This is a genomic window from Streptococcus sp. 2018WUSS126 (assembly GCF_044427425.1).
GTDB classification, from domain to species: domain Bacteria; phylum Bacillota; class Bacilli; order Lactobacillales; family Streptococcaceae; genus Streptococcus; species Streptococcus hashimotonensis.
In genome coordinates, this window is record NZ_JAOTGB010000008.1 from 1 (window position 1) to 56,203 (window position 56,203).

A 56,203-nucleotide genomic window follows, 5' to 3' on the forward strand; every position below is an offset into this window, starting at 1 on the left:
GCCAGTAACTTTAGTGTACTCTTTTTTTCAACATTTTCAACCCTAAAAATTCCTTGAATCTGCAGCTTTAGGCAAAAACAGAACTTAGTCTGAGACTAAATTCTGTTGGTGTTATGCAGTTTTCTCAAAGTAACTTCTGGAAGGACGGGAACTAGAACTTACTTTGAGAATTTACCTTTCTGACAATTATAATGTTATTCTCTAACAAAAAAGGACGATTTACTCGCCCTTTGTTTTCTTCAAATAATCAATAGCCTCTTGAACAGTTTTCACAGGAACTACCTCAATATCCAATCCTGCTTTCTCCGCGGCTTCCTTAGCTTCTTCATAGTTCGTTTTAGCCTTTGGGTTTTTCTTCAAAACTTCTACATCAACTGGATTGTTTGGTACAAAAAAGATACTTGCACCTGACTTAGCTGCCGAAATAACCTTCTTATCAGCACCACCAATGTCACCTACTTTTCCATCCTGCTCGATAGTCCCCGTACCAGCAATAATCCGACCACCACGTAAGTCAGGCTCTGCGAGTTGAGTATAGATGGCAAGTGTAAACATCAGACCAGCACTTGGACCACCAATATCTCCCGTTTGGAAATCAATCGGAATCGAACTTTGAACCTCTGTATGATCTACGAGAGTGATGCCGATTCCGTTTTTGCCATTAGACAATTTGATAATCTTACCGTCCGCAGATTTCTCCTGACCAGCGCTAATATAACCAACTGTTACATCACTTCCAACCTCCAAGCCACTCACATATTTAATCAAATCAGGAGAAGACTCAAATGTTTTTCCATTAACACTCACAACGGTATCTGCAATATTAAGGACTTTTTTAAAGGTTGAATCATCCGTCAAGGCAAGCACATAGACACCAAAGAAATCAAGATTGACTTCTTTTCCTGCCAAGGTCAATCCTTGATACTTCGCCATATTTTGCGAAGTCTCCATGTAAAACCGTGCTATACGGAAATACTCCTCATTGTCGGCCCCTCCTGTCATCTCTTCAGAGGAACGAACTGTCGTATAAGGATCAAACTGAGCAGCGAATAGTTGTAAAGCTGTAGCTTGTTGGACTGATACATAGGTGAAGTTGTAAGAGCCACCCTCTTGGTCTATTTGATTGTTCACCGTTAGTACCTGACGAATATCGGCAGCTCCACCTGGACTTTCCAGATAATAAGGCAGACGAACAAAAACGGCAAACCAAATCAAAAGAGTTCCTAAAACAATAGATGCAATTAAGGTTAACTTCCTATTTTTTTTCATTCTTTCTAATCTCCTCACTAACAATTTCTGGAACATAAGGGCCTATGTCCTGTTTGAAATACAGCAATTCTCGAACCTGGCTGGATGATACGAACTTAAGCTCTGGCTTGGCGATTAAATAAATAGTTTCCAAATCTGGCGCCAACTGACGATTGTAAAAATCAAAACTTGACTCGTATTCCAAATCAGTCGCATTACGCAATCCTCGGACCAAATGTGTTACTCCATAGCGCTTAGCTACATCGACTACCAATTCATTTTCAGACAGAACGACCTCGATATTCTCCATTCCTACAAAAAGCTTCTCCAAAATGGCTTTTCTCTCCAAACCCGTCAAGAGTCCTGCCTTTTTAGGATTGGTAAAAACTCCCACATATAATTTATCAAATAGTCCACTCGCTCGTTCAATTAAGTCCAAGTGTCCATTGGTAATGGGGTCAAATGAGCCCGTAAATAATCCAATCTTATCTGACATATACTGTTACCTTACTAATTCCGTAGAGTTTCTCTTTCCATATCCCCAGCTCTGCTATTTCCTCAGGAAGAGAGACCGCCTTATCCGTTTCGCAGACTACCATAACATCATCTGCTAGTAAGTCACGGCGACAAAGTTCTGTTATCACTTCTTCAATTTCCTGCTCTGCATAAGGAGGGTCCAAGAATACCAGGTCGAAAGGACCTTCCACACTGTTCAAAGCCTGTCTAGCTTCCATTGCTAGAAGCTGAAATTTATCTGCTTCCTTAGTCATTGCAATATTTTCACGGATAATGGCTTGTGCTCGTCGATCTCGCTCAACCAGAACTGCTGACTCCATGCCACGAGATATAGCCTCGATAGATAAACCACCACTGCCGGCGTACAAGTCAAGAACTCTACCACCCTCAAAATAGGGACCAATCATATTAAACATGGCTCCACGGACCTTATCCGATGTCGGTCTGGTTGTTTTTCCATCTAACGTTTTCAGTGGTCTTCCACCATAGCTTCCCGATACAATTCTCATAAGGTATATTATAGCAAAAAATGAAGCTCGTTGCTGAAACCAAGTGCACTTCCTGCTTTCCTTTTTGCACCAACTTTTTCAACCTTCTGCCAAATACACTCTCAACCGCTATAGCAGGAAATCATTCTCGCGCTATGCAACAAAATGATAAAAATAAAAAGCAAGGAAATTCTGTTTTACGCGAAATTCCTCACTCTTATCGTATGTATTTAAACTAGATCGTTACAAGAAAAAATTAGTGTTGAAATACAAATAGCTATTTTTCCCAGTATGCTAATACGCCATAAAGAACCAGTAGCTAAAAAGTCTACGGATTATCTGGTGAACTCTCGTCAGCTGTTGGAACTGTTTCCACTGACTCAACCAGGCTAGTTGTTGAATCTGTCGTTTCCGCCGGTGTTTCAGAAACTGTTGGAGTTTCTACCACAGGTGCTCCTTCACTAGTCGGAGGGACTGAAGTACTTGTACTAGTTGACGCCACGCTGCTTGTATACTGGCTTGTTGAACTCACACTTTGGTTTCCATATATATTTTGATTAGGTACTACATAAGATTCTTGTGAGGTCTCACTAGCTTCAGCAAGGTCCGTTGACTGACTGGTCCCTGTTTCAGATACTTTTTTCTCATCAGCTACTTTTTGGGCTGCTTCCGCCCTAACCAACTCCGCTTTTAGCTTAGCCTGTGTTTGAGCATCTGTCTGCTGTCCCACTAGCTCTTTTACTTGGTCAATCCGTTTCTGTAATGCTGCTTTTTTAGTCGCATCCGTAACCTTGTTTACTGCAGATTGTGCCTCTGCAAGTTTCTCTTCAGTATGTGTTCCTTCTAATACAATGACAGCATTCTCAGCATCCTGAAATACTGTATCAACCGTTTTTTTCTGATTGGGCACTTGCTGTACTGTCTTTGTATCACTTGTTTCGCTTTGAGCATTTTTATACCAACTAGCGCCTAAGCTAATCAATAAAATAAGTCCCATAAAAGAAATAATGCCAATTTCTGCCAATGACAACTTTTCAAATTTCTTTTCCATATTTTTGCCCTTATCCGTCTTATTGCATAAGAAAATACTCTAGCCTACTGACAATGTTACTTAGTCGTTTTTACCTTACCATTCCATCCATTTAGACCATAGCTTAAAATATAGATTTCGTTAAATCCTTGTTTCTTCAGATGAAGGGCTGCAGGCGTTACCAACTGACCACGATCATTCTCATAGATTAAGACAGGTCTATCCTTACGCAAAGCAGCTGTAGACTGGCGTAATTGCTGGTAAGGAATATTTCTCGCACCTAAGATATGCTTACGATTAAACTCACTCGGGTCTCGCAGGTCAATCAACTGACCTCCGTGTATCTTTTCTGCAAATTCTGCATTATCAATCACCGTCGCCGCACGGCGCAATCTCCAGTAATTAAAACCCATCCAGGATCCCAATACTGCCAAAAATACTAAAAATACCCAAAATGTTTCCATCACTCATTCTCCCTTGATTTCTGATACTCTAATTCCAAACGATGTTCACGCCTCAAAACAAGCTCCGCTTCCATATATTCCAACCGATCTAAGACACCTGCCTGATAGATTCTATTTAATTCTATCTGCATCATTTCAATATCGTAGAGACGGTTGCCCATATAGACAATTATACCAAACCGTTTGAGTAATTGTTGCACATCATAAAGTCTTTTCATAAAAAAATTGTAGCAGAATTTTAGGTGTTTTTCAATATAAAAAATCAGTTGGAATTTATGAAATGCTTAAAAAGGATTGGATAAATCACCAATATAATCCAATTCTAATATAGGCATTCAGTTTGCTTTTAGTACTAGGCAACGAGCTGCAGGCATAACTGAAGTTAGGCAAAGTGAGTTAACGAAGTAATAAAAGATAAACTGAGTGTCTATATCATAACCAACCCTTTTCCTGTGCCACCTTAACAGCAGCCGTACGATTTTCAGCACCTAATTTGGACAGAATAGAGGTCATGTAGTTGCGGACCGTCCCGTCAGACAAGTAGAGCTGACTAGCGATTTCCTTATTGGACAAACCATTCGCCACCAATTTAAGTAGGTGACATTCTTGTTCCGTCAAGGGACTGCGTTGGGTCAGGAGAATATCCATTAGCTCTGGCGAGTACTCCTTTCGCCCCGCCAAGACCGTTTCAATGGTCCGCATAAGGTCCGAAATGGAGCGCTCTTTGAGCACATAGGCATCTACATCAGCCTTGACCGCTCGCTCAAAATAGCCTGGTCGCTTGAAGGTAGTCATGATGACAACCTTGACGGGCAGGGATTTCTCACGCACCCATTCCAGGACATCCAGCCCCGTCTTCTCAGGCATTTCAATATCTAAGAGTAACACATCTACTTGCTCTTTTTCCAAAAGAACAATGGCCTGACTGCCGTTTTCTGCCTGTAAAACAGCCTCAACCGCATCTTGAAAGGCCAAGAGCTGACAGAGGGCGTCCCGCAGCATAGCCTGGTCTTCTGCGACTAAGATTCTCATTCTACCACCTCCTCAAGCGGAATTCGTATGAACAGGCGGGTAGGTTGTGCCAGAGAAAGAAATTCCAAACTACCCTGCACCGTTACCAGTCTATCCTTTATGGTATACAATTCTTGACCGGTTAACTGGGCAAAGCCCACACCGTTGTCTTCGTAGTACAAGACCAATTCTTGCTGGTCTTCTTCAAATATCAAACGGCACTTGCTAGCCTGGCTATGTTTGAGCAGGTTATTGGCCAACTCTCTCAGCACCATGGCTAGCTTGTTCTGGACAGGTAAGCTGAGCTGCTCTGCTATTTCCCCACCCAAAACGACCAAATCCACTCCTGCTAAATCCAACATCTGCTGCAAAATCTGGAGTTCCTCTGCCACGGTATGCTGCTTGAGGGACTGGACAATCTGGCGGACGTCCTGCATGGAGTCCTTGGCTAAGGTCTGAAGTTCTGCCACCTCCTTCTTGGCCTGGTCAATCTGGTCGTGATCTAACAAAGTCTGGACCAGCTCGGCCTTGACAGACAGCATGGCAAAGACATGCCCCAGGGTGTCGTGCAAATCCTGACCGATACGGTTGCGTTCATTCTCAGCCAGCAGGAGATTGATGGAAGCATTCTGCTCCTGAATCCGTTGTTGAAGAGCTGCCCGCTTGGTTTCAATCCAGCTAAAAATCAGCAAGGCCAGGCCGAAAAAGTGAATGATGAGTGCAAAGGCCCGCATCTCAAAGGGAACAGGTCCAAAAAGAGCCCAGAGGATAATGGCCAGCAACAAAATCCCATAGGACACCGTCCGATAGGTCGGCCGAGTTTCCTTGTAGTACCAGCCTAGCATATTGGACAGGTTGAAGATAAAGAGGGAAAACTGCAGATTGCCCCAAAAACTCATGACGGCGATGTAGCCAATCAGGTAAAACCAGCCCAGCATGGAATAGAGCTTGTGGTCGGTGTAAAAGAGAGAACAATAGACCAGGGCAAAGAGAATGGTTGCTAGAACAACCGCCGTCGGATTTGGACTATACTGGGCGTAATAAAGTGGAAAATAGAGAAAGACCATGCCCACGAAGAACATGAGTGGTATCTTTCTTTTTTCAAAAATCATGGGTCACCTCACTATTGCTCAGATTTTCTATGAATAGCCAGAGCAATTGCTAAGAAAATTATGGCATATCCTAGGACAATTAGCAAGGATTTCCAGAGAAAAACTCCCTCTTGGGCATAGGTGGTCACCAGCTGATTGACATGGTAGCTGGGCATAAGTTTGCAAATTCGCTGTACCCAGTCAGGAAAGAGGGAGACAGGCATCCAAGAGCCACCCATGATAGCCAGAACAAAGTAGAGCAAGTTGGCCACCACCGACATGGTTTGTTCCGACTGGATTTGCACCAAAAGCAAGCCAATGGCTAGAAATACGATAGAAGTTACTAAAAGTAAGAGAGCCGAAATTCCCCATTCTTGAGCTGTCATCTCAACTCCCTTGACTAAGCCACCCACCGCAAAGACAATGGCAATGGAAGACATAAAGCAGAGCAAGACCCGCACCAGTTTGGACAGATAATATTGCCAGATTGGAAGGGGAGAATGCTGGATAAAGGTCAACCAGCTGTTTTTTCGGTCCTCCGCCAACATCATGGGAAAGGTAAAGAGGGCAAAGCCCGACATGGAAAAACCTGTCATGGTCAGCATATAAGACTGGATAAAGGCCTTTTGCATGGTCGCATCATCAAACTGGACCGTCGATGAGAAAATCAGGAAAAAGATGACAGGCATCCCGATTGACAGAAGAAAAACTCCCAAACTTCTAGATAATTTGACCGCTTCTACTTGCACCAATGCTTTCATGATTCTCCCTCCCTTGTCTTGTCAAATAGGCTGTTGAGCAGGGTTTTGTTCTGCACCTCTAAGTCTGAAATCCGACAGCCTGCTTCCTGCAAATTCGCCCAAACCTGCTCAATAGCTCGGGTCTTGAAGCTGACCGTATCCTGTTTATAGCTGATATTATCAATTGCGTCCAAGCCCTCCACCACCGTCGCAAAGCGGATTGGCAGTGCTACTTCTTTTTCCTGCTCCTCACTCCGCATAGCAAACGGCGTCGTATCCCGCAAGAGCCTCCCCTGGTGCAAGATCAAAATCCGCTCCGACGTATGCTCCACTTCCTCGATGTAGTGGCTGGTATAAAAAATGGTCACGCCCTTTTCCTTCAAGTCATGGACAATCTCCCAAAAACGCTGACGGGTCGATGTATCCATGCCCGCCGTCGGCTCGTCCAAAAAGAGCAACTTAGGCTTGCCAATTAAGCAGATGACAAAGGCCAAGAGTCGCTTCTGACCACCTGATAGCTTGCCCGCCAGCTGATTTTTTTGCTCTGGGGAAAAGCGGAGCAGGCTGTCGATTTCCACATCTGTCAGACTGTCCTTGTAGATAGCTTGGAAAAAGCGGAGCAATTCCCTGACCTTCAAGTCCGTTGGAATAGCATTTTCTTGAGGTAAGACTGCTACTGTTTCTTTATTGGACCGATCCTGCAGAGCCAGACCGTCCAACAAGACCTGCCCTTTCGTCACCTTTCTATCGCCCAACAAACAGGACATGAGCGTTGTTTTCCCAGCTCCGTTGGGACCAATCAAGGCCACACATTCCCCAGGCTGTATCTCAAAGGAAATATCAGACAAAATGGTCCGTCCTTTGATGATTTTTTCTAGTGCTTCTACTTCTATCATCTTGCTACCTCCTACTTCTTGAACATCTTACATAGACAGTATATCTCGAAAAAGGAGACCCCGCTAGAAGCCTTTGTCATGGACTGATATGACAAATGTCATATTATACTCAATGAAAATCAAAAGTAGCCTAGGAAACGAAGTTGAAGATAGAACTCTGTTACTATCTTGTTTCAAGGTAACAGGCTGAAAAGCTCCACCGGAGCTTTTCACTCATCAAGGCTTTTGACAACAGATAATGTTGATTTTCGAAGAGTAGAAAATAATGCAGCAAAAAAGAGTCCTACTGTGGACCCTTCATCTATTTACAACTTAGGCGCTTGACCAAGTTCTGCCTGCAGCATCCAAATATGTTTTTCAATACTAGCCTTAGCCACATTGAAAATGTCGTTGGTTACGCTGTCACCTTCTTCATCACTGACATCAAATCCCTTTTGGAAAAGAGCAGCCAGATAGCGGAACACCTCTACCACACGCGCCAATTGCTCTTCAATCGTTACAGTGTAATCACCAGGAACTTCCTTGAGCTGACTATTTTCACTAAACTCTTTAAGGGTAGAAAATGGTGCCCCACCTAAGGTGATTAAACGCTCACTCATCTCATCCAAATAGCCATCAATTTCTTCCATATATTCATCCATCTTTGGATGCCAAATCATAAAGCCACGACCACGCATATACCAATGAACTTGATGGAGGATAGAATGGGCTACTGATAAATCGGCCACCGCTTGATTCAAAACAGCCTTAGAATCAGCCAGTGATGGACGCGGGCTGAAAGACGCAATTTCTGCTGGAGATTGATAATATTTTTGTTTCATCATATATCACCCTTTCTTTTATTTATAATTATTATAAATAAAAGAAGAAAAAATTGCAAGAATTATCCCTCACCCTCCTCTGGATTATTGACAGACAAATTCCTTGCTATATTAACTTATATACGTTAGACTAGTGAGTAAGAATAGTATGTGATTTTCTTTTTAGAAAATCATCGCCCCCATATGTGTATATCAAGGAGGGATTTTATGTCAGAAGAAAAATTTGACGCAAAACTAGAACAGCTATCTGGCTCTGCAAAAGAGGTAATTGGTAAGCTGACCGGCGACAAGGAAATCGAAGTTGAAGGACTTGTTGAGAAAGGAATTGGCAAAGCAAAAGAGCTAGTCGAAGATGCAAAAGATGGGCTTGAAGGTGCCATTAACGGCATCAAAAATGCTTTTGACAAAGAAGAGAAATAAGCAAAGAGTTCAATATAGGTAGGATTGCTCGTGCACTGTTTGATAATGAACATTACACTCAATTTGGTCTTTTACCTGTAGCCCGAACAAAAATATGCAAGAGAGGGGAACTCAGGCATTTACCTGTTGAGTCTGCCCTCTCTTTTCGTATGCCACGAAAGGAGAATCTATGAAAAAAATCGTTTTTGTCTGTCTTGGAAATATTTGTCGTAGCCCTATGGCTGAATTTGTCATGAAAGATTTGACAAATCAATTTCATATTGAAAGCCGTGCTACTTCAAACTGGGAACATGGTAATCCTATCTACCCTGGAACTCAGAAAATTTTCCAAAAGCACAATATTCCCTATGACCAAAATAAATCGTCACAGCAAATGAGCCAGACAGATTTCGAAGCATTTGATGTCATCATTGGTATGGACAGCAATAATATCCGAGATTTACAGAAAATGGCACCAGCACATGCCCAAAATAAGATTTTTCAATTCGCAGAAAAATCCGTACCAGACCCTTGGTATACTGGAGATTTTGACGAAACCTACGAAATGGTAAAGAAAGGTTGCCAAGACTGGTTGGACAGGTTACAGGCATTTGACCAAGAATAAGATTTTTTATGTAATATTTTTGTAATATTTGTAAAAAAATGGTAAACTATTTCTGACTGAACTGATAATTTCTTACTGTATCCTAGAAAGAACTGATTAGCGTCGGTCAAATCCTATGAAAGAGTAAAACGATGAAAGAGTTCAAATTACCTAGTATAAAATGGCATGATATAACAAGTCATTTCACCCGTCCAAAACTTGAAATCCTCTCCCTTATTATCATCCTCATCTGTGCCCTCTCTGTATTTACAGGACGAATTGCCAGCAAGCAAGCCATGACTTTCAATAATGGCGCCCTACAGTACAACGGTTATGTGGTTGCAAATAAAATGAATGGTCAAGGAAAATTGACTTTTGATAATGGAGATGTCTACGAAGGACAATTTACAAATGGAATTTTCCACGGTCAAGGAACCTACACATCTGCAAGTGGGTGGGTTTATACCGGGCAATTTAAAAACGGCTATGCCGATGGAAAAGGAAAATTGACCACCGAAGGACAAGCTACCTACGAAGGAACTTTTAAACAGGGGATTTATCAATATGAAAATTAAATGGTTATCCGTTATACGTGTGATTGGATTAGTCTTTGTCCTACTCTATCATTTCTTTATCAAATATTTCCCAGGTGGCTTTGTAGGGGTTGACCTCTTCTTTACCCTGTCTGGATATTTGACAACCGCCCTTTTGATTGATGAGTTTGCAAAACATAAAAAAATAGATATTGTCAGCTTTTTCAGAAGAAGATTCTATCGGATTCTCCCCCCTCTGGTTTTAACGATTCTTTTGGTTCTTCCACTTGCTCTGCTTGTCCGCAATGATTTCATTGCCAATATCGGCAATCAGATAGCCGCTGCGCTCGGATTCATGACAAACTTCTTTGAAATTCTATCTGGTGGTAGTTACGAGAATCAATTTTCACCTCATCTATTTGTTCATACTTGGACCCTGGCTATAGAAGTTCAGTATTACCTTGTCTGGGCTGGTTTAGTTTGGTATCTGACTCGCATCTCAAAAAGTGTGGGCCAACTACGTGGATCAATTTTTCTAACATCTATAAGCCTCTTCTCGCTAAGTTTTTTAGCAATGTCTATCTCAAGTTTCTTTGTGGATAATTTCTCAACCATTTACTACTCGAGCTTCACACATACCTTCCCATTCTTCCTGGGAAGCATTCTCGCAACCATCGCTGGTATCGGAAATACAACAACTGCCTTCCAGCAACAAGTGAATACATTGAGTATCAAACAAGCTATCGGTCTGTTTCTTGGAGGACTAGGAGTAGAACTTCTTCTTCTCTTTACTCTTCAATTCAGTTCCATCTGGACCTATCTAATTGGTTTTCTTCTATCCAGTTTAGCTACAGCAACTATGATTTTTGCTGCTCGGGTACTTCACGAGAAAACTGAAGATGTCAAAGAACCTGCAATTATCCTCTTCTTTGCAAGTATTTCTTATGGCATCTACCTCTTCCATTGGCCCTTGCTCATTATCTTTACACAATTGACAAATGCCTCTATCGCTGCGGGATTATCCTTTGTTTTTTCTACTATCCTATCAACTATTTCCTTCTATATTCTAGAACCATATATTGCTGGTAAAGTAGGAAGTTTGTTCGGATTACCAATGGACTTAAAACCCTATAAAAAATGGCTTCTTAGCAGCTTTGCTTGCTTGACCACAATTAGCTTAGGTATCTGTCTGTTTGCACCAAAATTAGGAAGTTTTGAACAAGAGAGCATGGTTAGCAATCTTTATCAAGCTCAGACCCAACTAAATACAACACGATCTGCTGCTGAAAACGCTAAAGCTACTAGTTTTGAAATTCAAAAAGGAGTTATCATCTTTGGCGATTCTGTTACTGTTCGCGCAAGTTCTGCCATACAGACCGCGCTACCAGATGCACAGATTGATGGAACTGTCAGTCGAAATCTCTCTGAAATTGCTAAATTGATAAATCTTTATCAGCAAAATAATAGTTTGAAAGAGACTGTAGTTGTAGCCCTAGGTACAAATACTACGGATAATTATCAGGAACTACTAGACCAGCTAGTCAAAGATTTTCCTAAAGGACGGCGCCTTATTTTTGTCACTCCTTACGATGGAAACTTCACTCCGAGCGAATCCATTTCCTATCAAACAGGTCAATACGAAAAAGAATTGGCTGAAAAATATGATTACATTTCCATTGCAGACTGGTATCAAGTTGCAAAGGATAATCCACCAATTTGGTACAATACCGACCTTGTTCATTTCAATCTTGAAAGTAATGGAGGCGAAGTCTTCGCCCAAACGATAAAAAATGCTGTCGAAGCCGTTGCTGATGGCCCAATCAAAAACTAGATTTATACATCATCATCCTCTGAGAATTTCTCGGAGGATTTTTGCACTATTTTCCGATAAGTCCAGCGCGAACTCTAAGAAATTGCGCTGTGCCTAAGCTCAGTCTCAATAAATCTTGTGAAATAAGCCACTTCTACAAAGGACCGCAAATTAAAACTCCTACCTTTTACAGTAGGAGTTGGTGTCAAATTGACTATTTTTGCTTACTTTGGAAACGCCATTCAAAGCGTTTCTGATCGTAAAATGGATACATCATTTGTAAAAGAGTGACAGCAAGTAGCCAACCGCCGATAATATCTGTCGGATAGTGAACCCCAATATAGATACGGGATACAGCTACCAGGACAGCAAGTAGAATCAACACGGCTTGTAGCACCAATCTAGCTATGCCTTTCTTCATCCTCTGGTGAACAATAATAACAACTGCTCCTGCAATCATCATAGTTGATGCAGTATGCCAGCTAGGAAATGAATAACCGATGGTATCAATCAACCATTCAATACTTGGACGCGGACGTTGGTAGACATATTTCAGGGCTGTGGATGCCACACCCATCGCCGCAAAACTAGCAAGTAGGAAATAAGCTTCTATCTTCCATTTTTTATAGTAGTAAAAGATAGCAGCTAGAATTAAGGTAATAGCTAAAATAATAACCGTATTTCCTAAAACAGTAATAGAGGTCCAAAATTGACTGGCTCCACTTGGTAAATTTCCACGAATGGCAGACTGGACAGGCGAGTCAAAACCTGCTAGGGTAGTAGGATAAAATTTTACTACATAGCCCAATATCACAAAGGCCAGAGCAAAAAAAGATGCGTTTCGTAAATAGATTTGTTTATTCTTCATACAATATAGTTTACCTTATAAAGGTTAAACTTTCTTTAAAATAGGTTGGGCTGCTTTGTAACAGATATAAAATATTGCTGAAAGCACAATCCCTTGTAAAAGATTAAAAGGAAGTACCATCATCAAAAGATAGTTAGTCAGACCCAAGATTTCTTTAATATCAAAATTTGCAAAGGCTGCATAGACAGGCACCGCATAAACGTAGTTTAATACCAGCATCACTGCTGTCGAACCAATTGTCGCAACAGAGGCTGCTTTTAAATAATTTTTTATCGCTTGGTCATTTTTCCAGAAATAAGCTACTGCTAAAATGAAAACTGACATAGCTGCAATATTCATCGGTAAGCCAATAATTGTCGATGGTCCCTGATTATTTAAAATCAGTTTGAGAAAAGTTCGTACCAAAAGGATAGCAAAACTAGACTTCATATCTAGAATAAGCAGACCAAATAAAATCGGTACGAGAGACAAATCCACTTCCAGGAAACTGGCTGTTGGAATCAGCGGAAATTTCAAGTACATGAGCAGAAAGGATACTGCTGAGAGAATGGCGATAATCGTCATTTTGCGTGTGTTTGTCATAAGGTTCCTCCAATTTTTGAAAATTGAAGAAGCGTGGAAGAGCAGGCAAAAAGCCTCCACTTCGTCTTCTCCCATCCAGACTTTACTGTCGGTTGTGGAATTGCACCACATCAGCTTTCGCTCGCAGACTACCAACGGACTATTTTGTTCTAATACTGCGTTAGCTCATCTCGACATACATTCAGTATGGTCTTCGATTCGCTGCCTAGTCTTAAAACAAGATAGCCACGTTTTACACTGCCGGTCGGGAATTTCACCCTGCCCTGAAGACTATTTCATCATACCAAAAAAGCCTTGCATTTGCAAGAGCTTGGTAAGTTTTCACTATTTTAACTTGTCCCCATCATAGGTGTGAACCAAATCTAGACCAGCGAACTGTTGCTGCCGAAGAGCCTCATATACAATCATACATGCTGTATTAGAGACATTAAGACTACGCACATGTTCATCATTCATTGGAATACGGATAGCCTTCTCTGGATGTTCACGCATAAAATCTTCTGGCAAGCCCTTATCTTCACGGCCAAATAAGAAATAATGAATGTTCCCATCATTATAGTCTTCATCCGAATAGGTTTTATCAGCAAATTTAGATACTAAGTGAACACGTCCTTGTTTACTGGCATAATCCATAAATTCTGCTAAATTGTCATAGAAGCGAACATCTAACTTATCCCAATAATCTAGTCCTGCACGTTTCATCTTACGGTCATCAATTGGAAATCCCATAGGCTTAATGATATGGAGAGGACTATTGGTTGCAGCACAAGTTCGAGCAATATTGCCTGTATTCTGTGGAATCTGTGGTTCAAATAAGACAATGTGGTTTTTGGCTGTTTCTTCTATATACTCTAATGTTTCAATATTCATAAGGACCTCTCTGGTAACATTTCACTAAATACGAATACCCTTCGAAAATCAAATCCAAACCATGTCAGCTTCATTTTGCCGTATACCATGCTTGTTTTCTAGTTTCTTTTTTTGATTTTCATTGAGTAAAAAGACTCGACTGTCTCCTATGGTAAGAAAGACAAAAAAATAGCCACACTGCCCGGAGTCAAGCTCAGCAAACAGCATGGTGAATGATGATTCATTCACTTAACTCACAACAGGTTTGAGTTAAATCAATGAAATCGTGATACTATTGTAGCTTAAAGAAGGCTGAAAATCAAGAGTTTTGCCCCATTTTTTTCAAATTTTCATAGAAAATGAAAAAGGAGAGCAAATAAACTCTCCTTTCTTACATTTATTCTGCTGCAATCCCTTTTTCCGCAGTCAACTCAAGATTTTCATGGCCTGATTTACTGTCCGAACCGATATAAACATCGTAATATTTAACGCGTTTGTTAACGGCAGTAATACTTTCACGTTCAAAGGTTGGAATTGCAAAGGCTTGTTCGAATGCATATTCTTGCCAAGCTTTGTAGTTTTCAATATTTTTCTGTTCGTCAAATGACTCAGTAGAGGTAATTTTATTTAAAAGTGCTGTGTTTTCATCTGAAACGAAGCGAGTATAGTTGTACATCGCTTCAGGTCCCCACAATGATGTTGGGTCTGGATCTAGACCGGCAATCCAAGCAGCAAGATAAACATCAATCCCCTCATCATTGGCAGCAATTGATTCATAGAAAGTATTGTACTCAATGGTTCTTCCTGTATAGAGTTCCACATTCAAACCAATTTCTTTCCACCATGTAAGGTATTGCTGTACCATGGTTTCTTGCGTTTCGGTTGATTTCTGTGCTGCAACACTGATGGTAAGTGGTTTTCCATCAGCATCTTCACGCATACTGTCTCCATCAACGTCTTTATATCCTGCCTCATCGAGAAGTTTCTTAGCCTTTTCAGGATCATAACTATAGCCAGCTAGTTCTGAATCGTGAACATCTCCAAAGAAAGAGATAATTAGTGAGTTTGTCGGGTGATACAAGCCGTTATATAATTTCTCTCCAATCACCGCATTGTCCAACGCATATCCCATTGCTTGACGCAATTTAACATTATTCATCTTAGCATTAGGATTGGTCACATTTTTACCGCTGGTCTCATCGTACTTACCAAGATTGAAGCCAATATAATTGTAAATACCATCCAGACTACCTAGCAAAGTAATATTTGATAAGTCCTTGTAAGATTCGTACTGGTCTGTTGGCATATCAGCAATATCATAATTGCCTGCTCTCATTTCTGCAACAATCGTATCTGGTGAAACAATATCAATCCTGTAACTATCTAGCTTAACTTTCCCTTTAAAGTAGTACTCATTTGGTACATAGGTCACCGACTCGCCATTGACAATTTCCTTGACCTTATAAGGGCCCATACCGACAACTTTTGCCGTACGAGAATACTCACTTGATTCCCAATCTTTGACTGCAATGTCTTTAAAAATGTGTTTCGGCATGACTAAATAAGGTACTCCCCCACCAGCATACATCATGGATGGAGACATGTCTTTCACTGAGAGAACTACCGTATAGTCATCAACCTTCTTAACGCCTGAAATTTCACTTGCTGTTCCAGCCTGAAATTCTTCAAAACCAATGATATTTGTATAGGTAGTGTCTGCACGAACCCCTGTATAGTCTGGACTAGCTAGTTGTTCGATTGTGAAAATATAATCATCGATGGTGAAGCCTTGCCCATCGGACCACTTATAGTCCTTGCCTGTCAAACTAACGGTAACTGTCTTTGCATCTACATCAAACTCTGCCTTAGCAAGGCCTGAATCGTCTAACTTACGAGCTGAATCATATCCAAACATAGAAATATCAACCATGTCTGCAAAGGTTGAGTCTACCGCCGTTTGCGATAATTCATCAATTAAGATACCGGTCGAAGGTGCCGAAGCTACCAAGGCATATTTTAGACTCCCGCCTTCAATAGTTTGTCCTTCGTTTGTCACTTCTGATTTAAATGTCAGAGCAACATCGCTCGTCTTTTCTTTAGTTTGACAAGCTGTTAACGCTGCAATAGAAAGCAGACCGATACCAGTTAAAGCGATGTTTTTCATTCTTTTCATATCTCTACCCCATTTATTTATTTTGAATAGTATAGCACGATTTAGCATAAATATGCAACTATCTGACCAACAATATTCGCCTTTGAGTACTCTCACTTTCTTCCATTCTAACTAAAAATGATCAGGTATGAAAGTCAAGGCGAGCTCCCCTCATCCCTACTGCTTCTTAGTTTTTAATGATAATCCACTAAGCTCAAGACTCAATGAACTCGGATAAGTATAGTATAGTCTTGTCTGTAATAAAAAGGAGAGTCATTTGGTTTATCTTTGATTACTTTGTTAAATGGCAGACTGTACTTCACGATTGCTACCTAGTATCGTAAGTACAATGTTCAGCCTTCAGAGGCTCCCAAACCTTTTGAGAGAGTACTAAAGGCAACCTAAAAACCTATATTTATACAGAACAAAAAGTAGGTTGCCCTACTTCTGCCTATTTCTTTTCAGACTAAACCTGTCCGGGACAGGATCTTCTCCCCCTTCTACAAAAGGATGGCAACGCCCAATACGAGCCAGGCCCATCAAAAAGCCCTTGAGTCCATGTTTTTGTAAGGCCTCGATCATATAAGCCGAACAAGTCGGACGGTAGCGACAAGAGGGCGGAAAAAGGGGAGAAATAAATTTCTGATAGAATCGGACCAAGCCGATCAAGAGTCTAGTCATTATTTTTTAACTGGCTTAGTAACAGCCAGAGTATGTAGCTTACTGATGTCTTTCTTGTTGAGCTTGCGGTATTCTCCTGGACGTAGGCCGGTCAAGTCAAGATTACCAAAGCGAGTACGAGACAGCTTATCTACCTGCAAGCCGACAGCCTCAAACATCTTCTTAACCTGGTGGTTTCGACCTTCATGGATTGTTAATTCTACAACTGAGCGGTTCTTAACAGGGTCCACCTTGATAATCTCATACACCGCAGGCTTGGTCTTTTTGCCATCAATGACAACACCACGGGTCAAGGGACGCAAGACTTCCTTGTTGGCAACCCCTTTGACACGCGCCAAGTAAACCTTATCAATCTCGTTACGTGGGTGAATCATCTCATCTGTAAAATCACCGTCATTGGTCAAAATCAAAACCCCAGATGTATCCCAGTCCAAACGACCAACAGGATAAATCCGCTCCTTAACTGTTGGCAACAAGTCCACAACCGTCTTTCTTCCCTTGTCGTCTGACACACTAGAAATAACACCTCGTGGTTTATTGAGGAGATAGTAGACCTTCTCTTCGTTATAAATTGGTTGTCCCTCAACCTCTACCTTATCACCCGATTTGATAACTGTCCCTAGCTCACGAACAACCTGACCATTTACAGTAACTAGTCCTTGTTTGATTAGTTCTTCTGCCTTACGACGACTGGCAACTCCAGCATGGGCAATGTATTTATTAATTCTCATTTTCTAACTCATTTCTTTCTACGAATAGCTCTGTTTCTTCTTGAATCAAATCTATTTCAGACACATCAGGCAATTCTTCTAGACTATTAATTCCCATGTAATCCAGGAAATAATCCGTCGTCACATAGAGATTTGGTCTACCAAGAACCTCTTTCTTACCGTTCTCACGAATGAGGTCAAAGACCTGCAACTTACTGATGGCACCGCTGGAATTGACCCCACGAATATCATCAACTTCAATCCGAGTAATGGGTTGCTTATAGGCTACGATTGATAAGGTTTCCAAAAGAGCCCGTGACATAGTCTGATTGATTGGTGTTTTGGCATAGATTCGCAAAAGATTTGCATATTCTTTTTTAGTAACCAACTTGTAGCGGTTGGAGGATTCTAGGATGGCTAAGCCTGAGGCTTTGTCTGCCATATACTTCTCACCAAGTTTCTCTAACTGCTGGCTGACAGCTGTCGGCTGCATTTCCAACATCTCTGCCAAATTTCGTAACGTCAAGCCATCCTCACCTGCCACAAAGAGCAGGACTTCGATTTCAGCTAAGCGATTCATCTTCACTCCTTACTAGATAAATATCTCCAAAAGTCTCTGTCTGTTCCAAGACGATTTCATGAACCTTGACCAATTCCAAAGTCGCAAGGAAGATCGTAATCATTTCATTGACATCTTGACTTTCTTGAAAAAGCTGACGGAGTTCAAGGCGTGGACCAGTCTCGAAACGACTGCGAACAAAGTCCATCATGTCTTCGATTTTATATTCATCACGGGCAATGGTCGTATGAGACTGACGGAGGCTTGCCTGTTTTTCAGCCATGACCTTAGAAAAAGCCAGGAAAATATCAATGACGGTCTTATCCTTGGCTAGCTGAACATCTTCATAAATCAAGTCCAGCTTGGGTTTTGAAAAATAGTTCGCCCGTTCATCATGTTGCTCCCCTAATTTCTCACTGAGAAGTTTGAACTTGCGGTATTCTTCCAACTGGTCCAAAAGGTCCATTTCAGGATCATCTTCGGGATCAATTTGCTCAACAACCTTCGGTAATAACCGACGACTTTTGATGACCATCAGCTGACTAGCCATGAGCATATATTCTCCCGCTACCTCTAAACGCATGGCTTGCAAGGTAGCAATGTAGGCTAAATATTGCTCGATAACCTCTGTAATCGGAACCTCGTAAATATCTACTTGATACTTGGACACCAGGTGTAGCAGGAGATCAAGTGGCCCTTCAAAATCTTTTAATTTTATATCCATTATCTAAATTTTTCCAAACTCATGCTTGTTTTCAGTCCCAACTGCTTGGCGATTTGGTCCAAGGATTTTCCTTCGTCTATCTGTTTTAGAATATACTGTTCTCGTAATTTTTGGGCTGTCCAATCAGGCTTGCCAATGGACTGGACAAATTCTGTCAGACGATTAAAGAACCATTGACGAGAATAGGTCTGTCCCTTCTTGTCAAAAACATAAATTCCTGTCAAATGCCCTTCCAAATAAACAAGTAATTCCTTGGACAAGGTTAGGACGCGCTTAGTCGTCCCTTTCTCAACTGTCAGGACTTGAAAATCCAGATTGACCTGCTGACTAGTCAGCTCTGCTATTTCACTAGGAGTCAGCCCCAGTAAGGCAATCAAAAGAGCAATCAGTTGCCCATCAAGCCAAGGACTTTCTTGAAAGAGGAGAGTTAAATCCTCACGCTCCAGCTTCTTTTTGACGCTGGCTGGACCTGACATCGTTTGCAATTTATAAAAACGATCCAGGAGATTATTTTCATAAAGAAAGTAGAGAAATTGATTGACCGCTGACATTTTTCTTTTCTGAGCAGCAGGTTTCAAGTCTAGAAGAGACTGCTGATAGACCAAAAGAGACTGTTGGCTAATCTCCCCCTTTGTTACTGTCACAAATTGCTGCAGGTCGTAGGTATAGGACTTTTGGCTGTTGACACTGACCTTTTTACTCTGGATAAAAGATTCAATCGCCTGCTTCATTTCTTGCCTTCTTTTGATGCTAGGGGGAAATTATGCAAGAGAGCATTGATTGCCTTTAAGATGGATTTTCGTGTAATGATTCCCATAAATTCTCTATTTTCCCCAAGAACGGGTAAGAAAGATTGATCTACTAGCTTGCGCATCACTTCTGTCAAATCATAATCCAGACCAACAGTCTCTTCATCTGTCTTTACAATCACAGAAATATCTCTGTTTAACTCGTCATCCGATAGTTCATTTTCAGCTTGATATTTAATGATTTCCGTCAAGCCGATGGTGCCGAAGAAACGACCGTCTTCTGTTACCACAGGTACGCGTGAATAGGTCATGTGACTGAGTAACAGTTTTGCATGGTCAATATTATGCGTATCAATAATTACTGCCAATTTATCCGCTGGTGTCAAGAAAGTTTCTTCCTGATCCAATAAAAAGGCTTCAAATTCTCTTGCAATCATCTTGAAATATCCTTTGTCAATGCTGGGTAAAGTTGGTGCTGTCGATTGTAGTAATCCACATGGAAGTGATCATCATAGATGGTCACAAGAGCATAGAGACATTCTCTGACCAAACCACGAGGTTGACTAACGGAGCCAGGATTGAGGAAGAGGGTCTTGCCACGCACTTCGGCATCAGGCACATGCAGATGCCCATACAAACAAATATCCGCATCAACTTCCTGAGCCCAATAATCCAACCGTTGCCAGCCGTAATTAATGCCATAAAGATGACCATGAGTCTGAGCGATAGTCACACCATCCAATTGAGTAATGAGCTGGTCAGGGTAACCACCAAAGTAGTCGCAGTTACCATTGACAACATATATTCCCTCCCAGAGACTATCTTGACTATCCAGCTCCGAATCACCATTGTGAAAGATGGCATCGACCTTCCCAAGATAATGATGTTTAATCTCCTCTACAATCTGTCTATCTCCATGAGAGTCGCTCATGACTAGGATTGTTTTGCTTGCTCCTGCCATACTGGAAATGCCTCCACTAATTTTTCTAGTGCTTGTGCACGGTGGGAAATCTTATTTTTTTCTTCTAAGGTCAATTCTGCCGAGGTCTTGCCTGTTTCGCCTACGAGGAAAAGTGGATCATATCCAAACCCGTTTTCCCCACGGAGTTCCATACCGATAAAGCCTTCCCAGTCCGCTTCGACAACCAAACTCTCACGATTTGGAGCAGCCATAACTAGGGTACAATGGAATTGAGCAGAACGATCTTTCAGTTCAAATACCATGGCCAACTCGTGCAAGAGCTTGGCATTATTGAGCTCATCTGTGGCATCTGGACCTGAAAAACGTGCAGACCAAACTCCTGGCAAACCACCTAAAGCATCAACCTTCAAACCCGAATCATCTGCCAAGACCATCTTACCTGTCAGCTCTGCTATGGTTTCAGCCTTGAGCCTTGCATTTTCCTCAAAGGTCATACCTGTTTCTGCTACATCTGGCAGGTCAGGATAATTGTTAAGGTTCTCGACCTGGTAGCCAAAGCGCTCAAAAAACTTACGGAATTCCTTAGTCTTACCTTCATTTTTTGTAGCGATCAAGATGGTATCTCCCACGCTTGCCAATCCCTTGTCTTGACCGAAGAAATCTGCCGTGCTAACCCCTGCTTGGGGCAGATGAACCAAGAGAAGCTTGTCATTTTCTGTTACCAGAATAGCTCCTTGATGTTGAAGAACTTTGAACTGGCGATTGTTTAACTCATTCAAAATATCACAGGCAAATTGAAAGAGGGCAAATTCAGACTGAAGTTTGATCACTTCAATGTTGACACACTGGTTGAAGTTGTCATCTTCATAATTACCTGCAATCAGTTTATCAAACAACTGACCAATCTGGTAAATTTCCTGCTCTCTTCCATTTTCTCCAAAGGAACCAAATAGGTTGGCAAAACTAGCCTTTCCGATAAACCAATTGTGTTCATCTCTGTATTCGTATATCTTGTCTGTCATAGTTCTACATGCTCCACATGAATATCAATGCCCATCCAGCTTTCAGCTATTTCTTTAAAAGCTGCCGGACTAGCTGTTGTGTAAAATCTGTGCTGAATATCCTTTTCGGTTCGGCTGCGGTTGATTTGAAAATAATTTAATAAAACAGAAATATCTCGCGCACACTCTGCACCACTATCGATCAACTTGACCTCCTTGCCCATGGCATTCTGGATGATGGGGCGAAGCAGAGGATAATGGGTGCAGCCCAAAACCAAGGTGTCCACTTTCCCAACGAGTGGTCGAAGTGTCTCATAAACAACCTTTTTGGCAAGACTGGATTGGTGGCTATTGGACTCAACCAGAGGGGCAAACTTGGGACAGGCCAAACTGTCTACCTGCGTTTCCGGAGAAAGGGCCTGAATTTTTTCACGATAGATATCGGATTGAATAGTCATAGCCGTTCCTAAGACACCAACCTTACCAGTTTGCGTTGCCTTGATAGCTGCCGAAGCACCTGGTAAAATAACACCCAAAACAGGAATATCCAACTTTTCCTTGACTTCTTCCCAGGCTACCGCTGTTGCCGTATTGCAGGCAAAGACAATCATTTTTACATTTTTTGTCACAAGGAAATTAACCAACTGCCAAGTATATTCTCTGATTTGTTCTGCTGGACGGGGGCCATAAGGTGCCCGTGCCGAGTCCCCGATATAAACGATTTCTTCATGGGGAAGTTGGCGCATTAACTCACGCGCAACCGTTAATCCCCCCACACCTGAATCTAAAAAACCTATTGGTCGATTATCCATAATACTGAGAATAGCCAGAAAATCTGACTAGCCTTTCTTTTCTACTCAAAAAATGGGATCTGGGAATGAATATCCCAGTCCCAGTTTGATTATTTTTTCTTGCTTGCCACTTTTTGTTGGCTCTTGATTTGGCGAAGTACTTGTTGTACTTTTGCTTCGCTTGGTTTTTGACCCATTTGGCTCATCATCAAACGCAAAGCATTTTCATCCAAAACTGGCTTGTCAGCAATGTAGTTTTCCACCTGTCTACGTGACAAGTAAATACCCAAGGCCACACCACCTGCAAATGCCAATACAATAAGTAAAATTGCTAAACCTAAGTTCATTTGTCAATCTCCTGACTCTTCTAAAAATAATTCATTCGGAATTGCCCTGCGACAATCTCTTAATGAATCTATTATACCAAATTCAGCAGGCTTTTCCAAGACTTACCTGTCAAATTCAAAACCGTAAATGGTTGCGAAATAGTCCTCAGGTGTTTCAGCTCGACGAATCATACACGCTGTGCCATCTTCCTGTAAAAGAATTTCAGAGGAACGCAGACGACCGTTGTAGTTGTAGCCCATGGAGAAGCCGTGGGCCCCACTGTCATGAATGACCAAGGTGTCTCCTACTTCGGCCCGTGGTAATTCACGGTTGACCGCAAACTTGTCGTTGTTTTCACAGAGGGAACCTGCCACATCCACCACTTCGATTGGGGCATCTGGGCGCGTGATGTTGGTGATATGGTGGTAGGCGCCATAGAAAGCAGGACGCATGAGGTTGGCTGCCGATGCATCGACACCAATATAAGTCCGATAGGTTTCCTTACGATGAAGCACCTTTGTTATCAAGTGACCGTGTGGCGCCAACATAAAGCGTCCCAATTCCGTAAAGATTTTTATATGTCCCATACCAGCTGGCGTGAGAATTTCCTCATAAACCTTACGGACACCCTCACCAATGACAGCAATGTCGTTTGGTTCTTGTTCAGGACGATAGTTGACACCAATCCCACCTGATAGGTTGATGAAGTCCAAGGTCACACCTGTTTCCTCACGGATTTCCAAGGCCAATTCAAAGAGTTGACGAGCTAAGACAGGATAATAGTCATTTGTTACTGTATTCGAAGCTAAAAAGGCATGAATACCAAACTGCTTTACACCCAGTTCTTTCAGCTCCTTATAGCCTTTCATGAGCTGGTCTTTGGTCATCCCAAACTTAGACTCTTCTGGATGGTCCATAATATCCGTTCCCAGCGAGAAGACTCCTCCAGGATTGTAACGGAGGCAGACCGTTTCTGGGATACCAGCAACGTTTTTCAAAAACTCAATATGCTCATAGGCATCAAGGTTAATGGTCGCCCCAACTTTTCTGGCATAGACGAATTCTTGAGCTTGGGTATCATTGGATGTAAACATGATGTCTTTAAAGCCCAATTTTTCACTCATCAGCACTTCTACATCCGTTGCACAGTCCACTCCACAGCCTTCTTCTTGAAGAATTTTTAAAATAGCTGGAGTTGGAGTCGCCTTGACCGCAAAATATTCCTTAAAGCCCTTGTTCCATGAAAAAGCCGCATTAAGGGCACGTGCCTTCTCACGAATGCCTTTTTCATCATACAAATGGAAAGGAGTTGGAAATTGCTCCGTAATGGTATCCAAAATTTCTTTACTAACAAATGGTGTCTTGGTCATGTCGCTACCTCATCAAATATTTTTCCTATTATATCACAAATATGTGAGGAACTGTAGCTTTCAACTCCACCAAATACTTGCAAAATAAATTACGAGCGTTATAATGTGAATATCATTAAAAAAAGGAGTAATATATGTCAACATTAGATTTTGATTTTACAGAACGCTTGTATGCCAACTATCTAGCTAATCCAAGCCTACAGGCAACCGAAAATGCCGTGAGCCACAACGGACTTTTGAAATCCTTAGAAACACGCCAAAGCGCCATCGACAATGACTATGTCTTTTCAATCGACTTGACCAAGGGCGCTGTTTCAAACCAAAAGGCTTCTGGACGTTGCTGGATGTTTGCTGCATTGAATACCTTCCGCCACAAGCTCATCTCAGACTTCAAGCTGGAGAATTTTGAGCTATCACAGGCCCATACCTTCTTTTGGGATAAATATGAAAAGTCCAACTGGTTCCTCGAACAAATCATTGCTACAGCTGACCAAGAAATTGGTAGCCGTAAGGTAAAATTCTTATTGGATACCCCTCAACAAGATGGCGGTCAATGGGATATGGTTGTTGCCTTATTTGAAAAATATGGTGTAGTACCGAAATCTGTCTATCCAGAATCTATCTCATCCAGTGCCAGCCGTGAGCTCAATCAGTACCTTAACAAATTGCTCCGTCAAGATGCACAAATCTTGCGAGACCTCCTTGCCAAAGGAGCTTCATCAGAAGAAGTTCAAGTACAAAAAGAAAACTTACTTCAAGAAATCTTTAACTTCCTAGCTGTCAACCTTGGACTCCCTCCTCGCAGCTTTGATTTTGCATATAGAGATAAAGACAATGTCTATCACCGTGATACAAATGTGACACCTCAGGCATTCTATGAGAAATACGTTGGTTTGAAGTTATCTGACTATGTCTCCATTATCAATGCTCCTACAACTGACAAACCCTACAATAAATCTTATACAGTCGAATTGTTGGGGAACGTTGTTGGCGCCCCTGATGTCCGCTACCTCAATGTAGAAATGAACCGTTTTAAAGAACTGGCTATTGCCCAACTCAAAGCTGGTGAATCCGTTTGGTTTGGTTCCGATGTCGGTCAAAGTAGCAATCGTCAAACTGGTATTATGGCAACCAACACCTACGACTTCTCTTCAGGTCTGGGTATCCATTTCCATCAAGACAAGGCTGGAAGATTAGACTACTCCGAAAGTTTGATGACTCACGCTATGGTCTTAACTGGAGTTGATTTAGACGACAATGAGCAACCTCTCAAATGGAAAGTAGAAAACTCTTGGGGTGACAAGGTTGGTGACAAGGGATACTTCGTCGCATCAGATAGCTGGATGGACGAGTACACTTATCAGATTGTTGTCCGAAAAGAATTCCTCACACCAGAAGAACTAGCAGCTTATCAAGCTCAACCACAAGTCCTTGCCCCATGGGATCCAATGGGAGCTCTAGCATAACAAACGACATATAAAAAAAGAGGGCACCCCTCTTTTTTATATGTCATAATTAGTCTCTACTCAAACCACCAAAGATACGGAGTAAGTTGAGGAAGAGGTTGATGAAGTCAAGATAGAGCTGAAGCGCCATGGATACGACCCAACCTTGGCCAACATTACCACCAGTTTGTTCGAAAACATTGCGGATACGTTGGTTGTCATAAGCAATCAAACCTGAGAATACCAAAACAGAAATGATAGACATCATAAAGCTTAGACCTGAGCTACGAAGGAAGATATTAATAACACTTGCAATAATAATTCCCCATAGAGCTGCACGCAATGCCTGAGCCATACCAGAAAGATCCTTCTTCGTTGTCATCCCAATTACAGCCATGATAGCAAACATGAGAGCCGCTGACACGAAGGCGAGTACAACTGTTTCGCTAGTATAGAACATCAAAATCATGCTGATGGTAATCCCATTTGTTACTGAGTAGGCAAGAAACATTGGTAGAGCAATTGGACTATTTTTAGCTGCCATTGCTGAAGCAGAAACAACCAAGGCAATCTGACCAATCATAATCAGCATCATGATGATGGAACCTGCACTCAGCAGACTAAGCAATAAAGATTGAAAGACGGTCACAGCCAAGAATGAAACTAGAGCTGATAGACCAATTCCCATGGCAACCACACCATAAATTTTACCGAAGAAACGGTTGAGGGCGGTATTATCCACCTGATTAATAATAAATGAATCGTTATTCATACTATTCTCCTTTAAATCATTTTATTGAAACCGAAAGACCTTACGATTTTTCCACTTGTGTTGTAAGGGCAGACTCCACTCTCTCACAGCCCAATACTTATCCACACATGTCACAATCCAGGATTCCTTGTAGCGAGGAGGAGCGATTGTCGCACCAAACATATGCTTCACAATGATGTCTTCTTCTAGTTTATTGAGTTGAATGAGTTTCTGAGCATTGCGTTTAGCAATTCGTGGATGAACCCAAGCATGGCTCTTGTTGAATTTGGTATCTCTCCAATCATAGAAGAATAAATCATGCAATAGACCACCACGAGCTGTTGACTTGGCATCCCAACCAAATTTTTTCGCAATCTTATAACTTGTATAAGAGACATTGATGGAATGTTCCAAGCGCGTGGAGTAATAATGATGAGGAATTTTCCCCAATTTTTGCACCTTGGGTGTGGCAATCAAGTGCCCCACGTAATGCATGTATTCTTTATCTTGTTTATATGCAACCATTCGTTAACCTCGTTGGAATATTATACCACACTATAGTACATTTGGCTTAAATAAAGCTAAACAATAGAATGCCCGCCGCAATGGCTACATTGAGGCTTTCCGCCTGCCCTGGCATGGTGATGTGGACAAGTTGATCCGCCTCATCGGCTACAAAAGTTGAAATTCCTTGACCTTCATTTCCCATGACCAAGGCAAAACTCGGATTTGGCGTAATTTCCTTATAGTCAACCGACTGACTAGAGAGGGTTGTTGCCAAGATTTGTATCTGATTGCTTTTTAAAGCCGAAAAAATAGCGGTCATCGGCATCCGATAAACTGGCAAGTGGAAATGACTCCCTTGCATGGAACGCAGAACTTTCATATTGTAAATATCTGCCGACTTATCCGATAGAAATACTCCATCAAAACCAGCTGCATCAGCTGTACGAATCATGGTACCAACATTTCCAGGGTCCTGCACATCCTCCAGAACCAAAAATTTTCCTGTTAAGACATCGGGTAAGGTCTGATTTGGTAAGGACAGTTGAGCTACTACCCCTTGTGGTGTCCGTGAGTCTGCCAAATCCTGCATAATATCTGAACTGACAACTGTTACATTGGATAAACCAGCAACCCGATGAACATGTTCTTCTGATACCAAAATATGTTCAATAGGTACTTTGGCTGCCAAAGCCTCCTCCAACAAATGCCAACCTTCAATCAAATAAGAAGAAGTACGGTATTTTTTCTGTTGTAATTTCTTAACCTGCTTGACCAAATGATTGGCCTTTGAGCGAATGATCTCCATGAATGCCCCTTTTTCTTTTACTGCTCAGCAACTTCAATTTTCCAACGGCTAAATCAATTATCTTGATTTTTGAACAGTCTTACCCAACCATGATATAATAAAGTAAATGTCTTGTCAAAAGGAGAAACTTATGCGAAAGGTAAAAATGATTGCATCTGGTCGTGTGCAAGGAGTCGGCTTTCGTTGGTCTGTTCAATTTTTAGCTGTGGAAATAGGCGACATCTACGGCAGAGTTTGGAATAATGATGATGGAACTGTCACCATTTTAGCTCAGTCAGATAATGCTGAGAAGCTCAGCCATTTTATCCATGAAATTCGGAAAGGGCCTTCTCGTATGGCCAAAGTCACCTATCTCGATGTCACCCTAGCCAACTTCGAAGACTATAAGGATTTTCAGGTGGCTTATAGATAAAACTTGTATATTTTGAACAAAAAAAGTAAAATAGAGAGTATACTGAAAAAAACAAAGGAACGAGAAAAATTGAAAAATAAACGTCTACTCATGTTGTCAGGCATGGCCTTATCAACACTTATTTTCTTATCTGGTTGTGTTCAAACTGATAAAAGCGGAAATCCTACAGGTCTCATTTGGGATTGGTTGGGACAACCAATGTCCAACTTAATTCGCTTCTTTGCAGAAGATCAAGCTCTAGGATTTGGTCTTGCTATTATCATCGTCACCTTATTGGTTCGATTCATCATCCTCCCATTGGGAATTTACCAATCTTGGAAAGCTGCTATCCAATCTGAGAAGATGAATTATCTCAAACCGATTTTAGGCCCAATCCAGGAGCGCATGAAAAATGCAAGCTCTCAAGAAGAGCAACTTGCTGCGCAACAAGAGTATTTTGCAACTCAAAAACAATACGGTGTGAGCATGCTCGGCGGAATCGGTTGTTTGCCGATGCTGATTCAAATGCCATTCTTCTCTGCGATCTACTTTGCGGCTCGCCACACACCAGGAATTTCTGAAGCCACTTTCCTTGGTATTAATTTAGGTTCAACTAGCCTGATTTTGACAGTCGTTGCTGGTATTTTGTACTATGCCCAATCGCTCTTAATGCAAGTCGGTATGGATGAAGAACAGAAAAAACAAATGAAAACCATGGCTCTGATGAATCCAATTATGATCATGATGTTCTCATTCGGGTCTCCTGCTGGAGTGACTCTCTACTGGGTTGTCGGTGGTCTCTTCGGTATTCTTCAACAAGCTATTACAAACTTCATTTTGAAACCTCGTATTCGTAAACAAGTGGAAGAGGAATTCAAAAATATCACAGTGACAGCAACTCCTCGTAAAACAAAGGATGTTACTCCAACTGCTTCAGCAGTCATTGAAGGAAAAACAAACAATAAGAAGAAAAATCGTAATTCTGGAAAACAACGTTCTAGATAATAATACTCATTTAAAATCAAAAATAGCCACCTACCACTCCAAGTGGATATGGAGCGTTTCGATTTTGTTATTTTTTTAGAAGAAAACAGCTACTTGAAATCCACAATCCTCAACTCAAACTTATAAATTAAGGTTTCACATGTTATAAGTAGCTTAGATTTGCTATTTTTGATTTTTATTGAGTATAAATACTAAAAGATTGGGATTCCCAATCTTTTTTAGTACCTTCGCGAATAAAAAGAGAGAATCTTTCGACTCTCTCCACACCTTATTTCGTTTTTTCAACCTTCAAGATTTTTACATCATAGCTACCAGCAGGCGTTTCAATTGTTGCAACATCTCCTGTTTTTTTACCAATCAAAGCATGACCAATTGGGCTTTCATTTGAAATCTTGTTTGCAAAGGCATCTGCACCTGCAGCACCAACGATATGATAGACTTCTTCCTCAGTCTCATCAACTTCTTGAACAGTCACAGTCTTACCAATTGCCACTTCATCCGCAGCAACTGCATCACTGTTTACGATTTCAGCATAGCGAATTTTTGTTTCGATTGTTGAGATTTGACCTTCAACAAAAGCCTGTTCATCTTTAGCTGCTTCGTACTCAGAGTTTTCTGAAAGGTCTCCGTAAGAACGAGCAATTTTAATACGTTCAACAATTTCTGGTCGACGAACTAGCTTTAGTTCCTCTAGTTCTTTTTCTAATTTTTCCTTTTCTTCCAAGGTCATTGGATATGTTTTTTCTGCCATTTGTCTTTCCTTTTCTTTTATTTTTCATGAAAACAAAATTATGTGGAAAACCACATAATTTTGTTGTAAGAATTTACTCATTATTAAGATGTGCATTTACATACTTAGCAACGTTTTTGTTATGTTCATCAATATTATTTGTAAAGTAAACATTTCCAGTTGTAACATCTGCTACAAAGTAAAGATAGTCTGTTGTGTTGGCATTAATCACTGCTTCGATAGCCGAAAGGCTTGGACTATCCACTGGTCCAGGCATCAATCCTGGTGTCCAATAAATGTTGTATGGTGACTCAATTGATGTATCAATCGCTACATCTTCTGCCAGAGTTGTTTCTTGACCAAGTTTACCCTGCGCATACAAGATGGCAATATTGGATTGTAGAGGCATTGCTGCATTCAAGCGGTTAAAGAAGACACTTGCAATGTTTCGACGATCTTCATCAGTAGAACCTTCTTTTTCAACCAAAGATGCCAAGGTAAGAACTTCATTTACAGTCAAATTCTTAGCAGTAATCGTTTCATAATATGGTTGTAAACGATTATCCATCGCGGCAATCATTTGCTCAACGAGCTCTTCGATAGTTGTTTCATCGCTGTATTCATAAACCGCTGGGAAGAGGTAACCTTCCAACTGATAAATAACTCCACTATCAGCAGCTGGTAGGCTGGCAAACAATTTTGGATAGGTAGCAACCATTCGATTAATAAAATCTTGGTTGGTTACAGTAGCCATAAACTGTTCTGCAGTAAATGGTGTTTTATCGTTCTTATCTTTTGTATTAGTATTGTCTGTAATAGCCTGAGCAATTTGTGTTAACGTATACCCTTCAACAATCAAAACCTTCCCTGCGGCTTCTTTTTGAGCTGTCGGAGTTCCGCTTTCTTGAAGTGCTTTGGCGATGTCATCCACAGACATATTCTGTTTCAAATTATAAAAACCACTTTGGAAATTATTATAACTCTTAATTTTAGAGTAGTAATTAAAAATAGTAGCATTCTTAATCAACTTGTTGTCAACTAAAATTTTACCAATTTCTAAAGTTGAAGATCCTTCTGGAATCTCTACCTGAATAGTTTCTGTAGCTTTTGCATTAACTGGTTCCAGACTAGATTTTACCCACATATAACCAGTAACACCTGTCGCTAGAACTGCCACTACAACAATTGACATGATAACAGAGACAATGTGTTTAGCGGCGTTATCTTGTTTTTTACGACGTTGCTTGCTTGTTCTGTGGGTTGTTCTTCTTCTGGGTTGTGTTTCCTGCATCTGCTTGTCTACTTCTGGAACAATAGCCGTTGTCTTTGGAGCAATAATAGTTTCCTCTAGCGAGATGATTTCTGTATCACCAGTCACAGCTGACACGTCTTCCGTTGGAAATTCCAAAAATGTATCTTCTAAAGGAGAATTTCCCGGAAGGACAGACTCTACTGGCTCAGAAACTGACGAGCTTGATGGCACTTCATCAAATCCTGCCGTATTAGCAGCCACAAGATTCCTTAATTTCTCCAAGTTTCGTTCAACAGTATCTTGTGGAACTGGACTTGGAACGACTTCTTTTTCAATCACAAAAGTCTCTGGAGTAGCCAAAGTTTCTGATGTTGGCTCTTCGATACTTTCCGTCATCACTTCTGATTCTTGCTGTTCTTCTGACAAGTATGAATCAGGAAAGGCAATCCCTTCTACTTTTACAATTTCAGTCTCTCTATGGGGGGCTTTTTCTTCGGCAAGACTAGGCTGGAGCTCGTTGATAACTTCATTACGCTTATCAACAAGAACATCCGCTGATTGTTCCGCCAAACGTTTCACCTTCAATTCTTCCAAATCTCGTAAAATTTGATCGCGGAAGCTTGAAGACTGCGTGTTTTTTTCATTCGTATCCTTTGTCACGCTGTTACTCCTTTCACACAGTTACTATACATTATATCTTAAAGGCTTATGAATTGCAAGAACTTCCCTTTCTACAAGGCTTTCCAGTACATATCACTCCACATTTGTCCTCCAAATTGCGACAAGGAGGGGCCAAAGTCTTCAAACTGGTTCATTTCATAGTAGCCAATCAAATACTCCTTACAGGTCAGGGAAACTCCTTCAAATCCTCCCGCTAAAGCCACTTCTTTTATGGCTGCCAACAAGAGAGTTCCCACTCCCTGTCCCTTATAGGTATCCGCTACGGATAGACTGGCAATAGCTAGGTGACTGCCTGTCGGCATGTCACTCTCTGTCAAGTAAAAAATATCGTCCGTAACAGTCTGCGAAACAGAAGGACAGGATAATAAATATCCTGCTATTTCCCCATCGTGTTCCATTATTAAACAGGTTTTACTCAAAGCATTCAGATAAATGGCAAGAACAGACTCAGCTATTTGTTCTTCTTTGGAAAAATTGGCATTTTCAATCAAAACAACTTGTTCTAAATCCGAAGGAGTAGCAAAACGAATTTCCATAATTTTCTCCCTTATATAGCGGAAAAACAGGGGCCATAGGCCTCCGTCTTTCTTTTTATTGGACGTTATTTGTAAGATTTGACAAGAGTCTTTCGAAGGAATATTCATAGGACTGAATATCACCAGCTCCCATAAATACATATACTGCATTGTCATGGTCTAAAAGTGGTGAAGTATTTTCAACTGTAACAAGTCCACCTTTTTTGTTGATTTTAGCCGCCAAATCTTCTACCTTAACCTGACCATTGTCTGTTTCACGCGCTGAGCCATAAATTTGAGCAAGGTAAACTGCATCTGCTCCATTCAAAGCATCTGCGAACTCATCAAGAAGCGCAATGGTTCGAGTGAATGTATGTGGTTGGAAGATGGCTACCAACTCCTTACTAGGATACTTCTGACGTGCCGCATCAATGGTTGCAATGATTTCCGTTGGATGGTGAGCAAAGTCATCAATGATAACAGTATCATTGACAATTTTCTCCGTAAAGCGACGTTTGACACCTCCAAATGTCTTCAAGTGTTCTGCAACCAGTTGCAAATCAAAGCCCGCAATATAGAGGTTGGCAATAACAGCTGTTGCATTCATCACATTATGCTTACCAAAGGTTGGAATTTGGAATTCTCCCAACTCTTCTTCACCATGGCGAACTTTGAATTGTGAGCCACTTGTAGAAGGCTTCAAGTCATAGGCAACAAAATCATTATTGTCTTCCAAGCCATAATAGTAGATTGGAGCATTTGCCGTGATACGACGAAGTTGCTCATCTTCACCAAAAACGAAGAGAGCTTTTTTTACTTGCTTCGCATAATCATTGAAAGCATTGAAAACATCCTCTAGACTAGTGAAATAATCTGGATGGTCAAAATCAATATTGGTAATGATGCTGTATTCAGGATGGTATGGGGCAAAGTGACGTTCGTATTCATCGGATTCGAACACAAAATACTGAGCATTTGCCGAACCGCGACCAGTACCATCACCAATCAGGAAGGAAGTATCTGTGATATTGCGCATAACATGTGCCAATAATCCCGTTGTAGAGGTCTTACCATGGGCACCAGCAACACCGAGGCTCGTAAAACCTTTCATAAATTCACCTAGAAATTCATGGTAACGTTTGTAGGTATAGCCTTGGGCATCAGCATAAGCGATTTCCACATTGTTATCTGGACGAAAAGCATTACCAGCAATCAATTCGACATCTGCTGTAATATTTTTCTCATCAAATGGTAAAATCTGAATCCCAGCTTGTTCAAGCCCGCGTTGTGTAAAGTAGTATTTCTCTACATCACTACCTTGAACCTTATGCCCCATTTGATGCAACATAAGAGCAAGTGCGCTCATACCTGATCCCTTAATTCCGATAAAATGATAGGTTTTTGTCATGTTATTCCTCTTCTATATGTGTCAAATTCAATTCTTGTGCCACTTGGCGATCTCGTTGTTGTCTGCGCTCAGGATAATTGTAGACCTGACTCTTTCTTAAAAAGTCATACGAATTTTTCTTTATAACCTGTTCCTGTTCTCTATCTTCTTTCTTCAAAGAATAGACAGCTGGCATATCAGCGAGAATATAGTCTGTCTGACGTAAGTTGTCCGCCAAACGTGTCAACCGCCCCGCCTTAGATTCAGTTATTGCAACGACAGGAGGTTTCACCACAACTTTAGCTGGTGCTGGTTTTTCATCTCTTAAGTAGGTTGCTGATCGTTTTTTCTTCAAGTCTTCTCTAGCCTGTTCACGAGCCAACTGCCCCTGTGTTTTCACTGGAGAAGGCTTCGTTTTAGTCTGTTGCTGAAGGCGTTCCTTGCGCGAATAATGACTTGGCTTAGCTTCAAACAGAGGAGGCAGGAGCTCATCTTCCGTTTGTGCTACTGGTTTTGTCGACGCAACTCGCTGTGAATCGGTAGACCAGCTAAATTCCTTTTCTTGATAAGGTCCTCTGATATTGCTAATCAGGTCGCTCTCATCATATAAACTCATAATTGGATTTTCTCCAACTAGTACCTCATCATCTGCGACTAGTGGAAATCTTTTTTCATGTCTAATCATAAGTCATCCTTTCGAACCCTTATTATACCATACTTAGGCCTTATTTCCTAATTCTACGCTGAGTCAACTGATTCCATATCACTCAATCCCTAAAATCTCGCGAATGTCCTCAACCGTCAAATTCGCTCGGCTTTCATTGCCATCAAGGACTGTTTTGACAAGGTTCTTTTTATTTTCTTGCAATTCTTGAATCTTCTCTTCGATTGTCCCTCTAGTAATCAGGCGATAGCATTCAACCTTTTCAGTCTGCCCCATGCGATGAGCCCGACTGATAGCCTGAGCTTCCACGGCAGGATTCCACCAAAGGTCGACTAGGATGACTGTGTCTGCACCTGTCAAATTCAAGCCAACACCACCTGCTTTCAAGGAAATGAGAAAGGCATCTCGACTTCCTGCATTGAAGGCCTGTGTCATTTCTTGGCGTTGGTTAGCAGGGGTTGAACCAGTCAGAGTATAGGATGTCATCCCAATTTCTTTTAGCTGTTCTTCTATTTTTTCCAGCATATTTCTGAATTGGGAGAATATCAAGACCCTGTGTTCACCTTCTTTTAGCTGCAAGAGTAATTCTTTCAAACTATTAAGTTTGCCACTCTCACCACTAAACTCTTCCATGAAAAGGCTGGGTGTATCGCAGATTTGACGTAAGCGAGTAATTCCTGATAGGATTTCTATCTTGCTACGATTGATTTGAGCATCATCTGCACCAGCTATTTGAGTCCGCATTTGTTGAAGCTGGGCTAGGTAGATGGCTTTTTGTTCATCTGTCAGTTCATTAAGTACATTGACTTCTATCAAATCAGGCAATTCCTGAAGAACGTCTTCCTTATGACGTCTGAGAACGAAGGGTTGAATGGTCCGCGCAATGTCCTTGGCTGCTAATTTACCGAAGTCTTGTTTGCCTGGCAATAAACCTGGTAAGACAATTTGGAAAATGGACCAGAGTTCCGTCAAATGGTTTTCAATCGGCGTACCTGAGAGGGCAAAGCAATTCCCAACTTCAAACTCACGCAGTAGCTGTGCAATCTTAGATTGGGCATTCTTCATGACCTGCGCCTCATCTAAAATGAGGTAGTCAAAGCGTTCCTGTCTATAGAGTGCAACATCCTGTCTGAAGGATGGATAGGAGGTAACTAAGACTTGGTGATCATTGGCAATGATCTCTTCTCGCTGCTCCTTGTTTCCATGGACAACAGCCACATCTAAACTTGGAGCAAACCGCTTGCACTCATCTAACCAGTTATAAATCAAGCTAGACGGTGCCAATATTAAAACTTTGGAATCTTTTGTCATCCGACTGGACAGAAAGGCGATAGTTTGCAAGGTCTTTCCAAGCCCCATGTCGTCAGCTAAAATTCCACCAAAACCATACGTATCCAGCATAGTCAACCACTTAAGCCCTGTCTGCTGATAATCCCTAAGCGACGTTGTTACTTCCACAGCAGGAAGCGGGAACAAATCTGGCTGAGCTAGATAGCTTGCCATTTCCTCAAATTCCTTGGAGAAACTGACTTGGTTGAATTGTGACAAGGATTGAGCCAATTGGTAACCGGCAAGAGCATGGACTTGTACCTGCCCCTCCTTACCATGACGGGCCCGCAAATAGATTAGGGTTTGACTGATTTTCTTGGTTTCCTCATCAAAAACAAACACCTTACCGCTCGGACTAGTATAGTGATCCTCTTGATTCAGCAAGGCTGTAATCGCCTGATCGATTTCTGATTGTTCAATACCTGATAAGTCAAACGAAATATCCAAAAGTGAGCCGTTACGCACAATTTCTAATTGAGGTTTGGCTTCAATATATAAAGCCTGGAGCTTTTCTACTAGATGAACCTGCCCCATTTTTTGTAATATAGGCAATTGTTGTTGGAAAAATGGATAGAGCTCCTGTTGACTAAGAGCCGCTCTCTGGGCATGATATGTCCCCCTAAAGCCAGCTAGACGAATAGCCTGATAGACCCTCTCCAAATGCTGGAAATGGCTGGCAAAAGGCAGGAGAGCCAAATCCTCTTCACTCCTTACCTTACGTCCATCAAAATCCAAAACCATTTGGAGTGATAAACTTTCATTTGCCTCCATCTGAATATGAAATTCTGGCTTGAAATCATGAATGATGAAGCGTTTAGGTGCCTTAACAGTCCCAATTGTCTGCAAATCTAGCAAGCTTAAAGCCAGACGATTTTGGTCAGGGAAATCCACCTGCACTTTTCTCAAACCTGATTCGGTTGGAACAAGTTCGGAAATTTGGTAAATCAGATGTTCTTGATGGCGATTGACACTATAAACCGTGCCATTTACTAAGAGATAGCGCCCATGAAAAAGAGGTCGGACTGTTTTTTCGTGAATAACCATTTCAATCATCTGCGTGTGAACGGTCACCTCAAAATGATAGAGCCCTTCCTCCCCTGTCAACGGAAGAACCATCAAAGAGGAATAGGACTGCTGTTGATAGGAAAAGTTAAAATGTTCTAGCTGATTTAACAGCTCCAACCCCTCCTCAAAATAGGCTTGTGGCAGACGAAAATGTCGTCCAAAATGAGTAAGAATATCCGAATCTATACCAACTTTCTCTGGTACCAAGGCCCAGAGAAAATCCAGTAGAGCCTGACTTGGTTCATCAAAATTTTCATAAGTAACTTGCTCATAATAATTTTTACCTATCTGATAGTGACCGTTGGCTTTCACAATGCGCAAAAAAGCTCCGATGTCCCGCACAATGTACGAACGTGTATCTGGCAAGCGGGTAATTTTCAAGGTCCAATCTATCTGACGATCATAGGGCAATAAGCTCCCTTCAACTGATAACTGATACTTAAGCCCCAGTTCAGGTTCTGGCCGCAAAATTTCATCTAAAAAGAGACCGCCAAAATAAGTCCGACGGACGGTTTCCTTATGTTGTTCACCATCTTCTTTCAAAGACTGCTTCATATCCTTGCCTGAGGCGTCATTTTTTAAAAAATACTCCGTGGCAGCTAGGTGTTGACAGTAGCCCTTACTTTGAAATAACTGGCAACTACACTGTAAATCGCTATCTGCATCGCCGTAAGTGAAGCGCTCACCAGCAATATCCAGCACCATCTTTCCATTCTCACTATGAAGAACAGTCAGTTTTCCAGCCTCGTACAAATCAATTCCTTCTTGGCGAATCCGCCCTGGCATCATGCGACCCATTCTAACTCCTTTACCCTTCAACCAATCATCAGCTCTTCTGTAAAATGTATCTAAAATATTATCTTTTCATTATAGCATATTTTCAATTTGAATTGTTTAAATAGGTATCAAAAAAAACACCAGCTGGTAAACTGGTGTCTCTAATGAATAGCTAAATAATAAATCGTTGCCTGCCACATTTTCAAGATTGTTTTTCTGCTTTTCCAAAGCCAAAATAGAGCAAATAGCAGGAAAACAACTGCCACTACTACGTTAATCAAGCCTTTTCCACCCAAGAAAAACTTGAAAAAGAAGACGGTCACACAAGTAAGCAAGGCAAGGAGTAAGATATGAATCAGAACTCCCAACCAACCTAGCCAATAGCGAAGACCAAAAGGAGGATACTTTCTTTCATCAAAGTCTGCTAGACCAGCCAAAAACTCAACCAGCAACTCACCAAAAAATTCCATCCTAGCCTACCTTTCTTACCTGTCGATAATACTTGGTTCGTCGGACGAGGGTTTTAACCGCATGCAGCGATAGAAGGCTAAGTGACATAGCACACACAAAAAAGAAGATGAAAAGCAAAACCATAGGCTGTTCAACGCGATTATAGACCATAATCGAACCACCTGTAAAGGCGATAAAATAGGATACCAAAGTCACCAAATTGAGCCATATACAAGCCGCTAGTCCCAGCCAATACCGAAAGCCGAAAGGTTTATACTGACTGTCTTCATAGAAAATAAAATAGAAGGCCGAAATCGAAAGCAATAGAAAGAATAATCGCCAAATCGGAAACGCCACCATACCAACACCTCCAAATCCATTCTAGCATATTTACGAATAGGTGCAAAGAAAAAAGAGGTTGCCCTCTTTTCATTTCTTACTTCCGTTTCCGTGCAATCAGATGAATCGGTGTTCCTTCAAATACAAAGGCCTTGCGGATTTGATTTTCCAAGAAACGCATATAGGAGAAGTGCATGAGCTCTTCTTCGTTGACAAAGACCACAAAGGTCGGTGGCTTGGTCGCAACTTGTGTCGCGTAGAAAATCTTGAGACGTTTACCTTTATCAGTCGGTGTTGGATTGATGGCAATGGCATCCATGATGACATCGTTAAGCACAGCCGATGGAATGCGGGTATTCTGGCTTTCACTGATAGCCTTGATCATCTCAGGCAACTTGTGCAAGCGTTGCTTGGTCAAGGCTGATACAAAGATAATCGGTGCGTATGACAAATACTGGAATTGGTCACGAATATCGTCTTCCCACTGCTTCATGGTATGGTTGTCTTTTTCAAGCGTGTCCCACTTGTTGACTACGATAATCATTCCCTTACCAGCCTCATGGGCAAAACCAGCGATGCGTTTGTCGTACTCACGAATACCTTCTTCGGCATTGATAACCATCAATATGACATCCGAGCGTTCAATGGCACGCATGGCACGCATAACAGAGTATTTCTCGGTATTTTCATAGACCTTACCAGACTTGCGCATCCCTGCGGTATCAATCATGGTAAATTCTTGACCTTCTGAGTCTGTAAAGTGCGTATCAATGGCGTCACGAGTCGTTCCAGCAACAGGCGAGGCAATCACGCGCTCTTCACCCAAAATAGCATTAATCAAGCTGGATTTACCAACGTTTGGACGACCAATCAAGCTGAACTTGATAATATCTGGATTTTCTTCTGCTTCCTGAGCTGGTAGGTTTTCAATGATGGCATCCAAGACATCCCCTGTTCCGATACCATGTACAGAAGATACTGGATAAGGATCGCCAAGACCGAGTGAATAGAAATCGTAGATGTCATTACGCATTTCTGGGTTATCGACTTTATTGACAACCAAAATAACTGGTTTGTTTGTCTTGTAAAGAATGCGCGATACATACTCGTCAGCATCCGTCACACCTTCTTTGCCTGATACGACAAAGACGATAACGTCTGCTTCATCCATAGCAATCTCAGCCTGATGCTTGATTTGCTCCATGAAAGGTGCATCCACATCATCAATACCGCCTGTATCAATCAAGGAAAACTTACGATTCAGCCACTCACCAGTAGCATAAATACGGTCGCGGGTCACACCTTCAACGTCTTCTACGATAGAAATGCGTTCCCCCGCAATACGGTTAAATAAGGTTGATTTACCAACATTGGGACGTCCAACGATGGCGATAGTTGGTAGAGCCATAGCTCCTCCTCTTCTAGTTTACAATAATTTATTTTTTTCTAATAGAGCCCTTGTTTCTGGCTGTTCTGCCTGACCGAACTGGGCAACCATACGCTCCGACCAGGTTTCTGTCTGACGGGCACCTGCATAGTCTGTCTGAACTTGGTCATAGGCTTGGATTACTTCCACGCCTTGCTCCACATATTCTTCCTGAAAGACAATGGTTTCACTTGCCAAACGTGGTTTGACAGGGTGGTTTTGGGCTGGTCGCCCCAGGGCAATACAGAAAATCGGATAGGTATAATCTGGCAAGTTGAACAGCTCTGCTATTGCCAAGGCCTTATGGCGAATCATACCGATGAAGACACCACCATAACCCAGGCTTTCAGCTGCTAAAAGGGCATTTTGCCCTGCTAGGCTCGCGTCAACAGAAGAAATGAGGAGATTCTCTGTTCCTTTGGCCTCAAAGTCTGAACCATGGAGTTGAGCCGCCTTGCTGGCACGATTATGGTCGCCCACAAAAACCAGAATGGCCTGAGCCTGTAAAATAGCTGGCTGGGGCACCAAATCATAGAGAGCCTGTTTTTTCTCCTCCGACTGTACCACAATGATGGAATAAGACTGGAAATTCTTCCAGCTAGACGCAGCTCGCCCAGCTGAAATAATAGCTTGCAGATGTTCCGCCTCAATAGACTCTTCCGTAAAACGACGGACGGAAGTATGGTTCAGCATCAAATCAATGGTTTCATTCATCGGCGGTTATTTCCTTTCAAATGCAAATCGCGAGCCAGATAGCGAATCCGCTCCATAACCCGTTTGGCCTGCCAGGTCTCATCACCAGACTTGCCAGATGCAAAATGCCGTTCCAAATCTTCAAAGGAGAAATTGGACGTAAAGAAGGTCGGCAGATTTTCCTGCATACGGTATTGAAGAATGACCTGTAGAACATCGTCACGTACCCACGGACTATGTTGCTCCGCTCCAATGTCATCTAGCACCAAGACCTGAGCCATCTTGATTTCATCAATCCGCTCCTTGACAGAACCATCTTTGATGGCATTTTTTATATCGACAACAAAGGTCGGATAGTGGAGCATGGTGGTAGAAAGGTGGTGAATGGTTGATAAACGGTGAGCCAAGTAAGCCATCAAATAACTTTTTCCAATCCCGAAATTACCATATATATAAAGACCTTTTGGCTGTTCATCAAAATGCTTAACAAAAGTAGCAATAGCATCATAAACTTCTTCACGATTAATATCCGTAAAATCCAAGTCCTCACCTGTAACTTTTTTAAGTGCCTGAGGCATATTGATGAGCTGAATGCGGTTCTTGATGGCTTCCAAACGACGGTATTCGACCAATTCTTCTGTCTCCAAATAGGACACATCCGCATAACCCTCATTCATGACCAAAACTGGTTGATACCCCTTAGCAATATAGGATTCATCCTGTTTGACAAAGAGGTCGCGCTGGCTGATATATTCCAAAAACTTAGAAATGGAGAGGGTGATTTCCTGCTGAGTCAAACCTTCTTTTTTGATAAAAGCAGCGACTTCAGCATCACTCACTATCTCCTGATAGAGTTGCTGATAAGATTTTGGACTTGGATTTGTTGCCTGCGACAACCTGTCTTGAACTGATTTCATCAGCTACCTCCCTTACTTTCGTTTTCTAACATTCGTTTTCTAAGTGCTTCCATTCTTGCCTGAGCTTCAGGACTGTTATCCATGACAACCTCTTCCTTACTCCACTCAGGCACATTGCTTTTCTGTGGCTGGCTCGGCTTGGTGACAGCTTGACCTGTCTTCAACTCTCTTAGGTAAAGAACAGCTGCCTCTGCACTGCCAATTCCCTTGTAGGAAAAATCATTGCCCAGCTTCATAGCGTATTTTTCATTCAGATTGGCTGAGTCCACCTTGTTAAAGGTATAGAGGACCAAGACATTGATAACTTCATCAAGCAGACCCAAATTTGCCAAATCCGTCAAGCATTTTCGTTCTGTTGTGGTCACAGTTGCCTTCCGTTGCTCCTTGATAAAGGACAAGAAGGTTAGGCTGGATTTTGATTTCGCTTCACGAACAATGGCTTGTTCTTGGGCAGTGAGGTTGGCGCTTTCTGTTGGCAATGACTGACGTGACTGCTGCAAGCGTTTGGTCGAGATCGTCTGTCCAATAGCGGTTGCTTTAGCCTGCCGATAGGTTTCCAACCAGGTCCAGCCTGCCTGCTCTGCTATGTAACTAAGCGCAATAATATCCTCAGCTTCATCCTGAAAAAGAAGCTTGTCCTTGGCCATCAAGGCCTTGAAGGCAGACCAGTCAAAATCATGTTTCGGTTCAAAAACAACTGGAGCCTGCCCATCCATGGTAAAGACCTGAGAAAATGTTTTTGAGATATTCTGTTCCTGATTGGGTAGGTGAACAAGCAGATTCTCCATGCTTGACTCCCCAATCTTCCTCGCCAACAAGTTCTTATACAAGGGTTTCGCTAGAAAACTTTTTACGGTCAGAGGGGCTTGTAGCGCCAAACCTGTTAATTCATCTGCACGATAGAGTTCTAGGAGCCCCATGGCAGTCAGAATATCCAGAGCCTTCTCCAAACGATTCATCCCAAAATCCATGTGATTGAGAATGACAGTCCATTTGTAACGGCCTTGCCCTTGATCGGCAAAACTATAAAAGTAATAATAAAGCGCTAATGCATCAAAACCGATAATCGGCTGGTAGCATTGGCTAAGACTGACAATATCAGGTGTAAACGGGCTGATTTTTATATAGGCAAATAAATCATTTGGTTTCATCTTTTTTTCCCGGTTTTACCCTACTTCCTTTAGAAATCATCTGCTTAAGTAAATTTTCTAGCTCTCCAACATCTTTGAAAGAACGATAAACCGATGCAAAACGCACATAGGTGATTTCATCCAATTCGACCAATTCTTCCATTACCAAATTCCCAATGACATCGGATTCTATTTCACTATCACCTTGTGCTCGCACCTTCTGTTCAATCCGATTCACCACTTCATCAATATCATCGGTTGACACAGGGCGCTTTTGAGCAGAACGAATAATCCCATTGAAAATCTTTTCACGTGAAAACTGCTCTCTAGTCCCATCTTTTTTCACAACGACTAGAGTTTTCTCTTCAATCCGTTCATAGGTGGTAAAACGTTGACCACATTGGTCGCAGGAACGACGACGACGGATGGTATTGCCATCTTCAGCCTGACGACTATCAATGACACTTGATTTCAAACTCTGACATTTTGGACAACGCATACTCTTTCTCCTACATAAACTTTATCACTTCAGTATAGCATAAAAATGACAAAAATAAAAGAAAGCGAGAATTACTCACTTTCTACCAATAATTCATCTTGCTTCTTCAATCGACTGGCAACCCATTCACGAACCAGGCGGTAGACAACCGCAAAAATTGGGGTAAAGAAGACCATACCAAGTAGGCCAAACAAATTACCACCAATCAAGGCTGCAGCCAGGGTAAATAGGGTCGGAAGACCAACTGATTGACCAACCACGCGCGGATAGATAACATTTCCTTCTATCAGCTGAATAATCTGGAAAAGGGCGATAGACCAGAGTGCCAAGAGCGGATTTTGTACCGCCACAAAGAGAGCACTAATCAGACACGCTGAAAATGGACCGATATAAGGTACAAATGATAGGACCCCAGCCAAAATACCAGCCATGCTGGCATAAGGAATTCCTGAGAGCGAATAACTAACAAAGACAAGTGTCCCAATGATACACGCTTCAACAATTTGACTCATCAAGAATCTGTCATAGGTATCAACAATAACTTCTCCAATATAATTCACTACTCTGACAGCCTTCTCTGGCAAGGTAGCCTGCAAGAACTTTCTCGTCATCGCCTGCAAGTGTTCCTTGCTCCCTAAAATCGCTAGAGTGAAGAAGAAAGCCATTATCAACGTCATAGTGTTCGAAAAAATCCCCGTCACATTGGACACCAAGCCAGATAAAATCGGTGTGACCAAACTTGAAATAAGTGTTAAATTCTTCAACTGATCCAAAAAGCTGGCAATCTGGTCTCCGATTTGTCCCGACAAAAGACCATTTGATTCAAGAAAATTAGTTAGGGCATTTACCGATTTTGGAATGGCTGTGCTGCTAACCGAAACCAGTTCTGAAACAGTCGTCACCAATGTAGGAAGAACAATCACCACCAGTCCTGTCACAATTAAAGCAAATCCAATTAATACTCCAACAATTGCCAAAGACCGCTTGGATTTCTTTAAAAAAGAAATTTTTTCAAACTGATCTTCTAATTTTTTCATGGGAACATTGAGAATAAAGGCAAAAATAGCTCCAATAAAAAGCGAGTTCATACTGCCTAATAATTGTTGAATAGCCCCATAAATACTTGACCAGTTGAGAACAGCTAACAATGTCGCTCCAGATAAGAGTATCAATATGACTTTTTCTTTAAATGATGTATTCATAACTTTTCCATTCTTACTTATTGGCTATTATTTTATCACACGCTTATAGAAAAAGAAAGAGGGAAAGCTTCCCTCCTCTCTACTCTAAATCAATCGCGCATGGCATATCCGACACCACGAACCGTTTTAATATATGAATCTTGATGTGGCAAATCCAGTTTACCACGTAGATAGCGAATATATACATCGACGACATTGGTCTCAGAAGCCGCTTCATATTTCCAAACACGCTCAAGAAGTTGTTCTCGACTAACAGGCTCTGGGCTATTCATTAAGGTCGCCAACAGATCATACTCTCGGCGGGTCAAATTAATCAATTCATCACCTCGAGTCACTGTTCGATTTTGAAAATCAACCTTCAAATCACGATAGGCCGCATGCATGTGAACCTGCTTACAGTTATTGTCAATAAAATCACGACCACGAAAAATCGCAGAGATTTGCTCCACTAAATCACTGATGACAAAGGGCTTCACTACGTAGGAAACAGCATAAGAGAGGACTTCTTCCCCATATTGACTAACTTCTGTCGGCTCAACTACCACAATCATGACCGTGGCTGGTTTTATCGCTAACAGTTCTGTAGCCAATTCCTTACTGGACATGTCTGAAAGCTGAAAACTCATCAGAATCAAGTCAAAATCCGTTTCATGTGCCAAGGACATAGCCTCTTTCCCTGTCGATGCATAATCAACAAGATAGTCTTTTTTCTGCAATTCCATGGAAACAAAATGCGAGAGATTGCGTTCTTTACCAGCAATCAAAATTTTCTTAGCCATTGTCCATCCTTTTCTATTCTTTCAAATGGTGTAGGAATCGTATTATGACTAGAAAGAAGGGCGCTTCCACGCCCATCTTTTCTATTTTGATTCGCTATACCAGTCGTAATGGAAGATTCCTTCTTTATCTTTACGGTTATAAGTGTGAGCACCAAAGTAGTCACGTTGTGCTTGAATCAAGTTCGCTGGCAAGTTTTCAGCACGATAGCTATCGAAGTAAGTAATAGCTGCTGAGAATGTTGGTACAGGAACTCCTGCTTGAACTGCCAAGGCAACGACATCACGAACAGCCTGTTGGTATTTAGCCGTTACATCAAGGAAGTACTCATCCAAGAGCAAGTTTGCCAAATCTTCGTCACGTCCGTATGCATCTGTAATCTTTTGCAAGAAACGAGCACGGATGATACAACCTGCACGCCAGATTTTTGCGATTTCACCAAATGGCAGGTTCCAGTTGTTTTCTTTAGATGCTACGCGCAACTGTGCAAAACCTTGTGCATAAGACATGATTTTTGAGAAGTAGAGGGCTTGACGAATTTTTTCTACCAATTCAGCCTTATCGCCTTCGTATGTAAACGGAGCTGGTTTTGGAAGGACCTTGCTAGCTGCCACACGCTCATCCTTGTAGGTTGAGATGTAACGAGCAAATACAGATTCTGTAATCAATGACAATGGCACACCCAAGTCAAGTGATGATTGGCTAGTCCATTTACCAGTACCCTTGTTACCAGCAGCATCCATGATATAGTCTACGATTGGTCCATCTTGACCCTGGTCATCCTTGCGTTTCAAGATGTCAGCCGTGATTTCAATCAAGTAGCTATCCAATTCGCCTTGGTTCCACTCAGTGAAGATGTCAGCCATTTCATCCACTGACAAGCCGAGCAAGTGTTGCATGAGGTCATAAGACTCCGCAATCAATTGCATGTCGCCATACTCGATACCGTTGTGTACCATTTTTACGTAGTGACCTGCTCCATCTGGACCGATATACGTCACACATGGTGCTCCATCTTCTGGCGCTTTTGCTGAAATTTCTTCCAAGACATCTGCCACCAATTCGTAAGCTTCTTTTTGACCACCAGGCATGATAGACGGGCCTTCAAGGGCACCTTTTTCACCACCTGATACACCTGTACCGATGAAGTTAATACCTGAATTTGCCAATTCTTTTGAACGACGGATGGTATCTTCATAGAAGGTATTTCCACCGTCAATCAAGATGTCACCTTCATCCAAGTGTGGCAAGAGTGCTTGAATAGTTGCATCTGTACCAGGACCCGCTTGAACCATGAGCATGATACGACGTGGTTTTTCAATTGATGCCACAAAGCTTTCTACATCGTAACTTGGTACCAAGTTTTTACCTGGGTTGCTTGCAACAACGTCTTCTGTTTTATCAGCAGAGCGGTTGTAAATCGCTACTGAATAACCACGTGATTCAACGTTAAGTGCCAGGTTGCGGCCCATAACAGCCATCCCTACCACACCAAAATTTGCTTTTGTCATTTGTTTACTCCTCTAATTTGTATCCCTTTCATTATACACCGAAAGGGGAAAGTTGACAAGAATTTTCAGATAATTTAACCATCCAAACTATTCTTCACTATCAAACAAGCCCTGCAATTGAGCAAAAGGACTGTTGGCTTCTTTTTTCTCCTGAACATCTTGCTGAAAGGCTTCTTCTGTCATCAGGGTCCAAGCTTGACCAGATGGCAGGTCAGTTCCTGCCTCTTCCTCCGGTGTCAATACCTTGATAGGAATGGCTAGTAAAATATTATCCGCTACACTTTCTTCTAAGACGATGTGGTCATCTTCCACCACCAAGACCATATCCTCATCAATCAAATCCTGCTCCTTGAGAACCGCCTCATTGGCAACAAAGAGTTCATTGACTTCTTGCACTTCATGTAACAGGACAGGTTGCAAAGAACGACTGGAAGCTAAGGTGATGTCGTAAGTCATCTGATAGTCCAAGAAAAAGAAACCTGACTCAAAGCGAACATTTCCACTTACTTGTACAGGCGACAAGCCTAAAACTTCACTATTTCGAGCTTGCAATTCTTCCTGCAAGTCCAAGGTTTTCTCAAAGGAAATTCCATCTGGATTTTTCTGAATGTCGTAAATATGAAACATTGTATTCCCCTATTCAGTTAGTTCTGTGATGTAGTTATAAACTTCCTGACCGGCAACTGCCCCATTTCCTACAGCAGTCGCAATCTGACGCAGTTGGTTTTGGCGAATATCACCAATAGCGTAAATACCAGGTTTGCTAGTTGCCATCTTTTCATCTGTAATAATCCAGCCAAACTCATCCGTAATGCCCAAATCGACAACTGAATCCGTCATCGGATCCAAACCAACGTAAACAAAGACACCACCGAAGTCCAGTTCACTGACTTCTTCTGTTTTCACGTTTTTAATACGAACACTTTGAACCCGTAAGTCATCTCCCTTGATTTCTTCTACCACACTGTCCCAGATGAAGTTGATTTTTTCATTGGCAAAGGCACGATCTTGGATGACTTTTTGAGCGCGTAGTTGGTCACGTCGGTGAACAATGGTCACAGATTCTGCAAATTGTGTCAAGAAGAGGGCTTCTTCGACTGCAGAATCACCACCACCTACGACCAAGAGCCTCTGACCGCGGAAGAAGGCACCGTCACAAACCGCACAGTAGGAAACACCGCGGCTATTGTACGTATCCTCACCTGGCACACCAAGCAAGCGGTGTTTGGCTCCCATGGCTAGAATGACTGTCTTGGTTTCCAAGACGTCGTCTTCAGTAATGATTTTCTTAATCGGACCATCTTCTTCGATGCGTACCAAGGTCCCAAAAATATGGTCCACTCCAAATTTTTCAAGGGGTTCAAACATCTTCTCTGCCAAGGCTGGACCAGAAATATGGTCATAGCCTGGATAGTTTTCAATTTCAGCGGTGTTATTCATCTGACCACCGTAAATGCCACGCTCCAGAAGCGCCACTTTTAGATTGCTTCGCCCTGCATACAGGGCTGCAGTCATCCCAGCAGGACCTGCACCAATTACAACTGTATCGTACATAATTTTTCCTTCTATGCTTTAAACATTAACAAAATCCCCATGACCCCAAAGGCAAGAATAGGGATAATCATGACATTGATCATTAGTAAATCAAACAAGAAATCCTGGCGCTCTTGCGGCGTTTGATCCACTCTTCTACCCGCTCTTGAGACAAAGTAAATGAGACTGGATAAGATAACCAGCAAGGCAGCGACTAGAAGCCCCTGCAAGTAAAAACTGAGAATATTTTGTAACATGGTTTTCCCCAATCCTCTTAAAAGGTTTGGCGTTTGGCCTTACGCTCTGCACGACCCTTGGCACGCGCTTCTACACGCTTGGTCTTGCGGCGTTTCTCATCAACTGCCCACTGAATTTTCTTCTTGTAACCTGGCTTGACTTTTTTCTTTTTCTTCTTGACCAAGCCAATCATTTCCAAGTCCAGTTTTTCACGCGATTTTTCACGGTTGGCACGGCGGTCACGGTCGTAGGTATCGACAAACTCTCCATTTTTCATTTCTTTTGGCAAGAATTTGATATTGAGTTTTTCTAACTCGCGGATGTCTGCGTCATCGCTCGGCTGATAAAGGGTAATGGCAATGCCTGACAAACCATTTCGGCCTGTCCGACCCACACGGTGAACAAAGAAGGAGAGGTCCTGTGGAATAGCATCATTGATGACATGGCTGACACCTTCAATATCAATCCCACGCGCTGCCAGGTCTGTTGCTACTATGTATTGATAGTCCAAGTTCTTCACCTGGTTCATGATCCGCTTGCGCTCACGTGGCGGAATATCCCCGTGAATTTTTGCAACACGTAGACCATTTGCCGTCAAATAGCTATGCAATTCATCTGCACGTGTCTTGGTATTGACAAAAATCATGGCCAAGTAAGGCTGCATGAGCTTGGTCACTTCCAAGATTTGCGCATTGCGGTCACGGCCCTTGGTTGAAATCAACCAGTTTTCAATGGTATCTGAAATGACCGTATGGGTCTTGATTTGTTCCATGACAGGATTAGACAAATACTTTTTCAAAAACGGCTGCAGTTTCTGCGGAATGGTGGCTGAAAAGACCATAAATTGCAAATCTTTTGGCAGGCTACCAGCAATCTTATCTACTGTTTCCAAGAAGCCCATGTCCAAGGTCATATCAGCCTCATCAACCACGAAAGTTTTAGCCTTATGGATAGCCAAGTCCCCTGATTTGACCAAGTCATAGATACGACCCGGGGTCCCGACAACAATGTGGGGTTGACCAGCTTGGAGCTTGTCAATCTGACGGTTCTTGTCTGTACCACCAACATAATTGGTCACACGAACTTCCATGTCCGAATGACTGGCCAACTGACGAGCTGCCTGATAAATCTGAGTAGCCAGTTCACGAGATGGGGCTGTAATGACAGCCTGAACCTGGTCCAATTCCTCATTTAGTTTCTGGAAAATGGGAATTAAAAAGGTATGGGTCTTCCCTGAGCCCGTTTTTGATTCCCCAATCAAATCACGACCAGACAAGACAACAGGAATCAATTTCTCCTGAACCTCTGTCGGCTGGATAAAGTTTATTTCTTTCAAAGCCTCTTGAATATAAGGCTTGAGTTTCATATCTGTAAATTTCATAGTTTCCTCTTTGGAACCTGGGTGCACAAGCAGATCAACGACTGCGAATACAGGTTCTTCATTATACTGCCTTCTATTATAGCACAAAAACAGCATTTCTGCTGTTTCTGAAATTCTATAGATAAAGAATGACCAAGGTAAGCAAACTCATGACAAGACCAACTGACCAAAGGAAGAAGTCAACCTGCCACTCGCTCCATTTTTCAGACTTACCAGTCAAACCTCCGAGCTCCAAATGGTGATGGAAGGGGGTCATACGGAAGATACGACGACCTTCTCCAAAACGTTTTTTAGTGTATTTGAAATATGAAACTTGTAACATAACGGATGATGTTTCGATAACATAGACCAAACCGATTAGGAGGAGGGTCCATTCTTGACGAAGCGCAATGGAAATGGTTGCCAACATCCCACCGAGTGCCAGACTTCCCACATCTCCCATGAAAATCTTGGCTGGTTTGCGATTATAGACAAAGAAACCAAGCAAACCACCAATCATGGTTACACAGACCAAAAGAATGTCAAACTTCTGTTCCTTGTAGGCAATGACAGAATAGGCAAGCAAACTAATAACAACCGAAATGGAGGCCAAGCCATCAATACCATCAGTCAGGTTGACCGCGTTTGAAAAACCAACCAACCAGAATAGAACAAATGGTAAATAGAGTACCCCAAGATTGATAATGTGGCCAAAGACATTGAGCTCACCACCACCAGCACCTTTGACATGGACAAAATAGAAAACAAGACCACCCAGGATTTGTAGGGCTAGCTTTTGCTTAGGATTAAGTCCTTCATTGATTTTGCGGAAGATTTTCAAGAAATCATCCAAAAATCCGACCAAGCCATAGAGAGCCAAAATGAAAAGAATAGCCAAGACACCACCTGTCAGCATTTTCAGGCTAGCTGCAAAAATAAAACTAACAAGGACAGCAACAACTAGGAAGACTGTACCCCCCATGGTAGGAGTTCCGGCCTTGAACTGGTGTTGCTTGACATCTTCGTGCATCTGTTGCCCTTCGATGCGCTTGGCTTGATAAAAGGTAATAAATCGTGGTATCAGGATTACCGTTGCTAAAAATGCAACCAATCCCGACATAAGTGCAAACTGCATATTATTCTCCTAACGTAACTGTTAATTTCTTGGTTTTATTCAACTTGGTCCCCACTTCTACGCTCTGCTTCACAACCTTGGAACCAGACCCCTCATAGGTCACTTCAATACCTGTCCATTCAGCTAGTAGATCCATATTCTCCTTGGTCACCGCATACAAGTCTGGCATTTCTTCCAATTTATTCGTCAATAAGAGAACCTGTTGATTAGGGGCTACTAAGCTACCTTTTTCCAAAGAAACCTTCTTAATCTCAGCACCTTTGCCTAAAATAACTGGTTGAACCAGATAGCGACGAAGCTCCTCAGCCGACTCACCAGGTGCCTTACCAATTAGATCTGGCAATGTGTAGTCCGTTTCTTTTCCAACAGAAGCTAGGGACGGAGCTGGAGCATCTATGTTCAAGCTATCCTTCAATAACATTGCTTCTTTCAAAGTCGGGCTTACAATAGTATCCCAAGAGAGAACACTCAAGACTTCTGGCTGACGAATGGTCACATACATAATGAACTCTGGATCCTCAGCAGGAATCATGGCGACAACCGAGTTGGTATAAGCGCCCTTGATATAACCCTGACCGTCTTCACTGGCAATCTCGGCAGAACCAGACTTCATCGCAATATCATAGCCTTCAACCTGAATAGCTGGCCCTTGTAAATCTGAAGAATAAAGAGTCCCAAACACAGGGTCCGTACCAACATTTATCATATATTTCAATGTCTCATCTGCCGCCTGTTCAGAAACTGGATTCCCGACTTCTTCTTTAGATGAAAGCCTTGCAGTATCAGTATTCGGATTATACAGGGCTGAAATAAATTTTGGCTCTAACATGATACCATTATTTGCAATCGCAGAGAAACTTCGAAGCATTTGCACTTGGTTAGCTGAAATACCCTGACCAAATGTAGACATGGCAATCGTTACAATATTATCCTCAGGAACAAGACCTGGTGCCTCATCCCCCATACCAAATCGTGTTGGGTAACCATAGCGAAATTTAGCAAGATAATTTAGCCATTTTTCATCCCCCATTTCTTGTTGTAACAAAGTCATTCCGACGTTACTTGAGAGTGAAAAACCCTGAGCAAAATTTAACGTAACAGCTGATTGGCCAGCGTTTAAAGTCCAGTCATTGATTTTTGCGTCTGCAATCACATACTCGTTATTGGTATAGTAGGCATTTGGGTCAAAGGTTCCATTGTCAATAGCTGATGCGACAGTCAAAACCTTCATGGTAGAACCTGGTTCAAAGGCCTCTTGGTAGAGGAGGGAACGCTCTAGAACCCCCTCTTGTCCCAAGCCTTCCTTGGTATCTGAGTCATAACTTGGACGTTGTGTCGTTGCTAAAATCTCCCCAGTCCTAGCTGAGATCAGAGTAGCATTGGCGTAGCGCCCCTTGGCAGTATTAAAGAAGGTATCCATGTTGGTTTCTAAGGACCGCTGCAGGTCTGCAGAAATCGTCGTATAGACATCCTGACCATTGATAGTTTCTTCTTTAACTGTTTCTGTTCCTGGCAGCACACGTCCCTGACTGTCCTTTTCATAGACAACCTTACCATCCTGACCAGCTAGAATATCGTTGAGGTAGTACTCCATACCACTCATACCTTGCAGGCTATGACTACCATCCTTGTTTTCAATCAAGTTGGCTAGTCCGACAAAGATGGAAGCAAAGTTTCCATTTGGATACATCCGACCTGGGCTGGCATTAAAGGCTATCCCTTCAATCCCCGCCGCCTTCATCTCCTCCTGAATAGTGGTCATGGTATTATAAGAAATATTTTTCCCTAAGGTTCCAAAATAAACCTGCTTCAGTTCTGGCTGTCGTAACTGTTGAAGAACGTAATCTGTTTCCATTCCAAGGTGTTTTTTGAATACATCTGCAACCTTACTAAATTGACTGTCCTGAACATAAAGAATTTTCTTCAATTCGGAAACATATTCCTTATCAATAATAGCATAAATGGTATAGGTGGTTGAATCTTCTGCGATTGGTACGCCTGTTCGATCATATATCGTTCCGCGTTTTGCCTGGATAGTAACTTCTTGCTGATGTACTGCAGCAGCTCGCTCTGACAAAGACACACCCGAACGACTATCCGTTCCAATAATAAAAGCAAAATTGATTAAAAAGATAAAAAAGACGAAAACCGTCAAGAGAAGTAAATGCTGACCAACTCTCCGACGATTTTTTGATGGAACATATCGATTTCTCAAGATATATTTTAAAAATTTATTGTTTCTTTGGGACATTATTCCGCTACTCCAATATTGTCATTATTAAATGATAATCCTGCTTTCTCAGCGATTTCCATCAAGCGAGCCGAGCGTGTCAACTCGTTTATAGCTTGTTTAGAATCATTGATTTCAATCTGTTTTTGATTGATATCTTGATTTACTTTAGCTAAATCAGATTGGACTTGTAAAAGTCTTGCTTGCATAAATATGATACCTACAGCCAATGCAAGACCTGAAATCACAATACTAGAATAAAAGGCTTTTTCAACACGAGTAAAAGTCTTGATTTTATCACCAATGACACGCATGGTTGCTTCTCTACGTTTTTCTTGTGCCATAAATCTTTCTCCTATTTATGAACCTTCTTAGCTACGCGCAATTTGGCAGAATGAGCTCGGTTGTTTGCTTCTAATTCTTCTTGACTAGGTAAGATAGGCTTACGATTGACCAACTCAAGCGGGGCTTTCAAGTCATCTGGAATAAACGGCAAGCCTTTTGGAACATCAATCGTACTCGCTTCTTTGAAGAGTTGTTTGGTCAAACGATCTTCCAAGGAATGGAAGGTAATGACCGAGATACGTCCATCCAAAGCCAAGAGATCAATTGCCTGCTGGATAGACTCATCTGCCGCTCCCAACTCATCGTTGACCTCAATCCGAATAGCCTGGAAAATCTGCTTAGCAGGATGGCCCTTCTTCTTAAGTTCCTTAGCCGGCTTGGCAGATTTGATCAGCTCTGCCAACTCAGTCGTTGTTTCAATGGGCTTGACCGCACGCATCTGTTCAATCTTACGAGCAATCTGTTTGGAAAATTTATCCTCACCATATTTAAAGAAAATCCGTACCAAGTCGTGGTAGTCATAGGAATTGACCACATCATAGGCCGTCAACTGACCATCACGGTTCATTCGCATATCAAGCGGTGCATCCTGTTTATAGGAAAAACCTCGCTCCCGCTCATCCAGCTGAGGACTGGACACACCTAGATCGTAACAAATCCCATCAATTTCTGTCACACCAAGCTCCGCCAAGCGAGTCTTGAGATTGCGGAAATTATCCCTGATAAAGGTCACTTGTCCCTTTTCAATGTAGGATGCCAAGCGGATTTGGGCATGATCAATAGCAGTCTGATCCTGATCAAACGCATAAAGATGCCCCCCATCTGTCAACTGACTGAGCAGATACTCACTATGTCCTGCCCCACCCAGCGTCGCATCTACATAAATTCCATTTGGTTTGATGTCTAACATATCGACTGTCTCATGCAAGAGAACAGTTGTGTGATTAAATTCCTTGCTCATATCTTTTCTATTGTACCACAAAATAAATCAAAAAGATGTTGCAAACTTTTTACAAAAAACATGTCAAATATAGTTGACAACATTTTTGGATAGGTTTATAATAACATTATAGATAAATGTCAAGTATAGTTGACATCAACAGAGAGGGTTTCCACATTTTTTACAGTTGTATGTTAGATATAATTGACAACATTTTAAAAGGATAGTCAACCTATCCTCTCATTTTTAGACAATTGTGTCAGATATAATTGACACAGAAAGGAGAGCACATGAACCGTGTCAAAGATTATCGCCTACTGCTAGGAATTTCCCAGTTGGATCTAGCCAAAGCTATCGGCGTATCCAGGCAGACCATCAACATGATTGAAAATAACAAATACAATCCCTCGCTAGACCTCTGTATCAACCTAGCCAAGGCTTTACAGACCGATCTTAATAGTCTCTTTTGGAATGAATAGAAAGGAAAAATTACCATGAAAAAGAATACACGTAAAGCCCTCATCTCTACTCTAATTTTTATCCCGCTCTTTGTCCTCTTTCAGCTTTGGGGCAATAGCGGAGCTGACATCTTGCATATCATCAGCCAAGCCAAATTCTGGCTACAACTGCTAATTACTGGGGCAATCTACTTCTTAGGACTAGCCTACCTACCACTCATTTTTCGTCGTAAGTAAATAGGAGTATCGTATGAAAAAAGAAACCTTTCAAGATAAATTGATCAAACGATTTTACGGTATCGCAGGTCCCCTGGATGAATATCGCAAACAAGAAGCCTTCCGACTAGGCAATACCTGCTTTATCCTGCTCTTTTGGGGCACCATGGTTCTTACCCTGCTGGCACTTGCCCTATCCAAACGCTACCCAGAAGTCGTTGCCTATGGCTACCCAACTGCTCTACTCCTATCCACTCTTTCCGCCAGTATGTATATGGCATCTAAGATGCGCCACAGCCAAGTGGACAGTTTAGATGTAGAAGAACTGACTAGTAAGGAACAAAAGCAGCTCAAGGGAGCAAGTATCAAATTCACCCTCTATTTCACCTGTGGTATGTATATCTGGAACACGGGATTTGATGCCTGGATGGAAGGACTCAATCCACTAGACCATTTATTTGACCTCCGAAAATTCCTTGCAGCCTGTCTAGTCGGTGTTTTCATGGGAATTTATATCGAAATCACTCTTCGTAAACGCATGAAAAAGGCAGAAAAACTAACTGTCAGCTCTGCTATTGCCAAAGAAGAACCCAAGTGGATCAAAAATATGATTAAACGTTTTTATGGTATCCGCGGTCCTTTAGACGAATACCGACGGGCCGAGGCTGATGCTATCGGCGGACAAGCCTTTATCTACTACTTCTACTTCCTAGCTCTTGGAAATGCCATCGCCTACTTCCTAGCCTACCGCTACCCTCTGGAGGTGGCTGCCTACTATCCAATGATCATTGCCTTCTTCAGTATTATCCTAATTGGTATCGTTAATATGCGTACTCTCCATGCTGACCTGCCTCAATATGACGTGGACGAACTGAGCCCTGAGGAAAGACAAGCCCGGCCCCTTAACCCACTTCTCTGGGGACTGGGAGTTGCCCTGCTATCTAGCCTCTTTGCTGGGCTGGCAGACCTCTTTAGCCTCCAGCTTCCCCTACTGGATTCCATCTTCCACGTAAAATCCCTCTTCTTCGGTGGCATGATGGGCCTCTTTGCCAGTCTAGCCCTGTCTGCCATTGCCTATCTGCAAAAACTGGAAGCAGATACTGCTAAGAAAAAATAAGGAGCTAACACCATGAATAAACCTTTTACACCTAAACAAACCTGTCGCATTTTTGTCTTGTTTTATGGCCTCTTTTCTGCCTTCTTCATCTACTCTTACATGGTCAATGAGCCAATTAGCAGCGATTCGTTCTTGATTACGCTACCGACCATTCAGATCTTTAGATCCTATAAAACAACAGAGGAAAAACGCTACTTTCTCATTCAATCTGTCTTTGCACTGTTTGCCATGACCTTGACTTATTCTGTAGGCATTTGGCTAGGGCATGTCAAACCACTTGCCCTCATCCTTCCTGCTGGATTTGCTCTGGCTATTCTTTATCGGATTTATTTCAAAAAGGAGAAAACAGATGAAGGTTGACAAACCGAAACTCATTCTTACTTTGATTGTTCTCTCCTATACAGCAATTTGTAGCATATATACATAACTACCTGACAGGGGACAATCC

63 protein-coding genes and 1 riboswitch are annotated in these 56,203 nt (G+C 41.9%); of the genes, 11 read left to right on the plus strand and 52 right to left on the minus strand.

Annotated features, from left to right (window positions below; translation table 11 throughout):
- Nucleotides 1-219 precede the first annotated feature (219 nt).
- The 11 genes from ODU34_RS04030 to ODU34_RS04080 form a co-directional block, all read right to left on the minus strand.
- Complete coding sequence (locus ODU34_RS04030) at nt 220-1,269, minus strand: SepM family pheromone-processing serine protease (RefSeq protein ID WP_205014696.1); 1,050 nt, start codon at nt 1,267-1,269, stop codon at nt 220-222.
- The gene (coaD, locus tag ODU34_RS04035) at nt 1,256-1,744 is read right to left on the minus strand and encodes a pantetheine-phosphate adenylyltransferase (RefSeq protein ID WP_044762057.1); all 489 of its coding nucleotides are present in this window, start codon (nt 1,742-1,744) and stop codon (nt 1,256-1,258) included. Before coaD ends, ODU34_RS04030 begins: the two co-directional genes overlap by 14 nt.
- Nucleotides 1,734-2,273: a 16S rRNA (guanine(966)-N(2))-methyltransferase RsmD gene (gene rsmD / locus ODU34_RS04040; protein WP_029186344.1), complete on the minus strand. Its 540-nt coding sequence runs from the start codon at nt 2,271-2,273 to the stop codon at nt 1,734-1,736. The genes coaD and rsmD overlap by 11 nt, the downstream gene beginning before the upstream one ends.
- A 307-nt stretch (nt 2,274-2,580) precedes the next feature.
- A complete protein-coding gene (locus ODU34_RS04045) occupies nt 2,581-3,303 on the minus strand; it encodes a serine protease (RefSeq protein ID WP_318818192.1) in 723 nt (240 codons plus the stop codon).
- A 56-nt stretch (nt 3,304-3,359) separates the two neighbouring features.
- Nucleotides 3,360-3,746, minus strand: coding sequence for a rhodanese-like domain-containing protein (locus tag ODU34_RS04050; RefSeq protein WP_105248732.1), 387 nt, complete (start codon nt 3,744-3,746; stop codon nt 3,360-3,362).
- Nucleotides 3,746-3,964: a YqgQ family protein gene (locus ODU34_RS04055; RefSeq protein ID WP_004194736.1), complete on the minus strand. Its 219-nt coding sequence runs from the start codon at nt 3,962-3,964 to the stop codon at nt 3,746-3,748. Before ODU34_RS04055 ends, ODU34_RS04050 begins: the two co-directional genes overlap by 1 nt.
- A 214-nt stretch (nt 3,965-4,178) precedes the next feature.
- Complete coding sequence (locus ODU34_RS04060) at nt 4,179-4,778, minus strand: response regulator transcription factor (RefSeq protein ID WP_257070005.1); 600 nt, start codon at nt 4,776-4,778, stop codon at nt 4,179-4,181.
- Nucleotides 4,775-5,869 carry a sensor histidine kinase gene (locus tag ODU34_RS04065; protein WP_398578370.1) on the minus strand — a complete coding sequence of 365 codons (1,095 nt, stop codon included), beginning with the start codon at nt 5,867-5,869 and terminating at the stop codon, nt 4,775-4,777. Before ODU34_RS04065 ends, ODU34_RS04060 begins: the two co-directional genes overlap by 4 nt.
- An 11-nt stretch (nt 5,870-5,880) precedes the next feature.
- Nucleotides 5,881-6,609: an ABC transporter permease gene (locus ODU34_RS04070; protein ID WP_105153466.1), complete on the minus strand. Its 729-nt coding sequence runs from the start codon at nt 6,607-6,609 to the stop codon at nt 5,881-5,883.
- Nucleotides 6,606-7,484 carry an ABC transporter ATP-binding protein gene (locus ODU34_RS04075; RefSeq protein ID WP_398578371.1) on the minus strand — a complete coding sequence of 293 codons (879 nt, stop codon included), beginning with the start codon at nt 7,482-7,484 and terminating at the stop codon, nt 6,606-6,608. The genes ODU34_RS04070 and ODU34_RS04075 overlap by 4 nt, the downstream gene beginning before the upstream one ends.
- Before the next feature lie 305 nt (nt 7,485-7,789).
- Nucleotides 7,790-8,308, minus strand: a complete 519-nt coding sequence (locus tag ODU34_RS04080) for a DNA starvation/stationary phase protection protein (protein WP_024384587.1) — start codon at nt 8,306-8,308, stop codon at nt 7,790-7,792.
- A 204-nt stretch (nt 8,309-8,512) separates the two neighbouring features.
- On the opposite strand from ODU34_RS04080, the gene ODU34_RS04085 reads away from it, so the two are divergent.
- The 4 genes from ODU34_RS04085 to ODU34_RS04100 all read left to right on the plus strand — a co-directional run bounded on the left by ODU34_RS04085 (nt 8,513) and on the right by ODU34_RS04100 (nt 11,672).
- Entirely contained in the window at nt 8,513-8,725 is a 213-nt protein-coding gene (locus ODU34_RS04085; RefSeq protein WP_002942806.1) for a CsbD family protein, read from the plus strand.
- Nucleotides 8,726-8,894: 169 nt separating this feature from the next.
- Entirely contained in the window at nt 8,895-9,329 is a 435-nt protein-coding gene (locus ODU34_RS04090) for a low molecular weight protein-tyrosine-phosphatase (protein WP_029186168.1), read from the plus strand.
- A 131-nt stretch (nt 9,330-9,460) separates the two neighbouring features.
- A complete protein-coding gene (locus tag ODU34_RS04095) occupies nt 9,461-9,883 on the plus strand; it encodes a membrane protein (protein WP_012027608.1) in 423 nt (140 codons plus the stop codon).
- Entirely contained in the window at nt 9,873-11,672 is a 1,800-nt protein-coding gene (locus ODU34_RS04100; RefSeq protein ID WP_205014705.1) for an acyltransferase family protein, read from the plus strand. Before ODU34_RS04095 ends, ODU34_RS04100 begins: the two co-directional genes overlap by 11 nt.
- Before the next feature lie 193 nt (nt 11,673-11,865).
- Here ODU34_RS04100 and ODU34_RS04105 read toward each other — a convergent pair whose 3' ends face one another.
- The 15 genes from ODU34_RS04105 to ODU34_RS04175 form a co-directional block, all read right to left on the minus strand.
- A complete protein-coding gene (locus ODU34_RS04105; protein ID WP_136647076.1) occupies nt 11,866-12,519 on the minus strand; it encodes a phosphatase PAP2 family protein in 654 nt (217 codons plus the stop codon).
- A gap of 24 nt (nt 12,520-12,543) precedes the next feature.
- On the minus strand, nt 12,544-13,101 hold the full coding sequence (locus ODU34_RS04110) for an ECF transporter S component (RefSeq protein WP_105179396.1): 558 nt from the start codon (nt 13,099-13,101) through the stop codon (nt 12,544-12,546).
- A gap of 59 nt (nt 13,102-13,160) precedes the next feature.
- Nucleotides 13,161-13,376: riboswitch (FMN riboswitch) on the minus strand.
- Between the two features lie 49 nt (nt 13,377-13,425).
- Nucleotides 13,426-13,971 (minus strand): tRNA (cytidine(34)-2'-O)-methyltransferase, encoded by a 546-nt coding sequence (locus ODU34_RS04115; RefSeq protein ID WP_002939238.1) that lies wholly within the window; start codon nt 13,969-13,971, stop codon nt 13,426-13,428.
- A gap of 376 nt (nt 13,972-14,347) precedes the next feature.
- Nucleotides 14,348-16,123: an oligopeptide ABC transporter substrate-binding protein gene (locus tag ODU34_RS04120; protein WP_169051021.1), complete on the minus strand. Its 1,776-nt coding sequence runs from the start codon at nt 16,121-16,123 to the stop codon at nt 14,348-14,350.
- Between the two features lie 420 nt (nt 16,124-16,543).
- Nucleotides 16,544-16,783, minus strand: coding sequence for a membrane protein insertion efficiency factor YidD (gene yidD, locus ODU34_RS04125; RefSeq protein WP_024406654.1), 240 nt, complete (start codon nt 16,781-16,783; stop codon nt 16,544-16,546).
- Nucleotides 16,783-17,514, minus strand: a complete 732-nt coding sequence (locus ODU34_RS04130) for a pseudouridine synthase (protein WP_012027615.1) — start codon at nt 17,512-17,514, stop codon at nt 16,783-16,785. Before ODU34_RS04130 ends, yidD begins: the two co-directional genes overlap by 1 nt.
- Nucleotides 17,504-18,073: an SMC-Scp complex subunit ScpB gene (gene scpB / locus ODU34_RS04135; protein ID WP_136647075.1), complete on the minus strand. Its 570-nt coding sequence runs from the start codon at nt 18,071-18,073 to the stop codon at nt 17,504-17,506. Before scpB ends, ODU34_RS04130 begins: the two co-directional genes overlap by 11 nt.
- Nucleotides 18,057-18,776, minus strand: coding sequence for a segregation/condensation protein A (locus ODU34_RS04140; protein WP_024384576.1), 720 nt, complete (start codon nt 18,774-18,776; stop codon nt 18,057-18,059). Before ODU34_RS04140 ends, scpB begins: the two co-directional genes overlap by 17 nt.
- Nucleotides 18,776-19,507 (minus strand): site-specific tyrosine recombinase XerD, encoded by a 732-nt coding sequence (xerD, locus tag ODU34_RS04145; RefSeq protein ID WP_015647252.1) that lies wholly within the window; start codon nt 19,505-19,507, stop codon nt 18,776-18,778. The genes ODU34_RS04140 and xerD overlap by 1 nt, the downstream gene beginning before the upstream one ends.
- Nucleotides 19,504-19,962: a cyclic-di-AMP-binding protein CbpB gene (gene cbpB, locus ODU34_RS04150; RefSeq protein ID WP_012027618.1), complete on the minus strand. Its 459-nt coding sequence runs from the start codon at nt 19,960-19,962 to the stop codon at nt 19,504-19,506. Before cbpB ends, xerD begins: the two co-directional genes overlap by 4 nt.
- Entirely contained in the window at nt 19,959-20,486 is a 528-nt protein-coding gene (locus ODU34_RS04155) for a metallophosphoesterase (protein ID WP_136647073.1), read from the minus strand. The genes cbpB and ODU34_RS04155 overlap by 4 nt, the downstream gene beginning before the upstream one ends.
- Complete coding sequence (locus ODU34_RS04160; protein ID WP_136647072.1) at nt 20,459-21,469, minus strand: nucleoside-triphosphate diphosphatase; 1,011 nt, start codon at nt 21,467-21,469, stop codon at nt 20,459-20,461. The genes ODU34_RS04155 and ODU34_RS04160 overlap by 28 nt, the downstream gene beginning before the upstream one ends.
- Complete coding sequence (gene racE / locus ODU34_RS04165; RefSeq protein ID WP_105212490.1) at nt 21,466-22,260, minus strand: glutamate racemase; 795 nt, start codon at nt 22,258-22,260, stop codon at nt 21,466-21,468. The genes ODU34_RS04160 and racE overlap by 4 nt, the downstream gene beginning before the upstream one ends.
- Nucleotides 22,261-22,349: 89 nt before the next feature.
- Entirely contained in the window at nt 22,350-22,586 is a 237-nt protein-coding gene (locus ODU34_RS04170; RefSeq protein ID WP_024384571.1) for a YneF family protein, read from the minus strand.
- Nucleotides 22,587-22,688: 102 nt separating this feature from the next.
- Nucleotides 22,689-23,936 carry a diaminopimelate decarboxylase gene (locus tag ODU34_RS04175; protein WP_205014707.1) on the minus strand — a complete coding sequence of 416 codons (1,248 nt, stop codon included), beginning with the start codon at nt 23,934-23,936 and terminating at the stop codon, nt 22,689-22,691.
- A 134-nt stretch (nt 23,937-24,070) separates the two neighbouring features.
- Here ODU34_RS04175 and pepC point away from each other — a divergent pair, with 134 nt between their 5' ends.
- A complete protein-coding gene (gene pepC / locus ODU34_RS04180) occupies nt 24,071-25,402 on the plus strand; it encodes an aminopeptidase C (RefSeq protein WP_205014709.1) in 1,332 nt (443 codons plus the stop codon).
- A 49-nt stretch (nt 25,403-25,451) separates the two neighbouring features.
- Here pepC and ODU34_RS04185 read toward each other — a convergent pair whose 3' ends face one another.
- From ODU34_RS04185 to ODU34_RS04195, 3 genes are read right to left on the minus strand one after another with little or no spacing between them, the layout of a single operon-like run.
- Nucleotides 25,452-26,153 (minus strand): Bax inhibitor-1/YccA family protein, encoded by a 702-nt coding sequence (locus ODU34_RS04185; protein ID WP_205014710.1) that lies wholly within the window; start codon nt 26,151-26,153, stop codon nt 25,452-25,454.
- A 21-nt stretch (nt 26,154-26,174) separates the two neighbouring features.
- Entirely contained in the window at nt 26,175-26,657 is a 483-nt protein-coding gene (locus ODU34_RS04190; RefSeq protein ID WP_002942738.1) for an HD domain-containing protein, read from the minus strand.
- A gap of 46 nt (nt 26,658-26,703) precedes the next feature.
- A complete protein-coding gene (locus tag ODU34_RS04195; RefSeq protein ID WP_105179406.1) occupies nt 26,704-27,444 on the minus strand; it encodes an RNA methyltransferase in 741 nt (246 codons plus the stop codon).
- A gap of 130 nt (nt 27,445-27,574) precedes the next feature.
- On the opposite strand from ODU34_RS04195, the gene ODU34_RS04200 reads away from it, so the two are divergent.
- Both ODU34_RS04200 and yidC read left to right on the plus strand, forming a co-directional pair.
- Nucleotides 27,575-27,856, plus strand: coding sequence for an acylphosphatase (locus ODU34_RS04200; protein ID WP_002942735.1), 282 nt, complete (start codon nt 27,575-27,577; stop codon nt 27,854-27,856).
- 69 nt (nt 27,857-27,925) lie between these two features.
- On the plus strand, nt 27,926-28,840 hold the full coding sequence (gene yidC / locus ODU34_RS04205) for a membrane protein insertase YidC (protein WP_024415263.1): 915 nt from the start codon (nt 27,926-27,928) through the stop codon (nt 28,838-28,840).
- Between the two features lie 268 nt (nt 28,841-29,108).
- On the opposite strand, the gene greA is transcribed toward yidC, so the two are convergent.
- The 23 genes from greA to rsmH all read right to left on the minus strand — a co-directional run bounded on the left by greA (nt 29,109) and on the right by rsmH (nt 53,985).
- A complete protein-coding gene (greA, locus tag ODU34_RS04210; protein WP_136671543.1) occupies nt 29,109-29,591 on the minus strand; it encodes a transcription elongation factor GreA in 483 nt (160 codons plus the stop codon).
- A gap of 73 nt (nt 29,592-29,664) precedes the next feature.
- Nucleotides 29,665-31,482, minus strand: coding sequence for an endolytic transglycosylase MltG (mltG, locus tag ODU34_RS04215; protein WP_253213055.1), 1,818 nt, complete (start codon nt 31,480-31,482; stop codon nt 29,665-29,667).
- A gap of 71 nt (nt 31,483-31,553) precedes the next feature.
- The gene (locus ODU34_RS04220) at nt 31,554-32,039 is read right to left on the minus strand and encodes a GNAT family N-acetyltransferase (protein ID WP_024406643.1); all 486 of its coding nucleotides are present in this window, start codon (nt 32,037-32,039) and stop codon (nt 31,554-31,556) included.
- Between the two features lie 55 nt (nt 32,040-32,094).
- Nucleotides 32,095-33,426 carry a UDP-N-acetylmuramate--L-alanine ligase gene (murC, locus tag ODU34_RS04225; RefSeq protein WP_024378795.1) on the minus strand — a complete coding sequence of 444 codons (1,332 nt, stop codon included), beginning with the start codon at nt 33,424-33,426 and terminating at the stop codon, nt 32,095-32,097.
- Between the two features lies 1 nt (nt 33,427).
- Nucleotides 33,428-34,090 carry a hypothetical protein gene (locus ODU34_RS04230; protein WP_105179409.1) on the minus strand — a complete coding sequence of 221 codons (663 nt, stop codon included), beginning with the start codon at nt 34,088-34,090 and terminating at the stop codon, nt 33,428-33,430.
- A 78-nt stretch (nt 34,091-34,168) separates the two neighbouring features.
- A complete protein-coding gene (locus tag ODU34_RS04235; RefSeq protein WP_105179410.1) occupies nt 34,169-37,261 on the minus strand; it encodes a DEAD/DEAH box helicase in 3,093 nt (1,030 codons plus the stop codon).
- A 140-nt stretch (nt 37,262-37,401) separates the two neighbouring features.
- Nucleotides 37,402-37,710, minus strand: coding sequence for a hypothetical protein (locus ODU34_RS04240; protein WP_105179411.1), 309 nt, complete (start codon nt 37,708-37,710; stop codon nt 37,402-37,404).
- Nucleotides 37,711-38,126: 416 nt separating this feature from the next.
- A complete protein-coding gene (gene der / locus ODU34_RS04245; protein ID WP_024393868.1) occupies nt 38,127-39,437 on the minus strand; it encodes a ribosome biogenesis GTPase Der in 1,311 nt (436 codons plus the stop codon).
- A gap of 18 nt (nt 39,438-39,455) precedes the next feature.
- Nucleotides 39,456-40,169, minus strand: a complete 714-nt coding sequence (locus ODU34_RS04250) for an NADPH-dependent oxidoreductase (RefSeq protein WP_105179413.1) — start codon at nt 40,167-40,169, stop codon at nt 39,456-39,458.
- The gene (gene dnaI / locus ODU34_RS04255) at nt 40,166-41,065 is read right to left on the minus strand and encodes a primosomal protein DnaI (protein WP_105179414.1); all 900 of its coding nucleotides are present in this window, start codon (nt 41,063-41,065) and stop codon (nt 40,166-40,168) included. The genes ODU34_RS04250 and dnaI overlap by 4 nt, the downstream gene beginning before the upstream one ends.
- Nucleotides 41,065-42,216, minus strand: a complete 1,152-nt coding sequence (locus tag ODU34_RS04260; protein ID WP_105179415.1) for a replication initiation/membrane attachment protein — start codon at nt 42,214-42,216, stop codon at nt 41,065-41,067. The genes dnaI and ODU34_RS04260 overlap by 1 nt, the downstream gene beginning before the upstream one ends.
- Complete coding sequence (nrdR, locus tag ODU34_RS04265) at nt 42,203-42,694, minus strand: transcriptional regulator NrdR (protein WP_024399626.1); 492 nt, start codon at nt 42,692-42,694, stop codon at nt 42,203-42,205. Before nrdR ends, ODU34_RS04260 begins: the two co-directional genes overlap by 14 nt.
- 71 nt (nt 42,695-42,765) lie before the next feature.
- Nucleotides 42,766-43,896, minus strand: coding sequence for an AI-2E family transporter (locus ODU34_RS04270; protein ID WP_012027644.1), 1,131 nt, complete (start codon nt 43,894-43,896; stop codon nt 42,766-42,768).
- Between the two features lie 89 nt (nt 43,897-43,985).
- The gene (locus ODU34_RS04275) at nt 43,986-44,675 is read right to left on the minus strand and encodes a DNA-binding response regulator (RefSeq protein WP_012027645.1); all 690 of its coding nucleotides are present in this window, start codon (nt 44,673-44,675) and stop codon (nt 43,986-43,988) included.
- An 81-nt stretch (nt 44,676-44,756) separates the two neighbouring features.
- Nucleotides 44,757-46,184, minus strand: a complete 1,428-nt coding sequence (gene gndA / locus ODU34_RS04280; RefSeq protein WP_398578373.1) for an NADP-dependent phosphogluconate dehydrogenase — start codon at nt 46,182-46,184, stop codon at nt 44,757-44,759.
- 87 nt (nt 46,185-46,271) lie between these two features.
- Complete coding sequence (locus tag ODU34_RS04285; RefSeq protein WP_172082858.1) at nt 46,272-46,811, minus strand: YceD family protein; 540 nt, start codon at nt 46,809-46,811, stop codon at nt 46,272-46,274.
- 9 nt (nt 46,812-46,820) lie between these two features.
- Nucleotides 46,821-47,738 carry a thioredoxin-disulfide reductase gene (gene trxB, locus ODU34_RS04290; RefSeq protein WP_398578374.1) on the minus strand — a complete coding sequence of 306 codons (918 nt, stop codon included), beginning with the start codon at nt 47,736-47,738 and terminating at the stop codon, nt 46,821-46,823.
- An 11-nt stretch (nt 47,739-47,749) separates the two neighbouring features.
- On the minus strand, nt 47,750-47,974 hold the full coding sequence (locus tag ODU34_RS04295) for a DUF4059 family protein (protein ID WP_105114041.1): 225 nt from the start codon (nt 47,972-47,974) through the stop codon (nt 47,750-47,752).
- A gap of 17 nt (nt 47,975-47,991) precedes the next feature.
- Nucleotides 47,992-49,335 (minus strand): DEAD/DEAH box helicase, encoded by a 1,344-nt coding sequence (locus ODU34_RS04300; RefSeq protein WP_398578376.1) that lies wholly within the window; start codon nt 49,333-49,335, stop codon nt 47,992-47,994.
- A 115-nt stretch (nt 49,336-49,450) separates the two neighbouring features.
- Entirely contained in the window at nt 49,451-50,449 is a 999-nt protein-coding gene (gene mraY / locus ODU34_RS04305; protein WP_398578377.1) for a phospho-N-acetylmuramoyl-pentapeptide-transferase, read from the minus strand.
- A gap of 1 nt (nt 50,450) precedes the next feature.
- Complete coding sequence (gene pbp2X / locus ODU34_RS04310; protein ID WP_398578378.1) at nt 50,451-52,700, minus strand: penicillin-binding protein PBP2X; 2,250 nt, start codon at nt 52,698-52,700, stop codon at nt 50,451-50,453.
- Nucleotides 52,700-53,023, minus strand: a complete 324-nt coding sequence (ftsL, locus tag ODU34_RS04315; RefSeq protein ID WP_105100705.1) for a cell division protein FtsL — start codon at nt 53,021-53,023, stop codon at nt 52,700-52,702. Before ftsL ends, pbp2X begins: the two co-directional genes overlap by 1 nt.
- 11 nt (nt 53,024-53,034) lie before the next feature.
- Nucleotides 53,035-53,985: a 16S rRNA (cytosine(1402)-N(4))-methyltransferase RsmH gene (gene rsmH, locus ODU34_RS04320; protein WP_398578379.1), complete on the minus strand. Its 951-nt coding sequence runs from the start codon at nt 53,983-53,985 to the stop codon at nt 53,035-53,037.
- Nucleotides 53,986-54,254: 269 nt separating this feature from the next.
- Here rsmH and ODU34_RS04325 point away from each other — a divergent pair, with 269 nt between their 5' ends.
- Genes ODU34_RS04325 through ODU34_RS04340 form a run of 4 tightly spaced genes read left to right on the plus strand, consistent with a single transcriptional unit; the run spans nt 54,255 to nt 56,115 of the window.
- Nucleotides 54,255-54,443, plus strand: a complete 189-nt coding sequence (locus tag ODU34_RS04325) for a helix-turn-helix transcriptional regulator (RefSeq protein WP_002942681.1) — start codon at nt 54,255-54,257, stop codon at nt 54,441-54,443.
- 15 nt (nt 54,444-54,458) lie between these two features.
- On the plus strand, nt 54,459-54,659 hold the full coding sequence (locus ODU34_RS04330; protein ID WP_105125128.1) for a hypothetical protein: 201 nt from the start codon (nt 54,459-54,461) through the stop codon (nt 54,657-54,659).
- A gap of 13 nt (nt 54,660-54,672) precedes the next feature.
- The gene (locus tag ODU34_RS04335; protein ID WP_398578380.1) at nt 54,673-55,755 is read left to right on the plus strand and encodes a DUF3278 domain-containing protein; all 1,083 of its coding nucleotides are present in this window, start codon (nt 54,673-54,675) and stop codon (nt 55,753-55,755) included.
- Between the two features lie 12 nt (nt 55,756-55,767).
- A complete protein-coding gene (locus ODU34_RS04340) occupies nt 55,768-56,115 on the plus strand; it encodes an MFS transporter (protein ID WP_105179419.1) in 348 nt (115 codons plus the stop codon).
- Nucleotides 56,116-56,203 lie beyond the last annotated feature (88 nt).

What these genes read in the sequence shown, in the direction of transcription:
- ODU34_RS04030 (WP_205014696.1), bottom strand. Translation starts at nt 1,269, where the DNA reads ATGAAAAAAAATAGGAAGTTAACCTTAATTGCATCTATTGTTTTAGGA.
- coaD (WP_044762057.1), bottom strand. Translation starts at nt 1,744, where the DNA reads ATGTCAGATAAGATTGGATTATTTACGGGCTCATTTGACCCCATTACC.
- rsmD (WP_029186344.1), bottom strand. Translation starts at nt 2,273, where the DNA reads ATGAGAATTGTATCGGGAAGCTATGGTGGAAGACCACTGAAAACGTTA.
- ODU34_RS04045 (WP_318818192.1), bottom strand. Translation starts at nt 3,303, where the DNA reads ATGGAAAAGAAATTTGAAAAGTTGTCATTGGCAGAAATTGGCATTATT.
- ODU34_RS04050 (WP_105248732.1), bottom strand. Translation starts at nt 3,746, where the DNA reads ATGGAAACATTTTGGGTATTTTTAGTATTTTTGGCAGTATTGGGATCC.
- ODU34_RS04055 (WP_004194736.1), bottom strand. Translation starts at nt 3,964, where the DNA reads ATGAAAAGACTTTATGATGTGCAACAATTACTCAAACGGTTTGGTATA.
- ODU34_RS04060 (WP_257070005.1), bottom strand. Translation starts at nt 4,778, where the DNA reads ATGAGAATCTTAGTCGCAGAAGACCAGGCTATGCTGCGGGACGCCCTC.
- ODU34_RS04065 (WP_398578370.1), bottom strand. Translation starts at nt 5,869, where the DNA reads ATGATTTTTGAAAAAAGAAAGATACCACTCATGTTCTTCGTGGGCATG.
- ODU34_RS04070 (WP_105153466.1), bottom strand. Translation starts at nt 6,609, where the DNA reads ATGAAAGCATTGGTGCAAGTAGAAGCGGTCAAATTATCTAGAAGTTTG.
- ODU34_RS04075 (WP_398578371.1), bottom strand. Translation starts at nt 7,484, where the DNA reads ATGATAGAAGTAGAAGCACTAGAAAAAATCATCAAAGGACGGACCATT.
- ODU34_RS04080 (WP_024384587.1), bottom strand. Translation starts at nt 8,308, where the DNA reads ATGATGAAACAAAAATATTATCAATCTCCAGCAGAAATTGCGTCTTTC.
- ODU34_RS04085 (WP_002942806.1), top strand. Translation starts at nt 8,513, where the DNA reads ATGTCAGAAGAAAAATTTGACGCAAAACTAGAACAGCTATCTGGCTCT.
- ODU34_RS04090 (WP_029186168.1), top strand. Translation starts at nt 8,895, where the DNA reads ATGAAAAAAATCGTTTTTGTCTGTCTTGGAAATATTTGTCGTAGCCCT.
- ODU34_RS04095 (WP_012027608.1), top strand. Translation starts at nt 9,461, where the DNA reads ATGAAAGAGTTCAAATTACCTAGTATAAAATGGCATGATATAACAAGT.
- ODU34_RS04100 (WP_205014705.1), top strand. Translation starts at nt 9,873, where the DNA reads ATGAAAATTAAATGGTTATCCGTTATACGTGTGATTGGATTAGTCTTT.
- ODU34_RS04105 (WP_136647076.1), bottom strand. Translation starts at nt 12,519, where the DNA reads ATGAAGAATAAACAAATCTATTTACGAAACGCATCTTTTTTTGCTCTG.
- ODU34_RS04110 (WP_105179396.1), bottom strand. Translation starts at nt 13,101, where the DNA reads ATGACAAACACACGCAAAATGACGATTATCGCCATTCTCTCAGCAGTA.
- ODU34_RS04115 (WP_002939238.1), bottom strand. Translation starts at nt 13,971, where the DNA reads ATGAATATTGAAACATTAGAGTATATAGAAGAAACAGCCAAAAACCAC.
- ODU34_RS04120 (WP_169051021.1), bottom strand. Translation starts at nt 16,123, where the DNA reads ATGAAAAGAATGAAAAACATCGCTTTAACTGGTATCGGTCTGCTTTCT.
- yidD (WP_024406654.1), bottom strand. Translation starts at nt 16,783, where the DNA reads ATGACTAGACTCTTGATCGGCTTGGTCCGATTCTATCAGAAATTTATT.
- ODU34_RS04130 (WP_012027615.1), bottom strand. Translation starts at nt 17,514, where the DNA reads ATGAGAATTAATAAATACATTGCCCATGCTGGAGTTGCCAGTCGTCGT.
- scpB (WP_136647075.1), bottom strand. Translation starts at nt 18,073, where the DNA reads ATGAATCGCTTAGCTGAAATCGAAGTCCTGCTCTTTGTGGCAGGTGAG.
- ODU34_RS04140 (WP_024384576.1), bottom strand. Translation starts at nt 18,776, where the DNA reads ATGGATATAAAATTAAAAGATTTTGAAGGGCCACTTGATCTCCTGCTA.
- xerD (WP_015647252.1), bottom strand. Translation starts at nt 19,507, where the DNA reads ATGAAGCAGGCGATTGAATCTTTTATCCAGAGTAAAAAGGTCAGTGTC.
- cbpB (WP_012027618.1), bottom strand. Translation starts at nt 19,962, where the DNA reads ATGATTGCAAGAGAATTTGAAGCCTTTTTATTGGATCAGGAAGAAACT.
- ODU34_RS04155 (WP_136647073.1), bottom strand. Translation starts at nt 20,486, where the DNA reads ATGGCAGGAGCAAGCAAAACAATCCTAGTCATGAGCGACTCTCATGGA.
- ODU34_RS04160 (WP_136647072.1), bottom strand. Translation starts at nt 21,469, where the DNA reads ATGACAGACAAGATATACGAATACAGAGATGAACACAATTGGTTTATC.
- racE (WP_105212490.1), bottom strand. Translation starts at nt 22,260, where the DNA reads ATGGATAATCGACCAATAGGTTTTTTAGATTCAGGTGTGGGGGGATTA.
- ODU34_RS04170 (WP_024384571.1), bottom strand. Translation starts at nt 22,586, where the DNA reads ATGAACTTAGGTTTAGCAATTTTACTTATTGTATTGGCATTTGCAGGT.
- ODU34_RS04175 (WP_205014707.1), bottom strand. Translation starts at nt 23,936, where the DNA reads ATGACCAAGACACCATTTGTTAGTAAAGAAATTTTGGATACCATTACG.
- pepC (WP_205014709.1), top strand. Translation starts at nt 24,071, where the DNA reads ATGTCAACATTAGATTTTGATTTTACAGAACGCTTGTATGCCAACTAT.
- ODU34_RS04185 (WP_205014710.1), bottom strand. Translation starts at nt 26,153, where the DNA reads ATGAATAACGATTCATTTATTATTAATCAGGTGGATAATACCGCCCTC.
- ODU34_RS04190 (WP_002942738.1), bottom strand. Translation starts at nt 26,657, where the DNA reads ATGGTTGCATATAAACAAGATAAAGAATACATGCATTACGTGGGGCAC.
- ODU34_RS04195 (WP_105179406.1), bottom strand. Translation starts at nt 27,444, where the DNA reads ATGGAGATCATTCGCTCAAAGGCCAATCATTTGGTCAAGCAGGTTAAG.
- ODU34_RS04200 (WP_002942735.1), top strand. Translation starts at nt 27,575, where the DNA reads ATGCGAAAGGTAAAAATGATTGCATCTGGTCGTGTGCAAGGAGTCGGC.
- greA (WP_136671543.1), bottom strand. Translation starts at nt 29,591, where the DNA reads ATGGCAGAAAAAACATATCCAATGACCTTGGAAGAAAAGGAAAAATTA.
- ODU34_RS04220 (WP_024406643.1), bottom strand. Translation starts at nt 32,039, where the DNA reads ATGGAAATTCGTTTTGCTACTCCTTCGGATTTAGAACAAGTTGTTTTG.
- murC (WP_024378795.1), bottom strand. Translation starts at nt 33,426, where the DNA reads ATGACAAAAACCTATCATTTTATCGGAATTAAGGGATCAGGTATGAGC.
- ODU34_RS04230 (WP_105179409.1), bottom strand. Translation starts at nt 34,090, where the DNA reads ATGATTAGACATGAAAAAAGATTTCCACTAGTCGCAGATGATGAGGTA.
- ODU34_RS04235 (WP_105179410.1), bottom strand. Translation starts at nt 37,261, where the DNA reads ATGGGTCGCATGATGCCAGGGCGGATTCGCCAAGAAGGAATTGATTTG.
- ODU34_RS04240 (WP_105179411.1), bottom strand. Translation starts at nt 37,710, where the DNA reads ATGGAATTTTTTGGTGAGTTGCTGGTTGAGTTTTTGGCTGGTCTAGCA.
- der (WP_024393868.1), bottom strand. Translation starts at nt 39,437, where the DNA reads ATGGCTCTACCAACTATCGCCATCGTTGGACGTCCCAATGTTGGTAAA.
- ODU34_RS04250 (WP_105179413.1), bottom strand. Translation starts at nt 40,169, where the DNA reads ATGAATGAAACCATTGATTTGATGCTGAACCATACTTCCGTCCGTCGT.
- dnaI (WP_105179414.1), bottom strand. Translation starts at nt 41,065, where the DNA reads ATGAAATCAGTTCAAGACAGGTTGTCGCAGGCAACAAATCCAAGTCCA.
- ODU34_RS04260 (WP_105179415.1), bottom strand. Translation starts at nt 42,216, where the DNA reads ATGAAACCAAATGATTTATTTGCCTATATAAAAATCAGCCCGTTTACA.
- nrdR (WP_024399626.1), bottom strand. Translation starts at nt 42,694, where the DNA reads ATGCGTTGTCCAAAATGTCAGAGTTTGAAATCAAGTGTCATTGATAGT.
- ODU34_RS04270 (WP_012027644.1), bottom strand. Translation starts at nt 43,896, where the DNA reads ATGAATACATCATTTAAAGAAAAAGTCATATTGATACTCTTATCTGGA.
- ODU34_RS04275 (WP_012027645.1), bottom strand. Translation starts at nt 44,675, where the DNA reads ATGGCTAAGAAAATTTTGATTGCTGGTAAAGAACGCAATCTCTCGCAT.
- gndA (WP_398578373.1), bottom strand. Translation starts at nt 46,184, where the DNA reads ATGACAAAAGCAAATTTTGGTGTGGTAGGGATGGCTGTTATGGGCCGC.
- ODU34_RS04285 (WP_172082858.1), bottom strand. Translation starts at nt 46,811, where the DNA reads ATGTTTCATATTTACGACATTCAGAAAAATCCAGATGGAATTTCCTTT.
- trxB (WP_398578374.1), bottom strand. Translation starts at nt 47,738, where the DNA reads ATGTACGATACAGTTGTAATTGGTGCAGGTCCTGCTGGGATGACTGCA.
- ODU34_RS04295 (WP_105114041.1), bottom strand. Translation starts at nt 47,974, where the DNA reads ATGTTACAAAATATTCTCAGTTTTTACTTGCAGGGGCTTCTAGTCGCT.
- ODU34_RS04300 (WP_398578376.1), bottom strand. Translation starts at nt 49,335, where the DNA reads ATGAAATTTACAGATATGAAACTCAAGCCTTATATTCAAGAGGCTTTG.
- mraY (WP_398578377.1), bottom strand. Translation starts at nt 50,449, where the DNA reads ATGCAGTTTGCACTTATGTCGGGATTGGTTGCATTTTTAGCAACGGTA.
- pbp2X (WP_398578378.1), bottom strand. Translation starts at nt 52,700, where the DNA reads ATGTCCCAAAGAAACAATAAATTTTTAAAATATATCTTGAGAAATCGA.
- ftsL (WP_105100705.1), bottom strand. Translation starts at nt 53,023, where the DNA reads ATGGCACAAGAAAAACGTAGAGAAGCAACCATGCGTGTCATTGGTGAT.
- rsmH (WP_398578379.1), bottom strand. Translation starts at nt 53,985, where the DNA reads ATGAGCAAGGAATTTAATCACACAACTGTTCTCTTGCATGAGACAGTC.
- ODU34_RS04325 (WP_002942681.1), top strand. Translation starts at nt 54,255, where the DNA reads ATGAACCGTGTCAAAGATTATCGCCTACTGCTAGGAATTTCCCAGTTG.
- ODU34_RS04330 (WP_105125128.1), top strand. Translation starts at nt 54,459, where the DNA reads ATGAAAAAGAATACACGTAAAGCCCTCATCTCTACTCTAATTTTTATC.
- ODU34_RS04335 (WP_398578380.1), top strand. Translation starts at nt 54,673, where the DNA reads ATGAAAAAAGAAACCTTTCAAGATAAATTGATCAAACGATTTTACGGT.
- ODU34_RS04340 (WP_105179419.1), top strand. Translation starts at nt 55,768, where the DNA reads ATGAATAAACCTTTTACACCTAAACAAACCTGTCGCATTTTTGTCTTG.